The following is a 56,666-nucleotide window of genomic DNA, read 5'->3' on the forward strand; positions in this document are numbered from 1 at the left end:
CCTGCGCGGCATGAAGCTGCTGAAGCCGGGCGGCTTCCTGGTAACCGCCAGCTGCACCAACCTGGTGAACCCTTCCATGTTCCTTGAAACGATCGATATGGCAGCGAAGGATGCGAAAAAGAAGCTGCGGCAGGTTACTTTCCAGACGCAGGCGCAGGACCATCCCATCCTCTGGAATATCGAGAACACTACCTACCTGAAGTTCCTGATCGTGGAAGTACAGTAGAAGCTGGTGGTATTTTCACACTCTTCACAAAAGCTTCTCCTATACCTGTCCTATACGGATCGTATAGCTGGAAGGTTTGGGTAAAATAATATCAAAAAGGCCGTCCCGGGAAGGGACGGCCTTTTTGATATATAAAGTAATAAGTTACTTGACGACGTTGAATTTCCCCGATTCAACCAGCGTTCCGTTCTTCTCGCGAAGCTGGAAAATATATAAACCGCTGTAGTAGTTGTCGAGGGGTACTTCGGTGCGGCCAGCCAGATTTTTGATGTGATCCACTTTCTTTCCAAGGAAATTGTATACAATAATCTCGTAAACCTTGTCGTTATTACGCTGGATTTCGAAATAAATCTTACTGGTTGCAGGGTTAGGATATGCCTTAACAACTTTACTCGCACCTTCCGTAGTTTCAGGAAGGGATTTGCTTTGGGACCAGGCCGGTAAGGACAAGGTACAGAGCAAAATAAATAAGATGAGAGTAGAGTTTTTTAACATAGTATCTAAAGATAATGATTTTTTTAAATATTAGCCAAATGTTTCTGGTTTTGGTTCTATTATAAAGATAACAAACGGCGAGCCAAATTGTGTGGATAAATTGTGCTTTTTTTGAAAAATTTAACGCTTGTTAACAGAACCCCCTCATTCTCACCCTGCCGTCAAAAAAAACGGCCCGTTCCATTCTTCAAATTAAAGTTTTGCAAAGCGGTGTTTAAAAGCTGGGACAGGTTACGCTGTTCAGCGTAGTGTTACGGCTGTTCAGGAAGTTCTTGAACACCATGCTCACCTCGAAACCTCCCATTGCCTGGCTGGCCGTCCTCAGCTTTGAAATGTTCACATCATAGCTCATCCCGATCTCATAAGCCCCCATATCAAGCCTGATCACCGGCACAACGGCATCGTTCCAGCGGAAGAACAGGCCGCCGTAAAAGCCCCTGTCAGACTCCAGACCCTGGTCCATCAGCCCGTAACCCAGCAGCGCACCGCCGATAAACTCCGAGTAGGCGCCCTGGTGCACCTGGTTGTAATGCGCCACCACCTTCACTCTTTCCGAAACCGGAACGGTTATCCCCATGTTGAAGCTCAATTTCGCGTCCAGTTCCACCTCCGAATCGTTGTAAAAGGAAACCTTGGGATTGTTGAAATGATAATAGGCTGCCCCGATGTAGTAGAAGGTGCCTTCGTTCAGGTCGCCGTTATAGCTCATACCCACGCCCATATCCCAGTACCCGTACCCGATCTTGGCCAGCCTGCCTTCCTCGCCGGTAGGGGCAAAGGGGTCGAAGCGGCCGCCGGTGTACTGGTTGTTGAAGGTGAGATGCTCCGGGTTGAACTGGCGCTGCACATAGCCGCCGGTGAAACCGAGGGACAGGAAGCTGTTCCTGTCTTCGCTCAGCGATTTGTGGTAGTTGATGGCCGGCAGTATCTGCACGGAGCGCAGGTTGGAGGCGCCCGCCTTGTCGTAGGTGAGCTGCATGCCTGCGGTTACGTGGTCGTTGTAATTCCCCACCGGGAATTTCATTTCCCCGCTCAGCGTGCCCGTCTGGTAAGGGATGGTCACACTGTTCCATTGGTTGCGGTACACGCCCTGTAAACGCATGTCTCCCTTAAAAAGCCCGATCAGTGCGGGATTACGGAGGATGGGCGTTTCCGCGAACTGTGACAAATGGATATCCTGCGCCCGCGCGCCCAGCGCTCCCGTTGCCAGGAGGGCGGCGCTTAACCACAGTTTTTTCATGCTTTGCAGCGTTTTCATGTTATCGTAATAAGGTTACATTTCCTTTTAATTCAAACCGTTCCCCGGTATCGCAAAGGCCGTCGAACAGCCAGATGTATACATCGGAGCTCAGCGGCCGGCCGTTCATTGTGCCATTCCAGCCCTGACTCATATCGTCTATATTGAAATTCTCCCTTCTGAATACTTCCTGCCCCGTGCGGCTGTAAATGCGCAGGGAATGGATGGTGCGGATGCCTTTGCCGCGCGGGTAAAAGATGTCGTTCATACCGTCCCCGTTGGGCGAGAAGCCGTTCGGAAAAAATACCACGCCCTGGTCGCAGAGCAGCTTCACGTTCATCACATCGGTTCTTTTACAACCCTGGTTATTGGTCACCTCGAATGCATAATCCGTCGCAATGCGCGGCGTAGCCACGGTTTGCGGGCAGGTGGCGCAATCGATGTTCGTATTGGGTTTCCATTCGCCGCTTACCACGTCATTGCTGAAGGTGGCAGTCAGGTATACCACGCTGCCTACGGTCACTACCTGGTCCGGCCCGGCATTCACGCTGGGGGCGGGTTTCACGGTCACAGTTACCTGTGCTGTGGTGGAAGGGCAGGCGGCATCGTGCCCGGCGGTCACGGTGTAGGTGGTGCTGGTTTCCGGCGTCACGATGGGCATAGCGGTATTGGCGCCGCTGATGGTGTTGGGCGTCCAGCTGTAGAAGGTGGCGCCCGCTGCGCGCAGCTGTGCGCTGGTGCCCTGGCAGATAGCTGTGTCGGGGCTCATTGCGAGGTTTACCGTGGGCACTACTTTGATCTGCACCGTGTCTTCCGTGGTGCAGCCGAAATTGTTGGTGGCAATGGCTTTGTATACAGTATCGGTCAAGGGGGTTGCCACCGTATTGGCGCAATTGGTGCAGCTCAGCCGGTAGGCGGGCTGCCATTGCACGGTGCCGTTGCTCACGCCGGTAAGGTTCACGCTGGCGCCTTCGCAAATTTTGGATTGGGCGGCCACGGCGTTCATGAAAGGCGTGGGGTTCACCGTGATCTGCCGGCTGATGGAATCCACACAGTTCCGCGCATCGGTCACCACCAGCTTCACGGTGTAATTACCGCTGGCATTGTAGGTGGTGGCTGCGGGAACGGATTGGGTGGACTGGCTGCCGTTGCCCAGCGTCCACCGCCAGGTGGTGAGCGGTATGTTGGGCGAAGGCAGGGACATTTGCGAGAACAGCACAGGTTGCCCTTCACAGGGACTGGCCGCCGGCACAAAGTCCGCCTGCGGAGCGATCACTTGCAGGTGATCTGTTTTGATGATGGTATCGCTGCAATAAGCAGGGTCTTTGTAACGGATGATGAGCATGTCGGAAAAGGTGCCGGTCACTTCCACTTTGCGGCGTATATCCACGTCCGTGGTAACCAGCGTTGTTCCGTCGCCGAAGCGCCAGTCGAAGCTTTCCACCAGCGTATGCGGCACATGCACTACGCCGTACGGCACTTCGCTGCTGCGGCAAATGGTGCCTACGCCGGTATGGAAGTCCGCGGAAAATACCTGTATGGTACGGTAAATGGAGCTCATGCAATTCTGCGCGGTGTTCCGCACCGTCAGCCTTACGTTGTAGGTGCCGGGCTGACTGAAAGTATGGGTGGGATGGGCGCTGTTGTCTGCCGGTGAATTATCGTCGAAGTACCATTCGTAGGTATCGGAGGGCGAGCCGGAAGAAGTATTGGTAAAGTTAAAGGTGTTCTTCGAATCGCAGCGGCGCAGGAAGCTGAAACTGGCCACGGGACCGGTGCTACTGATGGTGACCGGCGCTGCCTGGGTATAACATCCGTTCGAGCCCGCGCTGAGCTGTATGGTAACGTTTCCGGCTATACGAAAAATATGGTTCACATCATTTTCGGGTCCTTCGTGCAACGTGCCGTCGCCGAAATCCCAGCGGTAATAGTTGGCGCCCGTGGCGGATGCCAGCAGTCTTGCGCTGGTGCCGGCGCAGTTATCCGGCCGGGTCACCGTGAAGCTGGCATTCTGCGGCGCTACGCCTGCTTTCACCAGCTGCGGGAAATTTTTCAGCACGGTGCAGCCTTGCTGCGTGGTAACAGACAGGCTCACGTTGTATGCGCCCGCTGTGGTGTACACATGTGAAACGTCAGGAGTCGCCGAATTAGCACTTTGCCCGTCCCCGAAGATCCAGGCGTATTGTGTAACAGGGTCGTTATTGCTGGAAGTAACGGTCACGTCCATATTGGCGGTGAAAGGAATACAGCCTTCCAGCGGAGCAGTGTTCAGGGTGATCACGGGCGCGGCTATCATGATGTAGCCGGTTTTGGTAAGGGTGGAAGCGCATCCGGTGGTGTTCACTACGGTGAGCTTCACTTCAAACGTGTCTACCCGCGTATATTGGTGCTGCACTACCGCGTCTGTGGTGGTAACCGGCGCGGAGCCGTCCCCGAAATCCCAGGTGCGGTGGTGCCCGCCGGGCGTGTTGTCTGTAAACGTCGCGGTATAAGGGCCGCAGCCTTTCTGGTTATCAACAGAAAAGGCGGCTACGGGCATTGGATATATATCGAAGTTCCTCGTGGCAGTGGCGGTAGCCAGCGGGTAATAGGCCGTCAGCTTTACGGATACCGGCCCGGGCGTGGTAAATGTGATCTCCGGGTTGGTTTCGGTAGACGTACGTCCGTCACCAAACTCCCAGAGATAATTAAGGGGGCTGCCGGTGCTTGTATTCTGAAAAGCAACCTTTACCGGGGCGCATTGGCTCAATGGCCCGGCTGTATAGGAAAACCCCGCCTGCTGGGCGCGCGCCATGGCAGGCCAGGCCAGGAGGCTGATAATCAATGCATACAGGTTTTTCTTAGGTAACTTCATTTTTTCACGGATATGGGATACTATAGGTTATGGATTACACAAATCTATAATATTATTTCTATAAAACCATCGGTTATCGCAACAGCGTTATATTTCCCTTCAGCAGCATCGTCTCATTCCCGTTACAAACCACTTCCACGTAGTAGATGTACACATCCGGGTTCAGCAGCGCCCCGCCGAAGCGGCCGTCCCATCCGCAGGAGGGGTCGTCGCTCGAGCAATTGGCCCTTTCGAACACCTGTTGCCCCCAGCGGGAGAAGATCCGGAAAGATTTCACCGCGCTGATGCCCCTGCCGCGCACGTAGAAAATGTCGTTCATGCCGTCCCCGTTCGGGCTGAAAGAGTTGGGAATGAACGCGGTGCTGCCGTTGCAGATCAGCCTGACGGGCAGCAGGGCTACGGTCATGCAGCCGAAACGGTTGGTGGCGGTGATGTTGTAGGTCACATTGGTTTGCGGCGTCACTTCCGGGCTGGGGCAGTCGTAGCAGTTCAGGAATTTTTCCGGGAACCAGCGCCAGCTGGTGATGTCGTTGCTGCCGGTAACGTTCAGCAACTGCGAAGTGCCTGCCGGTATGATCCTTTCCCCGCCGGTATTCACTTCCGGGGAGGGATTAACGGTAACGGTTATACGGGTAGTGTCGGTAAAGCAGGCGTCGTTGCCGTAACCCACCACCTGGTAAGTGGTGGTTTGGGCCGGGCTGGCTACGGGACTGGCCGCATCGCTGCTGCTGAGGCCGGTGCCGGGTATCCAGCGGTAGCTTACAGCGCCTGTGGCGCGAAGCACGGTTTGCCGGCCTTCACAGATCTCCGCGTCGGCCGAGCGCACCTCAAAGGGATGGCTGACGGTAACGCGCATGGAATCGCGGCGCATACAGCCGAAGCTGTTCACGGCCAGCACCCTGTATGTTGTGTCGCGTACGGGGCTCACCACAGGATTCGGCGATGCAGGGTCAGAAATGTTGTAATCCGTCCAGGTGAATTGGGCCGGTGTTGCGTTGGTTTGTAGTTGCAGGCCCTGGCCTTCGCATACCACGGCCTGCTTCGGCGTCACGTTCAGCACGGGCAGCGGGTTCACGGCAAGGTTGAGGGTGGATGTATCCGGGCAGGTGCCTTCGTTGTTGCGGATCACCAGCTGGATGATATGTGTGCCGGGCTGTTCGAAAGGCAATTGCAGGGCGGGAACAGCGGCCGCGAAGGGCGCATTGTCCACCAGCCAACTCCACCGGGTATCGGGCATGTTCTTATTCTCCAGCCCTCGGAGAACGGCGGTTTCTCCTTCGCAGATGGGCCCTGTGGGCTGAATGAGCGCATCGGGTTTGGGAGATACTTTCACCGGCATCGTTTTCGTATCTGTGCAACCGTACCGGCTGGTGGCGGTAAGGGTGGCGGTGTAACTGCCCACATCCGTGTACAGGAAGCGCGGGTTTTCATCGCTGCTCACATCGTCCGTCCGCCCGGTTACGCCGAAATCCCAGGTGTAGGTAAGGGCGTCGCCATGGTTGTCTTTGGAAAGCGCAGTAGTGGTGTTGTTGAACAGGATCTCCGCCTGGTCGCAGGCCTGGCTGTCGTCCAGCGTGAAAGACACATTTACCTCATCCACGATGATGCTGTCTCGCGGCCCCTGTGCGGGCACTTTACAGCCCTGTGCATCTTCCAGCACCACGCGCGGGTAATACACGCCGGCCCTGTCGTATTTGTAGGTGAAAGTATTGGTGGTCGTGGTTTGAACGGTGCCGTTATCCAGGTCCCAGATATACCTTACGCTGTTGGGAGACGATGCGCTGAGCGTAATGTCGTGCGGGGCGCAGCCGGTAAGAGGAGAAATGGTGCGTGTGCCGATAGGGCCGTCTATCCTGATCTCTTTTTCAAGATGCGCGGGGCATTCCCCTTCTGAATAAACATCCAGACGGATGGTATACGTGCCCGGGAGGTTGTAGATGTGCGAAGGAGATTCCAGGTCCGACCGGCTGCCGTCGCCAAAATCCCATACGGAACGCACGAAATCGGTGCTTTGATTGGTGAGCTGCACGAGCGCGGGCGGGCAAACATTCAGTGTAGGCGGCACCGTGAAAATTGCTTTCGGATCGGGTACGGTGATGTATTCGTCTTTCTGTACAGCGGAAGAACAACCTTCGTTGTCTGCGATGTTCAGTTTTACGGTGTATTTGCCCGGTGCGGTATATGTTTTAACAGGATGAATGGCCGTGCTGGTGGTATTGTCGCCGAAATCCCAGGCGTAGCTGAGGTTTGCACCGGTGGATGTATTGCTGAACTGGAGGCCGAGGTTCTGGCAGGCGATCTGCGTAGCGGTATTGAAATCGGCATTCACGGCAATTACCGTTACCGGTTTCGTGATCTCGGTGCGGCAGCCTGCCGCGTCCACGATGGAGAGCCGCACGTCGTAAGTGCCGCGGGTGTTGAAGATGTGCTGGTAATCCTCCGGCTTGGTCTGCACGGTCTCCTCCGGTGTTCCGTCGCCGAAGTTCCAGGTCCAGGAGGTAATGCCGTAACCATGCAGGGCGGTGGAAGCGTCGGTGAACAGGCGGTCTTCATCCACGCAGCGGAGCCCGCTGACATTGAAATTGGCGACAGCGCCGTTTACCTGTATGGGCAGTATGTTGGATTCGGAGATACAGTTATTCCGGTCGGTGATCCGCAGCACCACATTGTAAGTGCCGGGGTTGCGATATTCTTTTGAAATGCCATTGCCGCCGTTGGGGGAATAGGTGCCGTCGCCCCAAAGCCACTCCCAGCGGTCGATATTGTTTTCGTTCAGGGCGTTGCGGGAAATGATAACGGATCCGCCGGCACAGATCTCAGCGTTATCGCTGGAGATCACGGGCTTTTCATCTATCACTTCAAGCGTATGGCGCATAACGGATTCGCAGTTCCCGTCGGAAACGGTGAGGGTCACATTGTACGTTCCCGTTTGTGCGTATACGTGAGCGGGAGATTGCAGGCTGGAAGTATTCCCATCCCCGAAATCCCAGCGCCAGAAGCGCGGCGTTCCGGTAATCGGGCCAAAGTCCGACCGGTCCACAAACTGCACGCGGTAACGGTCGGCGCATACGCGGGTGAAGATGAAGTCCGCCACGGGCGGCAGTATCCTGATGAAATCCACCTTGGTAAGACTTCTGCGGCAGCCGTAGTTGTTCACTTCCAGGGTAACGTCGTGCAGGCCGATACGGCGGAAAATATGATCGGGATTCTCCGCAGTTTCCTGGCTGTTGTTGTCTTCAGGGAATGTCCAGCGCCATTCTGTGCCGCGTGGGACTGACAGGTTGGTGAAATGTACCGGTCGGTCCGCGCAGGGCGCTTTGGGCGTCCCGTCAAAATCCACGACGGGTATTTCTCCCGCCTGCACGGAACTGGTCAGCACAAGGCGGCAGCCGCCGCTGGTTTCGAGTGTAAGGATCACCGGGTGGATGCCTTGTTGTGTATAAGTATGGGAAGGGGTAGGCAGGCTGGAAGTGGTGCCGTCGCCGAAATCCCAGTGGTAGCTTGCAATGCTCCCGGTAGTGGTAAGCAATGCGCTGAAGCTGGTGGTGTGCGGTAAACAGCCTTCACGCTCGCTGATGTTGAGCTGGGCCTGCGGCGCTTCCACGCGGATATAGTCCTGGAGCAGCACCTGGTCTGTGCAGCCCTGCGCGCTGGTCACCCGCAGCGAAACGTCGTAAAGGCCGAACGCGTTGTAGGTATGGGCCGGGGCAGCCGCGGTGCTGGTCTGCCCGTCCCCGAAGGTCCACTGGTAGCTGGCTGCGCCGGTGGACTGGGAAGTGAACTGCGTGGTGAACGGCACGGCGCAGCCATTCGGCGGGCTGGCGGTAAAGCTGGCCAGCGGCGGCTCATGCACGGTGATCGTTTTCGTGACGGTTTCCTCACAGCCGGGCGTGCCGGAGGTAAGGGTGATGTTATAGTCGCCGGGCTGCGCGAATAAGAAGGATGGATTGGTGGAAGTGGAGGTGCGCCCGTCCGGCAGTGTCCAGAGGCTGGCGCTGGGCGCAGGCGTGGTGGTATTGCGCAGCGTTACGTTGGCGCCTGCACAGGCCGGGCCGTCCAGTTCAAAATCCGCCCTGGTCCTTTCGATGTTAACGAATGCCGGTTTGGAGACCACGCTCCGGCAGCCAAAAGTGGTGTTGGCGGTGAGCGTCACGGTATAGTTGCCTTCGGTGTTGTAGGTGTGCGAAGGGAATTGCTGGGTGGAAGTATTGTTGCCCCCGGAAGCGGCATCCCCGAAATTCCAGGCGTAGGTCAGCCCGCCCGGGCCGGTGCTGCGGAAGTTGACCGTATGCGGTGTGACGCAGCTGCCGGGCGCGTCCGCCGTGAAATCTACACGCGGCGTTTCATCTACCCGGATGATATTGGGCATGGTCACGCTTTTTCTACAGCCGAAACTGTTCTCCACGATGGTGGTCACTGAAAAGCTGCCGCCCACCGTGTAGGTATGCGCGGAGGTGGGCCCTTCAGCAGTGTTGCCATCCCCGAAATCCCATACGATCCTGCTGATCGTGCCTGAACCGGGCGTACTGTTGTCTGTAAAAGACACGGCCAGCGGGGTACAGCCTGAGGTAACGGAAGGGGTGAAGGCCGGGGCGGGAACGTCGTGCACCGTGATGGTTACGGAGGCCGTCCTGGGCCCGCCGGGGTAAGTAACTGTTAATGTAACGTTATACGTTCCCGGATCGGTGAAGATCTTGCTCGCATCACGCGTGGTGGCGTGGGCGCCAAGGCCGAAGTTCCAGTCGTAAGCGGTGGCTCCGTTATCTGAATTGTTGGTAAATGAAACTGTGAGCGGGGCGCAACCGGATGTAACATCGGCGGTAAAACGCGCGGTTTGAGCATAGGCAGCCGGTATAGCTGTCAGGACAGCCAGCAGTAAGCCAAGAAGATATTTCTTCCAGTAGCCGGAGCGTAAACGGTGGTTCATAGGTGGTTCCTGATGTAGGTGTGTTCGCAGCTTAACTGCTGATAATACAAGTCAAAAGTAATATTTAAAAAACAATTATCTGTCTATATTAACATTATGTTTTCAATGTGTTAACTGATTTATTGCTTATTTGCCACAAATAAGGAAGTGTATCTTTTACATGATCCTCCTAATGTAATCAGTACAAACAGAATATGGACATGCAAGCATTGGATAAAGCTTACTGGAACGCACGCTACGAGCGTGGGGAAACGGAGTGGGATATGGGCACTGTATCACCCCCGTTGAGGAATTATATTGATCAGTTACCGAACAAGAACCTGCGCATCCTGATCCCCGGCGGCGGCAATAGCTACGAAGCGCGTTATTTGTGGGACAACGGGTTCAGGGATGTGACTGTGCTGGACATCTCTTCCGTGGCCGTGGAGCGCCTGAAGCGCGAGCACCATGGCACCGGGATCAAATTTGTGGCGGGTGATTTTTTTGAGCATGAGGCGGAGTACGACCTGATCATCGAGCAGACTTTCCTTTGCGCGCTGGATCCGGCGCTGCGGCAGGCCTATGCCCGGCATATGTACGACCTGCTCTGGGAAGAAGGCCGCCTGGTGGGGGTGCTCTTCAACCGTGAATTCGATCAGCCCGGCCCTCCTTTCGGCGGCGGCATCAAAGTGTACCGCCGGATGTTTGAACCATACTTCAGTTTCAAGACGTTCGCGCCTTGTTATAATTCACACCCCGCCCGCCAGGGTAAGGAGGTGTTCATCAATTTCAGGAAGCTGGACAGCATGGCGAAGCGCCGCAATTAATCACTGCGTTGGGTTTGATGATCTTCCCGGAAACCGGATTCCCGCCTGAATGCTTATCTTTACAAGCATAATTTCTCCATTAAAAGACAAAAACCAGGATGAAAAGAATGATATGGACCGCCTGTATCATGCTGGCTGCAATGGCTGCATGGGCACAGGATGCGGTAACTCCCGACGTTTTTGAGAAAGGCATGCGGCAACCCGGCGTGCAGGTGCTGGACGTGCGTACCGCGAAGGAATTCGGCACCGGCCATTTGCCTGATGCATTACAGGCCGATTTCACCAAAAAAGAAGAGTTCTACCACCGGATGGAATCCGTGGATAAAACGAAACCGGTATACATCTACTGCCTGAGCGGCGGCCGCAGTTCCGCTGCCGCCAAATGGATGCGGGAGAACGGTTACAGGGAAGTGGTGGAGCTGAACGGCGGCACCATGGCCTGGAAACAGGCAGGGAAGCCGCTCACGGGCAGCACAGGCGGCCCGCAGATGAGCGTCGCGACGTACGATAAAGCAGTGGCCGGCGGCAAATGGATACTGGTGGACGTAGGCGCGGACTGGTGCCCTCCCTGCCGTATAATGGAACCAATAGTAAAGCAGTTCGTCAAAGAAAATAAAGTGAAGGTGCTGAACGTGGACGGCGGGAAGGATACTGACGTGATGAAGAAGATCAACACCGCAACGCTGCCCACTTTTGTGCTGTATAAAGACGGGAAGGAAGTGTGGCGGAAAGAAGGGGTCGCGAGCCTGGAAGAGTTTAAGGCGGCGATGAAATAATTGCAGGAGGGGCGTTTCACTGAAACGCCCCTCCTGTTTTAACATCCTATTGAAGGATAAAAGACAATATACTTCGTTACGGTGCTGCCGTCTTTTTTCTTCCCCGTGATCCGGAAATAGATCTTATGAATAGTGACAAAGGCTGCATCTCCCGTAAGGGTGGTATTGTTCTTCACCAGCTCCAGGTAATCTTTCCCGCAGCTCCTTTCCACTTCTTTTTTCCATTCCGTTATATCCACATCGGGAAATCGTGCGTCTTCTTCCTGTGAATATTCCTTGCAGAAATAGTCCCCGTTATATTCGCCATACCCGCCTTCAAGCTGCACCCAATCCGAACGGTAATGTTTCCAGTTTTCCAGCAGGCAGATAGGCCCTTCGTTGGAAATGCCGGAAACGGTTTCATAGGATTGTTCCACCACAAGGCTGGCAAGACTGTCGCTTTTGATCTTCAGCGTTGCCCCGGCCAGCGTTTCTCCCAGCTCACCGGGACTGACGAACACGGTATCGGGGTCCGTTTGATTCACTATTGGCTCCGTAAGGCGGCAGGAGAAAACAAGCAGGTCGTTCCTGAAATGCACAACTACAGGGCCTGCCAGGGGTTGAGCAGCTTCGGTTCCGGCCTCCACCGGTTCCTGTTCCGCCGGGTCCGTAGAGACATGCTCCACCGTCAGGGTATCCGTTTCTTTTGCAGCGGGTTGCGCTGTATTGCAGGCGGCCATTACAACGGCCGCCAGGCATAGGTGCAGGATAGTTTTCATATTACAAGTTATAAATCCCGCTGTATTTTTCGGTGGCATATTCGAGGAAATAACGGAAATCCAGCTTTTCGCCCGTCACTTTTTCACACAACTCGTTGGAAGTCCAGAACCTGCCGTGGCGGTGGATATTTTCACGCAGCCAGTGCAGCAGCTGGTCGTATACGCCGGATGCGATGTCGTTCTCCAGCCCGGGTACCTGCTTTTTGGCGGCGGCGTATAATTGCGCCGCGTAAAAGCTGCCGAGGGAATAGGTGGGGAAATAACCGAAGCTGCCGTGGCTCCAGTGAATGTCCTGTAAAATGCCGTGCAGGTCGTCCGGCACGGAAACCTGTAAAAAATCCTCGTAGTATTTGTTCCAAACATCGCGCAGGTCGCCGGTTTTGAGGTTGCCGGCAATCAGTTCCTTTTCGATCTCGTAACGGATCATGACATGGAAGTGGTAAGTAAGTTCATCGGCTTCGGTTCTGATGAGCGAAGGCTGAACGAGGTTGATGGCTTTATAAAAATCCTGGATGGGAATAGCCAGCAGGTTGCTGCGGAACAGTCCCTGAAGCTTGCCGTAATGATGCTGCCAGAAAATGAGGCTGCGGCCCACATTGTTCTCCCAGAGCCGCGATTGCGATTCATGGATGCCGAGGCTGGCCGCTTCGCCGCAGGGCAGGCCGTATTCCTCGATGGGCAGGCCCTGCTCGTATAAGGCGTGCCCGCCTTCGTGGATGCAGCTCCAGGTCATATTGCCAAGGTCCTGCTCGTCTATCCGCGTGGTTACGCGCACATCCTGCGGGTTGAAGCTGGTGGTGAAGGGATGTTCGGACACATCCTGCCGGCCCGCCTTAAAATCATAGCCCATGGCTTTGAGCAGTCCCAGCCCGAATTCCCATTGCTGGTCTTTGGGATAATGGCGGGAAAGGAACTTCTTCTCCGGCGCATCCTGCAACGCTATCTTTTGCAGCAGCGGCAGCAGGGAGCTGCGCACATCGCGGAAAATACCGTCCAGCATGGCCACGTCGGCACCTTTTTCGTATTCGTTGAGCAATGCGTCGTAGGGGTGGCCGGTATGGCCGAGGATGGCCGTTTCCTGCTGTTTGAGGGCCACCATCTTTTCGAGGGCGGGTTCAAACACGGCATAGTTCTTTTCTTTGCGGGCGCGTATCCAGGAATGGTAGGCGGTATTGGTGGCGTTGGAAAGCTCGGCCACGAAAGCGGCGGGGTATTTCAGGTTCTTTTCGTAATCTTCCAGCGAAAGTGTTACATTCCTTTGCTGGATGGCGGTAAGATCGTGGCGCTGGCGCAATTCCTGCAGGAGGTTGCCCAGGGCTTCGTGGGTGAACAGCTCGTGCGCCAGGGAGCTGAGAGTGGTGAGCTGCTGGCCGCGGAAAGCGGCGCCCTTTTCCGGCAGATAGGTTTCCTGGTCCCAGCCGAGTACGGCCATGGCATTCCGTACGTCCGCTATCTGCTGCATCTTTGCTTTGTACTGTTCGTATAGCTCTGCTGAAGTTTTTTGCACTGTCATGAAAAGGATTTTATTTTACAAATCTATTCTTTTAAGATATGACCATCCGTGATATTATACAAGTCATCGAAACATTTGCACCCCTGAGCTACCAGGAATCCTACGACAATGCCGGCCTTATTTTCGGGCGGCCGGAGTGGGAAGTGAAAGGCGCGCTGCTCACGCTGGACGCCACGGAAGCCGTGCTGGACGAGGCGCTGGAGAAAGGCTGCAACCTGGTGATCGCCCATCATCCCATTGTTTTCGGCGGGCTTAAAAAGATCACCGGGCGCAATTACGTGGAAAGGGTGGCCATTAAAGCGATCAAGCACGACATTGCCGTATATGCGGCCCATACCAACCTGGACAATGTGAGGGCCGGAGTAAGCGCCATGATGGCCGAAAGGCTGAACCTCACCCATACCAAAGTGCTGGATTCCAAGCGGGAACTGCTGCGGAAGCTGTTCACCTTTGTGCCCGTGGCCGATGCGGAAACGGTACGCAACGCGCTTTTTGCCGCTGGCGCCGGGCATATCGGCAAATACAGCGAATGCAGCTTTTACCACGAAGGCACCGGTACCTTCAAAGGCCAGGCGGATACGGACCCTTACGTGGGCAAGCCCGGCGAAAGGCATGCGGAAGGGGAGGTGAAGGTGGAGGTGATCTTCCCGGCCTGGATGGAAGGGAAGGTGGTAGACGCCATGCTGAAACATCACCCTTACGAAGAGGTGGCCTACGACATCGTGAAGCTGGAAAACAGCTACGCCGAAGTGGGTTCGGGGCTGACGGGACTGCTGCCCGGGGAAATGGAGGAAATGGACTTCCTCCGGCTGGTAAAAGAGCGCTTCCGGACGGGCTGTGTGCGGTATACCCCTTTGCGGGGCAAAAAAGTGAAGAAGGTGGCCGTTTGTGGCGGGGCGGGCAGCTTTTTGCTGAAACATGCCAAAGCGGCGGGGGCAGACGCTTACGTGAGCGCCGACTTCAAATACCATGAATTTTTTGATGCTGAAAATCAATTAATTATAGCAGATGTCGGACATTTTGAGAGCGAACAGTTCGCGGTAGACTTATTTTATCATATATTGACCGAAAATTTTAGTAACTTCGCGCCTCTAAAATCTACCATCAACACAAACCCGGTAAATTATTTGTAATACATGGCTACTGTTAAAGAATACAACGTTGAGGAAAAGCTGGTTTCTGTACTGCGGTTACAGAAGTACGATTCCAAGTTGGACGAAATCCAGATCCTGAAGGGTGAGTTGCCGATCGAAGTGCGGGACCTTGAGGATGAGATTGAAGGGTTGAACCTGCGCCAGACTCATATCGAAGATGAACTGAAAGGCATCCAGGATTTCGTGGCCGCCAAAAAAGCTGCCATCAAGGAAGCGGAGGCACTGGCTAAGAAATACGAAAAGCAGCAGGATAATGTAAAGAACAGCCGCGAGTTTGAGGCCATTTCCAAAGAAGTGGAAATGCAGAACCTGGAGATCAAGCTGGCTGAGAAACATATCAAAGACGCCAACGAAGAAATAAAGGAAAAGACCCGCGCCCTGGAAGTTGCCAAAAAGGCCGTGGCCGATAAAGAGCTGAACCTGAAGCACAAAAAGGGCGAACTGGAAAAGATCATTGGGGAGACCGACAAAGAAGAGAAAGCATTCCAGAAACAATCCGAAGACGCCCGCGAAAAAGTGGATGCCCGCCTGCTGGCCGCTTACGAAAAGATCCGCAAGAACTACCGCAACGGCCTGGCCGTGGTAACCGTTATGCGCGACTCCTGCGGCGGCTGCTTCAACGCCATCCCCCCGCAAAGGCAGGCTGAGATCCGCCAGCGTAAAAAGATCATCGTTTGCGAACATTGCGGCCGCATCCTGGTAGACAACGACCTGGAAGCTACCGTGACTATCTAAACGGTTCCGCGGAACGCCCGCGAAAAGATATAAAGGAACTCCGCGCATGTCCATTGCGCGGAGTTCCTTATTTTTGTCCCTATGCGTTTCATTTTTCTTATAGCCTTTTTTTGCAGTATAACCGTAACCGTGAGTGCGCGGCAAAAAAAGTTCGAATTCAATGCCCGCTGCCAGCAAGCCTACGATGCCATCATGCAGCTGCGCCTCAATACCGGCAAGGCTCTCCTCGAAGAAGAAAAACGCGCCAACCCCGACAATCTCATTCCTTATTTCATCGAGAACTACGCGGATTTTTTCATCCTCTTTTTTAATGAAGACCCGGCCGTATACGCCCGCCAGCGCAAGCAGCGCGCCGCAAGGCTGAGCCTTATGGAACAGGGGCCTGAGGATTCTCCTTATTACCTTTATACGCAGGCCGCTATCAAATTCCAGTGGGCGATGATAAGGGTGAAGTTCGGCGAAAAATGGGATGCCGTTTGGGAGATACGCAAAGCGTACCTCACGTTGAAAGACAACCAGCGCAAATTCCCGAAATTCCTGCCCAACAACATGATCGCCGGCTCCATGCAAACCGTGTTCGGCACCATTCCCGAAGGTTATAAATGGATCACCAACATCCTGGGGCTCAGGGGCAGCATCAAAGACGGTATGGCCTCGCTGCAAACCGTGATAGACAGCAACGATCCCACCGCGGCGCTGTTTAAGGAAGAATCCTATTATTACTACTGTTATCTCAAACTTTTTATAGAGAACAAACCCGAGCAGCTGTGGGCCTTCATACAACGCAAGCAGCTGGACACGAAGAACAATTACCTCTTCGCTCTCATGGTGGCCAACCTGAGCCTGAATAACCAGAAGGCTGACCAGGGTATCAAAGTACTGGAAGAACGCAACCAGGGCCCTGAATATGCCGAGATATGGTACAAGGATTATGTGCTGGGCCTTTTGAAGCTGGAACGCCAGGATGCGGATGCCATCGTGCACCTGGAGCGGTTTGTGAATAACTTCAGGGGGAAATTCTACGTAAAGGAAGCTTTGCAGCGCCTGAGCTGGGCCTATTATATGAAAGGGGACATGGCCGGCGCCAACCGTTACCGCAGCCTGATTTCCCAGCGGGGCAATACCGAAACGGATGCGGACAAGCAGGCGCAGAAAGAAGCCAAAAGCGGCAAATGGCCGGACCCCCTGCTGCTGAAAGCCCGCCTGCTGAGCGACGGCGGATTTTACGAACAGGCCAGGGAACTGCTGCTCACCAAAAGGGCGAACGACTTCCCGACCGTTGAGCTCAAACTTGAATACGCCTACCGCCTCGCGCGCATCTACGACGAAATGGGTATGGACAGCAGCGCCATCAAGCTTTACGAAGCCACGATTAAAATAGGCAGCAACCGCCCCGAATATTTTGCCGCCCGCGCAGCCCTGCAATTGGGGTATATTTATGAAAAAATGGGAGACAAGGCCAAAGCGAAACAGAGCTTCCAGACCTGCCTGGACATGGAAGGCCACGATTACAAGAATTCGCTGGACCAGCGCGCAAAATCCGGTATGCTTCGCCTGGAAGGGAAATAATTCGCAATTAATTAAGAACTTAGACCTGGAAAATCTTATATGCTATACCGCTTAGTTATTCAGAATTATGCGATCATCGACAACCTGGAGGTGGATTTCTCCCGGAACCTCAACGTGATCACCGGTGAAACAGGCGCCGGTAAATCTATCCTGCTGGGCGCGCTCAGCCTCATCCTGGGAGAGCGGGCGGACCCTTCGGTGCTGTTCGACAAAACCCGCAAATGTGTGATAGAAGGCATGTTCAGAGTGAAACCTCAGCAGGTGCAGGCTTTTTTTGAGACCCATGAGCTGGATATGGACGAGGCCGTGATCATCCGCCGGGAGATCAGCTCCGCCGGCAAAAGCCGGGCATTTGTGAACGATACCCCGGTGAACCTTTCCCAGCTGAATGAGCTCAGCAGCCTGCTGGTGGATCTTCACCAGCAGTTCGACACGCTGGAGCTGGAAAAGTCCGGTTTCCAGCGCGAAGTGATAGACGCGCTCGCAGGCCACCAGGAACAACTGGGCGCCTTTACCCGTCAATACCAGCAATACGCGCGCCTGCAGAAGGAATTGAACGACCTCCGGCATCAGCGTGAAAATGCCAATAAAGAATCCGATTACAATAAATTCCTGCTGGACGAGCTACTGGAGATCAGCCTGCAGGAAAACGAAATAGAAACGCTGGAAGCGGAACAGCAGCTGCTGAGCCATGCCGAAGAGATCAAAGGCACGCTGAGCCGCATTTATTTCCAGCTGAAAGAAGACGAAACGCCGGTATTGCAGCAACTGCGGCAATTACAATCGTCCCTGCAAACGCTGGCCGCTTTTCATAAAGAAGTGCCCGCGCTGGCGGACCGTATGCAAAGCTCTTACGTGGAGCTGCAGGACATTGCCGCCGAAGTGGAGCGCCTCAACGACCAGGTGCAGTACGACGGCGAACGCATGGAGCAGCTGAACGAAAGGCTGGCGGCGGCTTACAGGCTGCAAAAGAAACACAATGCGCACAGCACGGCGGAGCTGCTGCAGATCAGGGACAACCTCCAGCAGAGCCTGGATGGCGTACTGAACCTGGACGACCGCATACAGGAACTGGAAAAACAAAGCGCTGAAGCATTGGCTTCGCTGGATGCAACAGCCGCACAGCTGTCTGCCCGCCGCAAAGCGCAGGTAGAGCCTTTCGAGCAGAAGGTGAATGCCCTGCTTGCGCAGGTAGGTATGCCGAATGCGCGCATCAGGGTGGATATACAGGAATGCCCCCTGCATGCTTTCGGAAAAGATAACATAGAATTTCTCTTCGACGCCAATAAGAGCAATAACTTCGGGCCTATCCGCAAAGTGGCCTCAGGCGGCGAACTGAGCAGGCTGATGCTTTGCATAAAGAGCCTGGTGGCTCGTTCTGTGGCATTGCCCACGCTTATATTCGATGAAATAGACACCGGTATCTCAGGAGAAGCCGCCAAACAGGTTGGCGTGATCATGAAAGAGCTGGCCAGGGGCCACCAGGTGATCTGCATCACGCACCAGCCGCAGCTGGCCGGCAAGGCGGATGCGCATTATTTTGTGTACAAGCATATGGAAGAAGACAAGGTGAAGACCCATGTGCGGCTGCTTTCGCAGGACGAGCGGATCACCGCCATCGCCAAAATGCTGGGCGGCGAGAAGCCAACAGCAGCAGCGATCGAGAATGCGCGGGAGATGGTTATGCAATAACATTTCAATTTTCGACTTTAACTACTAAATTTGCCCAAATTTTAATCAATGGCCCACAACTTATTACAAGGGAAGAAAGGTATCATCTTTGGCGCGCTGGACGAGAATTCCATTGCCTGGAAGACTGCAATGCGCTGCGTAGAGGAAGGCGCGCAGATCGTGCTCACCAATGCGCCTATCGCATTGCGTATGGGTGAGATCAACAAGCTGGCCGAAGCCTGCAAAGCCCCGGTAATACCGGCTGATGCCACCAGCATGGAAGACCTGAACAACCTCTTCACCAAATCTATGGAACATTTCGGCGGCAAGATCGATTTTGTGCTGCACTCCATCGGTATGAGCGTGAACGTAAGAAAAGGCAAACCCTATACAGACCTCGATTACGACTTTTTCCATAAAGGGCTGGACATTTCCGCGATGAGCCTCCACCGTGTGCTGCAAACCGCGTACAAGCTGGATGCGCTCAACGAATGGGGCTCTGTGGTGGCGCTCACGTATATCGCCGCGCAGCGCGTGTTCCCCGATTACAGCGACATGGCAGACGCCAAGTCCATGCTGGAATCTATCTCCCGCAGCTTTGGCTACCACTACGGTGTGAAAAAGAAAGTGCGCATCAACACTATTTCACAGTCTCCCACCAGGACCACGGCGGGCAGCGGCGTGAAAGGCTTCGGCGACTTCATCAGCTACGCTGAGAAAATGAGCCCGCTGGGCAACGCTACTGCAGATCAGTGCGCTGACTACACCGTAACGCTGTTCTCCGACTACACCCGCATGGTTACCATGCAGAACCTGTTCCACGACGGCGGCTTCTCTTACACCGGCGTATCCCAGGCCGCGATCGAATCGATGGGAGAATAAGACAGAAAAAGGGCTCAGGCCTGAAAAATAAAAACCGTCCCGGTAGTGTTTTACCAGGACGGTTTTAATTTTTTCCAGCATAGGCAAACGCTGTGGGGCGAGTGATGATGATGGGGCTGAGAGGGGCGGGACTAATATTCGTCTTCGTTGAAGAAGAAGTCGTCTTGCGACGGATAGTCAGACCATATATCCTCTATGCCTTCATAAATTTCACCCTCATCCTCCAGTTCCTGAAGGTTTTCGATAACTTCGATGGGTGCACCGGAACGGATGGCGTAATCTATGAGTTCGTCTTTTGTGGCTGGCCATGGAGCATCCTCCAGGTACGAGGCCAATTCTAAGGTCCAGTACATCGTATATAAATTTTTACTTTTCCAAATTTTCGCAAAAGTATTATTTAATTTGAAATAAACAACTATTACTATTTTAACGGCTAATTTACTTCGCTTGGTTATGCTTACCGCTCGCAATGTTACCAAAAATTATTCCAACCTCCAGGTGCTCCGCGGGGTGGATATTTCTGTCAGTAAAGGAGAGATCGTTACCATCGTTGGTTCTTCCGGCGCCGGGAAAAGCACGTTGCTGCACATCCTGGGTACGCTGGACAGCCCTACCGGCGGGGATATTTCCATTAACGGGATACAAACCAGCACTTTACAGGGCCGGCGCCTGGCAGACTTCAGGAACCGCCATATCGGCTTCATTTTCCAGTTCCACCACCTGCTGCCGGAGTTCAATGCCCTGGAGAACGTGAGTATCCCGGGGTATATTGCCGGGGCAAAGAAGGCTGCGGTAAAGGAAAGAGCGGAATATCTCCTGGAAACGCTGGGGCTGAAAGACCGGATGGATCACCGGCCCAAGGAGCTTTCCGGCGGAGAGCAGCAGCGGGTGGCGGTGGCCAGGGCGCTGATCAACAACCCGGCGGTGATCATGGCAGACGAGCCTACCGGCAACCTGGATTCGCGGAACGCGCGGGAGCTGCACCAGCTTTTCCTCCAGCTCCGCGACCAGTTCAACCAGACCTTTATCATCGTAACCCATAACGAGGAGCTGGCCACACTCAGCGACCGCCAGCTCGTAATGAAAGACGGGAAAATAGTCAGTTAGGTTGCTATTTACCGAGGCAGACTGCCAAACTGTCCCGCCAGTAGGGTACCTGCAACCCGAAAGCCGATTTGATCTTTTCCTTGTTTAAGACGCTATAAGCCGGTCTTTGTGCCGGGGTGGGGTATTGATCCGACGTGATGGGATTGACCGCGCATTTGGACCCCGTAAGCTCCTTTATGGCCACGGCAAAATCGTACCAGCTGGCCACACCCTCGTTGCTGTAATGGTAAATGCCGCCTTCCGCCAGGGCGGGATGCCCGAGCATGGTAAGGATGGCATTGGCCAGGTCCGGCGCATAGGTGGGCGTGCCTGTCTGGTCGAACACCACATTCAGGCTTTCCCTTTCTTTCATCAGCTCCTGCATGCGCAGCGCAAAATTGACGCCGGTGCGGGAATAAAGCCACGACGTGCGGATGATCACCGCCTGGGGATGGTAACCCAGCACAGCGGCCTCTCCGCGCAGTTTCGACGCGCCATATACGCTCTGGGCTGAGGTCTCATCTTTTTCAGTATAGGGCCGGTTGCGGCGGCCGTCAAAAACATAATCCGTGGAGATCTGGATAAACGCGCTGTTGTGCTGTGCGGACACTTCGGCGAGTATCAGCGGCGCCTGGAAGTTCAGCAGGAACGCGGCTTCCTCGTCCTGTTCCGCCTTATCCACCGCTGTGTAGGCCGCGCAGTTGATCACGGCGTCTATCTGCCGGCTGCCGAAAAAGGCGTTCACCGCATCCGCATCGGTGATGTCAAGCTCTTCCCTGTCTGTATAGATCAGTTCGAAATCAGGATATTGTGCGGCTACGGATTGCAGCGCCTGGCCCAGCTGGCCATTAGCGCCTGTTACCAGGATATGTTTCATATTCGTTTATTACTGAAAAGTGAAATTATGTTGAACGTCTGCCAGCAGCGGCAATACTTTGTCTTTTTCAGACACCACTGCTTCGGTAAGCGGGATGCCCCAGTCTATTTCCAAAGCCGGATCGCTGTACAGGATGCCGCCTTCGCTGGATTTGTTATAAAAGTTATCGCATTTGTACATCACCTCCGCGGTAGCGCTCAGCACGGAATACCCATGGGCAAAGCCCTGGGGCACCAGCAGCTGGAGCTTGTTTTCGGCGGACAGCTCGATGGAAAACGCTTTGCCGTAGGCGGGCGACCCCTTGCGGAGGTCTACCACCACGTCCAGTATACGGCCTTCCAGCGTGCGTATCAGCTTGGTTTGCGCATATGGCGCCGCCTGGAAATGCAGGCCGCGCAGTACGCCGTAGGTGGAGCGTGCCTGGTTGTCCTGCACAAATTGAATATCAACTCCTTCTTCACGGAAGGTATTGGCGTTGTAGCTCTCGAAAAAATATCCCCTTTCGTCTCCATGCACCTTCGGTTCGAAGATCAGGAGGCCCGGGATCCCTGTTGGTCTGAATGGCATTATCGTTGCTGGTATTGTTCCTGGTAATATTGTTGATAGGCTCCGCTGGTAACATGTTGCAGCCATTCTTCGTTGGCAAGGTACCAGTCTACGGTTTTTTCGAGCCCTTCCTCGAACTGGAGGCTTGGCGCCCAATCCAGTTCCCTGTTGAGTTTGGTGGCATCAATAGCGTAACGGAGATCGTGGCCCGCCCTGTCTTTCACGAAAGTGATGAGCTTTTCGGAAGCACCTTCCTCACGCCCCAGCTTGCGGTCCATTACTTTGCACAGCAGCCGGATGAGATCGATGTTCTTCCATTCATTGAACCCGCCGATGTTGTAGGTTTCGCCAATGCGCCCGTTGTGGAAAATGGTGTCGATCGCACGGGCATGGTCTTCCACGAACAGCCAGTCGCGCACGTTTTCGCCTTTGCCGTAAACAGGAACGGGCTTATTGTTCCTGATGTTATGGATGGCCAGCGGGATCAGCTTTTCAGGGAAGTGATGGGAACCGTAATTGTTGGAGCAGTTGCTCAGCACCACGGGTAAATGGTAGGTGTGGTAGTACGCTTTCACAAAATGGTCGGAGCTGGCTTTGGAGGCGGAATAGGGAGAACGCGGGTCATAAGCGGTCTCTTCCGTAAAAAAGCCTTCCTCGCCGAGCGAGCCGTATACTTCGTCGGTAGACACATGGTAGAAGCGTTTGTTCTCCATATCGTCTTTCCAGTATTGGCGCGCAGCATTCAGCAGCACGGCGGTGCCCAGCACGTTGGTCCTGATAAAGGCCAGCGGGTCCAGGATGGAGCGGTCCACATGGCTTTCCGCCGCGAGATGGATCACCCCGTCGAATTTGTATTTTTCAAAGAGGCCATTCACGGCGTTTTCGTCCGTGATGTCCACCTTTTCGAAAATGTAATTAGGGCTGTTTTTAACGTCAGACAGGTTTTCAAGGTTACCGGCGTAGGTGAGGGCATCACCGTTCACAATGGTGTAAGAAGGATATTTGCTTACGAATAGCCTCACTACATGGGAGCCGATAAAACCGGCGCCGCCCGTGATCAACAACGTTCTTTTCATCCGTTAATATATTTTTTTAAGAGGCCGGGTGAAATTTTCATGTACATTATCCGCACACATATTTGTCTTTTAAAAGGCTCATGCATGTGTGGAAAATGTATCATCCCCGGATTCATATGAGGGTTATTTTCCCAATGCCTGTTTGAAATATTCGTACGTGATCTTTAATCCTTCCTTGCGGCCCACTTTCGGTTCCCAGCCCAGTAATTGCTGAGCCTTGGTGATGTCCGGCTTCCGCTGCTTCGGGTCGTCTTTCGGCAGGGGATGGAATACGATCTTCTGCTTGGTGCCGGTGAGTGAAATGATCTCTTCGGCGAATTGCAGGAGGGTGATCTCAGCCGGGTTGCCGATATTCACTGGCAGGTGGTAATCGCTCAGCAGCAGGCGGTAGATGCCTTCCACGAGATCGTCCACATAACAGAAAGAACGCGTTTGCGAACCGTCTCCGAACACGGTAAGGTCCTGCCCGGTAAGCGCCTGGCTCATGAAAGCAGGCAGCGCGCGGCCATCGTCGAGCCGCATGCGGGGGCCGTAGGTGTTGAAGATGCGTATAATGCGGGTTTCCACGCCATGGAAATTATGATAGGCCATGGTGATGGATTCCATGAAACGTTTGGCTTCGTCGTATACACCGCGGGGGCCTACAGGGTTCACATTGCCCCAGTATTCCTCCGGTTGGGGATGCACGTTCGGATCACCGTATACTTCCGAGGTGGACGCCACCAGGATGCGCGCGTTCTTCGATTTGGCCAGGCCCAGCAGGTTGTGCGTGCCCAGTGAACCCACTTTCAGGGTCTGGATGGGCATCTTCAGGTAATCGATGGGGCTGGCCGGGGAGGCGAAATGAAGGATATAATCCAGCTCGCCGGGGATATGCACGAACTTGGTGACATCGTGATGGTAATATTCAAATTCCTTGAGCGGGAAAAGGTGCTCAATGTTTTTGATGTTGCCCGTCAGGAGGTTATCCATGCCGATTACATGATAGCCCTCTTTAATGAAGCGGTCGCATAGGTGGGAGCCCAGGAACCCGGCAGCACCGGTGATCAGTACGCGTTTTTTAGTCATAGTGTATATATTTTATCGTTTCACCGCCTGGCGGCCAACGCTTTCATAGTGAAAACCAAGTTCTTTCATACGGGGTACTTCAAAGAGGTTGCGTCCGTCGAAGATAGCGCTGTTCTTCAGGCTGCTCTTGATCTTGTCGAAATCCGGCGTGCGGAATACGCTCCACTCGGTTGCAATGATCAGCGCATCGGCTTCTTGCAGTGCTTCGTACTGGTGTTCTGCAAATTTGATCTTGTCGCCCACCACCTGCTTCACATTAGCCATGGCTTCGGGGTCGAAGGCGGTAACGGTGGCGCCGGCTGCCGTCAGCGCTTCGATAATATATAAGGCCGGAGCTTCGCGGATGTCGTCTGTATTGGGTTTGAAAGCCAGGCCCCACAGCGCGAAATGTTTCCCTTTCAGGTTACCTCCGAAGAATGCTTCGATCTTGGGCAGGAGGAACAGCTTCTGTTTTTCGTTCACATCCATTACGGCTTCCAGTATCTTAAAATCGTATTTGGCTTCCTGCGATGATTTCACCAGCGCCTGCACGTCTTTCGGGAAGCAGCTGCCGCCGTAACCGATGCCGGGGAACAGGAAACGTTTGCCGATGCGGTCGTCGCTGCCGATGCCGCGGCGAACCATGTCCACATCCGCGCCCAGCTTCTCGCAAAGTACGGCGATCTCGTTCATGAAGGAGATCTTGGTAGCGAGGAAGGAGTTGGCGGCGTATTTGGTCAGCTCGGCGGATTTTTCGTCCATAAAGATCACCGGGTTGCCCTGGCGCACAAACGGCGCATAGAGGTCGCCCATGATCTTGCGCGCGCGTTCGGATTCTGTGCCGATCACCACGCGGTCCGGCTTCATGAAATCCTCCACGGCAACGCCTTCACGGAGAAATTCCGGGTTGCTCACCACGTCGAATTCAACGGTGGCATTTTTAGCGATGGCAGCATGCACCTTGTCGGCAGTGCCAACGGGAACGGTGCTTTTGTCCACGATCACTTTGTAATCTTTCAGCATTTTTCCCAGCTGGTCAGCCACCCTCAGAATATAGGAAAGATCGGCGGAGCCGTCTTCTCCCGGAGGGGTGGGCAGCGCGAGGAAGATCACCGCTGCATCGCGGATGCCTTCTTCGAGATCGGTGGTGAAATGCAGTCGCTCTTCTTTCAGATTGCGTTCAAACAATTTTTCCAGACCGGGTTCATAAATAGTGATCTGTCCGGAGGAGAGCTTTTTCACTTTGTTGACATCTATGTCTACACAGGTTACATCATTGCCAGTCTCGGCAAAACAGGTACCGGTAACGAGTCCTACGTATCCGGTGCCTACTACGGTAATTTTCATGCGGGGCTAGTTTAAAAATGATTTAATCGAATAAATGATATGGTCTAACTGGTCACGATCCATTTCCGTGTGGACGGGCAGGGAAATACATTTCCCCGTCAGGGTGTCTGTTACGGGCAGGTGCATGTTGGTGGCGGTCATGCCTTCGAACATTTTCTGACGGTGCGCGGGCACGGGGTAATAGATCATGGACGGTACTTGTTTACCGGCCAGAAATTCCTGGAGCTTGTTGCGGTCCGCACCTTCCAGCTGGAGCGTATACTGATGGAATACATGCAGCTGGTTGGGGGCCTCGTAAGGTGTTATGATCTGTGGGGTATTGGCAAAGGCGGTGTTGTAAGCGTTGGCAACTTCCCTTCTGGAAGCAATATATTGATCGAGTAATTGCAGCTTGATGCGGAGCACTACGGCCTGGAGGGTATCCAGCCTGCTGTTCACGCCCACTTCATCGTGGTAATAACGCTGGCTCTGGCCGTGGTTGGCGATCATCCTGATCTTTGCAGCCAGGGCATCGTCGTCGGTGAACAGGGCGCCGCCGTCTCCGTAACAGCCCAGGTTTTTGCTGGGGAAAAAAGAAGTGCAGCCGATATGGCCGAAGGTGCCCACTTTTTTGGTGGTCCCGTCTTTTTTCGTGTAATGGCTGCCGATAGCCTGTGCATTGTCTTCTATCACGTAGAGGTTATGGCGCTGCGCAATGTCCATGATCGCCTCTATATCCGCGCTATGGCCGTACAGGTGAACCGGCACGATGGCTTTTGTTTTGGGGGTGATTGCTTTCTCAATCGCCTGCGGATCAATGCAGTACGTTTTCGGATCGATATCCACGAACACAGGTTTGAGCCTCAGAAGGGCTATCACTTCCGCGGTGGCAATAAAAGTAAAGGAAGGGGTGATCACTTCATCGCCCGGCTCAAGGCCCAGGGCCATCATGGCTATCTGGAGCGCGTCGGTTCCGTTTGCGCAGGGAATCACATGCTTCGTGCCCAGGTATCCCCCCAGTTCCTGTGAAAACTGCTGTACAGGGGCTCCATTAATGAAAGCGGCACTTTCCAGCACATCCTGAATGGCTGCATCTACCTGCGGTTTAATCTTGCTGTATTGGCGTTTTAAATCCACCATCTGAATAGGAACCATGTAGGATATCAATTTTAGAGTCCGCAAATTTACAAATTTTGGGATAGGTGTAGGGACTATCTTTGCGAAGGTTTCGATTTATTGGGTTAATTATCAATTCTGTGAGTTTATCGATTTTTTGCTATAATGCCGGTATAGGCGCTTACCGTGCGGCTTTAGGGCTGGCGGCCGGTATCGGGGGGAATAAAAAAGCGCAGCTGTGGGTGAACGGCCGGAAAGACCCCTGGCCCGCCCTGGAGGCGGCTATGAAGGGCGCCGGCCGGGTGCTCTGGGTGCATGCTGCCTCACTGGGGGAGTTTGAACAGGGAAGACCCGTGCTGGAAGCGCTTCGGAAGGAATATCCCGGCCTGCGCATCCTGCTCACTTTTTTTTCGCCTTCGGGTTACGAGGTGCGGAAAGACTATCCCGGCGCGGACCACGTTTGTTACCTCCCGCTGGATACCCCGGCCAATGCCAGGCGTTTCCTGGATATTGTGAAACCCTCCCTCGCCATTTTTATCAAATATGAATTCTGGTATCATTACCTGGATAATATGTATGCCCGCAAAGTGCACGTGATCCTCATTTCCGGCATTTTCCGCCATGGACAGGTGTTCTTTAAATGGTATGGCGGTATGTTCAGAAGCTTGTTAAAGCGTATGGACCGGCTTTTTGTGCAGAACGACGCTTCCCTTCACCTGCTGAATATCCATGGTATCGGCCAGGTGACGGTGGCGGGAGATACGCGGTTCGACCGGGTATGGCAGCTGCGGCAGCACCCGGTGAGCCTGCCGGAAATAGAGCGGTTCATCACCATGGATAACGTGCTCGTGGCGGGCAGCACCTGGGAAGCGGATGAAAAGGTGATCGCTGAATGGTGGTATGGCGGCGGCCGGGAAGGCCGCCAGCTGGTGCTGGCCCCGCATGAGATCAATGCGCCGCATATTGAGCATATACAAACGCTGTTCCCTGATGCGGTAAAATATTCGGAATTCGCCGCCGGCAAGGCCGGTCCGGCTTCAGTGCTCATTATCGATAACGTGGGCATGCTCTCCGCACTGTACCGGTATGGCCGCACGGCGTACGTGGGCGGCGGTTTCGGGAAGGGGGGCATTCACAACCTGCTGGAGCCCGCCACTTACGGGAAACCGGTGATCATAGGCCCGGTCTTTCACCAGTTCCTGGAAGCGGAAACGCTGGTACAAACGCGCGGCGCGATCGTGATCAATAATGCGGAAGAATTACGCAGGGCGATAGAAGCACTGAAAGATCCCTATTATTACGGGCAGGCAGCGGAAATTGCCGGGCGCTTCGTAGAGGAGAACCAGGGCGCGACAGAAAAGATCGTGCGGTATATTCAGGAAAAACGTTTCCTCACGAGCGAATAGAACTGCTTCACCAGGTGGTCTGATTCATCCCATCCCAGCTTGATCTTCAGCTCGCGCTCTATCCAGTATTCGGCATCCTGGAGGGAAGCGGCCTCGTTGATGGTTTTGAGCGAACGCTCGTACATGCTGTGGTCGCCGCGGAAAAGCTCCTGTATGAACTGGAACTTGTCGTTGATGCCGATGGCGCTTTTCAGGTCATTGATGCCAATGCCGCTGAGCTTTTCGCCTACTTCAAGATTATTTTTGCGGAGTGTATCGTTCAGGGAAGGAGATTGTTTGCCTACCAGCTCATTCAGTTCCTTGCGGATATTGCTGCCATTGGTATGCTCTGGTTGCGCAGGTTTGGGCTGAACGGGCGGCGGCGGATCGAACAGGGTGGCGGCTGCGGGCTTTTCTTCAGGCCGCGGCGGCTTTACCGGCACACGGTCCGGCGCATAACCATTCTGCTGTACATTGGGTTGCAGCACCTTTTCCTGGGCAGGCTGTGCTTTTTCCGCGGCAGGCTGAATTTTTTCAGGCTCCTGCGGCGGGGGAGGAACTACCTGTTTTTCCACAACAGGCATATGCGCGGGCATAATCACGGCCACATGGCCATTGCCCCGAATTTCCTGTTGTTTCTGCAGATTGCGCTGGTGAAGTATTTCAGCCTGCAACAACTGCGTATAGTAGGATATGGTTTGCAAACCGGCAGCTGAATTTTTCAGTTCCTGCAGTTTGTCAATTAATGCATTTATCTTTTCCATGCCTTAATTGTTAACGCCATCTAATGGAAATTATTTTAATTGCACTAAGTTATACTTTTTTAACCACTTAGTAATCAAAATACTATAATATGTTTATTGAACCTTCTCTTACGGGAGGTCGCCGCGGATGGATCGAAGTTATCTGCGGCTCCATGTTCTCGGGCAAAACGGAGGAACTGATCCGCAGGCTGAAGCGCGCCCGCTTCGCCAACCTGAGCGTGGAAATATTCAAACCCGCCATCGATACGCGGTATGACGAGGAACAGATCGTGTCTCACAACGAAAACAGGATCTTGTCCACGCCGGTAGACAGCTCGCAGCAGATATTGCTCCTGGGCCAGGGGGTGGATGTGGTGGGCATAGACGAAGCGCAGTTTTTTGACCTGGAGCTCCCCAACGTGTGCGACCAGCTGGCGCTTGCCGGCATGAGGGTGATCGTGGCGGGGCTGGACATGAATTTCCAGGGAGAGCCGTTCGGCCCCATTCCCGCATTGCTGGCCAAAGCGGAATACATCACGAAGCTGCATGCCATTTGTGTGCAATGCGGCAACATCGCCACGCACAGCTACCGGAAAAGTAAAAATAAACAGGCGGTATTATTAGGGGAAACCGATCTGTACGAGCCGCGGTGCAGGGATTGTTACAACCGGGGCGAAGAATTGACCGCTACGGCTCGACCTTCACTTTAAAAGTGAACTTTTTCTGCGTGATATAACTGAAAGACACTACGATAATAATGGTCAATACCTTGCCGATCATCGCATCCAGGCCGCAAACGTCCACGAAAAGTTTCATGCATACATAATTCAGCAAAAGGCAGCATGCCACAAGTATTACGTACCTGACCAGCTGTACCCTGCCGCGCAGATTGGAGTCCGAGAAAACAATATATTTATTGAGCAGGAAACCTGTAGGAAAGCTTACAGCAAAGGCCACCAATACAGCGGCTATGTGAGAGGTCATTGTAATAAAAGGAAGGCGTACCAGCTGTTCTTTGAAAATGATGTAGTTGGTGATAGAGAACAACGTGAAATCCAGGAGCGTATTCCCGCCCCCGCAGGCAATGTAGCGGAAGGTCTGGAAAGGCATCATTTTTGAAAAAGGCTTGTAGAAAAATGCCAGTATGTTGAATATCAGCTGTTTCATTTGTAAAACGCTGCAAAGCTACAAACGGAATTTTAAATATAGATACGGCGGCGGGATTTTAACATCACTATAATGTCGCCCGCCTGCTACCGGTATGTTTTCCTTGATTTCCATTTTGTGGGGGTAGCCTGCGCCGTGTTCACCGCCGTCGCGGGCCGGGCTGCAGCCTGCCACAGCTGTGCCGCCAGGATGGCCGCCGCACGGGTAGTCTGTTCGTCTTTATTTTCCAGCGCCTGCGGCGTGAAATACCGGGCAATGAAGTTGGTATCGAAATTCCCTTCAATGAACGGGGCCTGCTGCAGGGCCCATTTGCCGAAAGGCAAAGTAGTGCGGATGCCGGTTACACGATATTCGTCTATTGCGCGGAGAAGCCTTTCCCTGGCTTCTTCCCGGGTGGCGCCCCAGGCTATCAGCTTGGAGATCATGGGGTCGTAGAAAATGGGGATGTCCATGCCTTCTTCATATCCATCGTCTACCCGCACACCGTAGCCCTGCGGGCGGATGTAGGTCTCAAGGCGCCCGGTATCGGGCAGGAAGTTGTTGGCGGGGTCTTCCGCGCAGATGCGCAGCTCTATGGCATGGCCGTTGATCTTCAGATCGTTCTGCGTGAAAGGCAGCCTGCCGCCGTCCGCAATGCGGATCTGTTCTTTCACCAGGTCCAGCCCGGTGATCATTTCTGTAACGGGGTGCTCTACCTGCAGGCGGGTGTTCATTTCCAGGAAATAGAAGTTCAGTTGGTCGTCTACCAGGAATTCCACGGTGCCTGCGCCATAATAGTTGCAGGCGCGGGCCACGTTCACCGCGCATTCGCCCATGGCGGCGCGGATGGCCGGGGTAAGCACGGAAGAAGGCGCTTCCTCGATCAGTTTCTGGTGGCGGCGCTGAATGGAACATTCCCTTTCGAAAAGGTATACGCAATGGCCATGCTGGTCGCCCAGCACCTGTATTTCAATATGCCGCGGGGCGGTCACGTATTTTTCGATGAATACGGCATCGTCTCCAAACGCGCTGAGGGCCTCATTTTTGGCGAGCTGTATCTGTTCTTCCAGTTCGCTTTCCTGCTGCACCACGCGCATGCCTTTGCCGCCGCCGCCGGCGGATGCTTTGATGAGGATGGGGAAGCCGGTCTTTTTCACCACTTCCCGTGCTTCGTCGATGCTGCGCAGGGGCGTTTCCGTGCCGGGCACCATGGGTACGCCGAACTGCTGCGCCGCCTGTTTGGCTGCCAGCTTGCTGCCCATCACTTCAATAGAAGCGGCGGAGGGGCCGATAAAGATGAGTCCCGCTTCGGTAACCGCGCGGGCAAAACCGGCGTTCTCGCTCAGGAAGCCATAGCCGGGATGGATCGCGTCCGCACCCGTCTGCCGCGCCACTTCAATGATCTTTCCGCCCAGCAGGTAGCTCTGGCTGGAAGGGGCGGGGCCGATGCAAACGGCCTCATCCGCGTATTGCACAAAAGGCATCGTACGGTCCGCTTCCGAGTAGACGGCAACGGTGGCAATACCCATTTCCCTGGCTGAACGCATGACGCGGAGCGCTATTTCCCCGCGGTTGGCAACTACGATCTTCTTCATACGGTTTGTTCGCTGGTTGAATCAAAGGGCTAAAGTTAATGGATTTCAATTTCGCCGGGCAAAGTTATCTTTGCTCCCGTGAAAAGTCCTTTATCGCAGATCGTTGCGCTGGTAAAAAAAGACCTGTTGCTGGAATGGCGGCAGCGGCACGCCCTGTTCGGCATCCTGCTTTACGTGTTCTCCACCGTGTTCGTGATCAACCTGATGGTGAAGGAGCCGGAGGACAAGATGTGGAACGCCATGTTCTGGGTGGTGCAGCTGTTCGTATGCGTGAACGCGGTAGCGAAGAGCTTTATGCAGGAAAGCCGCGGCCGGCTGCTGTACTTCTATTCGTTGGTCCATCCGCGTTATTTCATCGCGGCCAAGCTGATCTATAACGTACTGCTGATGCTGGTTTTCAGCGTGGTAACGCTGGTGTGCTGCCTGCTTTTCCTGGGCAACCCGCTCAGTCACGGCCTGTATTTCCTGGGGGTGGCATTGCTGGGCGGCATCAGTCTTTCCCTGCTGTTCACCATGCTGGCGGCCATTGCGGCCCAGGCCAGCCAGAACGCCGCGCTCATGGCCATCATGGGTTTCCCGCTCATTATGCCCATTCTGATGCTGCTGAGCAATATCTCCCAGAGCGCTTTTGCGCCAGTGGTGCAGCCGGGCCTGGCAGGCATGTTCCTGCTGCTGGCGGGCATGGATGTGCTGGTAATTGCCCTGGCGCTGATACTTTTCCCTTTCCTCTGGAAAGAATAAATTTTAACAAATACCCTCCGGGGGTATAGGTTTTTCAACGATCGGGCACCCTGTTGCACGAACGTCAAAATCGGTAAATTGCTTTGCCGTTAGCGTTAAATCGTGTAGGTTTGCCCCCACATATTTCAATTGAATAATGGCTAAAAACTGGTGGAAAATCGCCTGCGTACTCATCCTCCTCTATGTCATCATCGGAGGTTTCAGCGTTAAAGTGCCGTCTATCGGCAATAACCTGCAGGCAATCAGGGGCATCTTCTTTCACTTGCCGATGTGGATGGCGATGTACACCCTGCTCACTATTTCCGTCGTAAATTCCGTGTGGTACCTGTCCACGAACGACCTCCGGAGAGACATCCGCGCTTCCAGCGCAGGCAGCGTGGGCGTACTATTCGGCCTCATGGGCTTCGCCACCGGCATGCTGTGGAGCACTTATACCTGGGGGGGCACCATCGTCAGCGATCCTAAGCAAATGACCACCGCCATCGCCCTTACCATTTACATGGCTTACCTCGTGCTGCGCCTCTCCTTTACCGACCTGGACAAAAGGGCCCGCGTATCCGCCATCTTCAACGTTTTCGCCTTTGCCCTGCTGATCCCGCTGACGTATATCATCCCGAGAATGGTGGAGTCCCTTCACCCGGGCAGCGCCAGCAGCCCCGGATTCAGCTCGCAGGACACTGCCGGCACCATCAGGATGGTGCTCTGGCCCGCATTCCTCGGCTGGACGCTGCTGGGCATCTGGATCTATACTTTACGGAACCGCTACAAAAGATTAGAGCTTAAAAATATCCTTCATGGCTAAAAGACTTGCTTATCTCCTCTTCGCATGCTTTATGCTTTCCCTTACCAGCGTTTTTGGACAAGACACAGCGCGCGCAGTAACGGAAACCGTTCAGCAGCAGAACACCGAAACCGGCCCGGTCAACGAATTTTTCCGCAGCAGCGACAAGATTTACGTGGTAGTAGGCCTGCTGGTGATCATTTTCATCTTTATCGTGTTTTACCTGGTAAGGCTGGACCGGCGGCTGACCAGGCTTGAAAAGGAATAACACCGGATTTTTCTATAACCCTGCTTACAACAACACCAAAACAACATATCTAAACCGTTTTTTATGGCTAAAGCAAAAGCGCTGACGCAAGAACAGCACTATAACTTTTTCCACAGCGTGGAAATGAGCTTCGACAAAGCCGCTCAGTTCACCAAGTGGGATAAAGGGATATTGGAACAGATCAAAGCCTGTAACGCTGTATACCGCATTAAGTTCCCCGTGAGAGTAGGGGACAGCATCGATGTAATTGAGGCATACCGGGTACAACACTCTCATCACAAGCTGCCCTGTAAAGGAGGCATCCGCTTCAGCGAAGAAGTGAACCAGGACGAAGTGATGGCGCTGGCCGCGCTGATGACCTACAAATGCGCCATCGTGAACGTGCCCTTCGGCGGCGCCAAAGGCGGCATCAAGATCAATCCCCGCAACTACACTCCTTTCCAGCTGGAAGCCATTACCCGCCGTTACACGGCAGAACTGGTGAAGAAGAACTTCATCGGCCCGGGCATTGACGTGCCTGCACCGGATTACGGTACCGGTGAGCGCGAAATGAGCTGGATACTGGATACTTACATGAGCCTCCGCCCGGGGGAAATTGACGGTTACGGCTGCGTGACCGGCAAACCCTTGCCGATGGGCGGTGTGCGCGGCCGCAAGGAAGCCACCGGCCTCGGTGTGTTCTACGGTCTCCGCGAGCTGTGCAATGTGAAGGAAGACATGAAAAAGATCGGCCTGGAGCCCGGCATCGAAGGCAAGACCGTGGTGGTACAGGGTATGGGTAACGTGGGTTACCATGCTGCGAAGTACTTCCATGAAGCCGGCGCCAAAGTGATCGGCCTTATTGAATATGACGGCGCTATCTATAACTCCAAAGGCATGGATCCTGACGCCGTGCTGAAACACCGTAACGAAACCGGCTCCATCACTGGCTTCCCCGGCTCCAAGAACCTCAAGAAAAATACGGACGGCCTGGAACTGGAATGCGACATCCTGATACCCGCCGCGCTGGAAAACGTGATCCACGAAGAAAATGCACCCCGCATCAAGGCAAAGATCATCGGTGAAGCCGCCAACGGCCCGCTGACGCCTGAGGCGGACGAGATCCTCGCCAAAAAAGGCGTGATCGTGGTGCCGGACATGTTCCTGAACGCGGGCGGCGTGACCGTTTCTTATTTCGAATGGCTGAAAAACCTCAGCCATGTGCGTTACGGCCGCCTCGGCAAACGCTTCGACGAAAACATGAACGTGCACATCCTCGGCCAGATCGAAGAGCTGACCGGCAAAAAGGTGTCTGAAAAAGAAAGGAAATTCATCGCCCATGGCGCTGATGAGGTGGACCTGGTGTATTCCGGCCTGGAAGAGACCATGATCACCGCGCTCCACGAAGTACGCGAGAAATCACTCGAACATAAGAAGATCAAAGACATGCGCACGGCAGCGTACGTTTGCGCCATCGATAAGGTGGGCGTGGCATACGAGCAGCTGGGCATTTTTCCCTGATCGGATTTTATTTTTAAAGGCGGAGATGGCCGGGCGCATGCCTGGCCATTTTTCGTTTAGGGAAGACGAAGGATATCAGGCTTCCGGAATATTGGGCGCATCGGGGCTCTCGGACGGCGCAACCGGCGGGTAGTCCGGCAGGTCGCTCTCAAATTCCCAGCTTCCCGCTTCGGTATTCAGCTTGCAGCACCAGGTATTGGTGCCGTTGGTGATCACCAGGTAAGGCACCGGCAGCGCCATATGATACCGTACGATCTGCTCCAGCACCGGCTGCCCGAGCGGCACGCCCATTTCCTTGCATTCCACGATCATCCAGGGAGCCGCCTCGCGGGTGTACACCACGATGTCGCAGCGCTTTTTCAGCTCGCCCAGGTTCATTTCCTTTTCTATGCTCAGCAGCGCACCCGGGTACTGGCGGCTTTTGACGAGGTAATTGAGGAAATTCTGGCGTACCCATTCTTCCGGCGTCAGCGTCACGTATTTTTTACGGAACGGGTCAAAGATCATCTCCTGCCCGTTACTGGCGGTGATCTTGAAGTCGTGCGGGGGGAACTGTATCGCGATCATGCCGCAAAACTATGCAACTCGCGGCGCTTTCGGGAAAAAACATTACATTCACTTGTCAAAAAGCTATGAAGACGAAAGAAGAGATAGTAGCTAATTGGCTTCCCCGCTATACAGGAGAGAAGCTGGAGAACTTCGGCTCGCATATCCTGCTCACTAATTTTTCCAATTATGTGACGATGTTCGCCAAATGGAACAATGCCAAGATCGTTGGCGTGGACCGCCCTATGCAGTGCTGTACTTCCGGCGACATCACCATTATAAATTTCGGCATGGGCAGTCCCGGTGCGGCTACCGTGATGGACCTGCTCAGCGCCATCACTCCCAGCGCCGTGCTGTTCCTCGGCAAATGCGGGGGGCTGAAAAAGAAAAATTCCATCGGCGACCTGATACTGCCCATTGCGGCCATCCGCGGGGAAGGTACTTCCAACGACTATTTTCCCGCCGAAGTGCCCGCCCTTCCTGCCTTCGCCCTCCAAAAGGCCATTTCCACCACCATCCGCGAATACGGCTGCGACTACTGGACCGGCACCTGCTACAGCACTAACCGGCGCGTATGGGAGCACGACGCTGAATTCAAAAAATACCTGGAACGCATCCGCACCATGGCGATAGACATGGAAACGGCCACGATCTTTTCGGTGGGTTTCTACAACAAGATCCCGACCGGCGCGTTGCTCCTGGTGTCTGACCAGCCGATGGTGCCTGAAGGCGTTAAGACTGAAGAAAGCGATAAAAAGGTGACCAATGAATATGTGGAGCGTCACCTGAAAATAGGGGTGGATTCCCTGAAGAACCTGATCAACAGTCACCAAACCGTTAAACACCTGCGCTTTTGAGTTCCGCTCCGCTCGTATCCATCCGCAACCTGGAAGTCACTTTCCGTACCGAAGAAAGCCTGGTAACAGCTGTCAAGGGCATATCGCTGGATATCCGGCCCGGGGAGATCGTCGGCATCGTCGGCGAATCCGGCTCCGGCAAATCCGTAACGGCGCTGAGCCTTATGCGGCTGATTGCCGCGCCGGGCAATATCAGCGGGGGGAAGATACTGTACCAGCCGGAAGGCAAAGCAGCAACGGATATCCTGGAACTGCCGCCGGCTGCGCTCCGCAGCTACCGCGGGCACGAAATAGCCATGATCTTCCAGGAGCCCATGACCTCGCTGAACCCGCTGCACACCTGCGGGCGGCAGGTGGCGGAAGTGATCAGGCTGCATAAAAAAGTTTCCGAATCCGCCGCCCGGAACCAAACCATCGCCCTGTTCGAACGGGTGCGGATACCCAACCCCCGGGAGGCCTTCGATAAATATCCCCATGAGCTTTCCGGCGGGCAGAAGCAGCGGGTGATGATAGCCATGGCCGTTTGCTGCGGCCCGCGCCTGCTGATCGCGGACGAGCCTACCACCGCGCTGGACGTTACCGTGCAAAAAACCATCCTGGAGCTGCTCCGCGAATTACAGCAGGAGATGGGCATGAGCGTTATTTTCATTACCCACGACCTGGGCGTGATCGCAGAGATCGCCAGCCGGGTGGCGGTGATGTACAAAGGCGAGATCGTGGAAGAAGGTGCAGTCGAAGATATTTTCAATCAACCGCAGCATCCCTATACCAAAGGGCTGCTGGCCTGCCGCCCACCGCTGGACCTCCGCCTGCGGCGCCTGCCCGTAGTGCGGGACTTTACCGAAGGCGGCCAGGCGGCCAATGTGGACGCGTTTGTGCGTTCGCTGATACTGCCAGAAGCTGAGCAGAAAGCCAGGGAAGAATTGCTGAACACCCGTTCCCCGCTCCTGAAAGTGGAAGGCCTCAGTACCTGGTTCCCGGGTAAAAAGAGCCTCCTGGGTAAAGTGCGCAGCTATACCAAAGCGGTGGATGATGTAAGTTTTGAAGTGCGGGAAGGGGAAACGCTGGGACTGGTGGGGGAATCAGGCTGCGGGAAAACCACCCTCAGCCGCACGCTCCTCCGGCTGATAGAGCCTACCCATGGCAGTATCCAATACCGCGGCAAAGACCTCCGCAGCCTGAGCGCCAGAGAGATGCGCGCCATGCGCAAGCACATACAACTGATCTTCCAGGACCCGTATTCTTCCCTCAATCCCCGCCTTACCGTGGGACAGGCCATCCTGGAACCCATGATGGTGCACGGTTTATACGATAACGACCGCGCCCGCAGGGAAAAGGTGCTGGAACTGCTGGAAAAGGTGAACCTGCTGCCGGAACATTACAACCGTTATCCCCACGAATTCTCCGGCGGGCAGCGGCAAAGGGTGGTAATTGCCCGGGCGCTGGCCGTGAACCCGGAGTTCATCATCTGCGACGAGTCCGTTTCCGCGCTGGACGTAAGCGTTCAGGCCCAGGTGCTCAATTTGCTGGTCCGGCTGCAGCAGGAATTCAATTTCACGTATATTTTTATTTCACATAACCTTTCCGTTGTTCATTTTATGAGCGACCGGATGATGGTGATGAGCAAGGGGAAGATCGCGGAGATCGGCAATGCGCGCGAGGTTTACCATCATCCGCAAAGCGCCTATACCCGCGAGCTGATAGCTGCTATTCCCGGGCGTTGAACCTTTTTTCGTAAAGTATGTTATATTCCGTACCTTTGCACACTTTAAATTCATTCATACCGTAATATGAAATTATCACAATTCAAGTTCGATCTGCCGTTAAACCTGATCGCACAACATCCTTCCAAGACAAGAGACGAGAGCCGCCTGATGGTGGTAAACCGCGCAACAGGCAAGATTGAGCACAAGGTTTTCAAAGACATCCTCGGTTATTTCAACGACAAAGACGTAATGGTGGTGAACAACACCAAGGTGTTCCCTGCGCGCCTTTATGGCCGTAAGGAGAAGACCGGCGCCAAGATCGAGGTGTTTTTGCTCCGTGAGCTCAACAAGCAGAACCGTCTCTGGGACGTGATCGTTGATCCCGCAAGGAAGATCAGGGTGGGCAACAAGCTGTATTTTGGAGATGATGAGAGCCTGGTAGCAGAAGTGATCGACAACACCACGTCCCGCGGCCGTACCATCCGTTTCCTGTTCGAAGGCAACGACGAGGAGTTCAAAGCCGTGCTGGACAGCCTGGGTGAAACGCCCCTGCCCAAGTATATCAAGCGCAAGCCGGAAGAAGACGATAAAGAGCGTTACCAGACCGTTTACGCCAAGTACGAAGGAGCCGTAGCTGCGCCTACCGCCGGCCTGCACTTCAGCCGTGAGCTGATCAAACGCCTGGAGATCAAAGGCGTGAAGTTCGCCGAAGTGACCCTGCATACCGGTCTTGGTACCTTCCGCCCTATTGAGGTGGAAGACCTGAGCAAGCATAAAATGGATGCGGAATATTTCCACATCGATGAATACGCAGTGAAGATCGTCAACAAGGCAAAAGAAGAGAACCGCAAGATCTGCGCCATCGGTACCACTACCGTGCGTGCCGTGGAGTCTTCTGTTACTGCCCAGAACCATCTGAAAGCAGCCGAAGGCTGGACCAACACCTTTATTCATCCGCCGTACGACTTCTCTATCCCGAACGCGCTGGTGACCAACTTCCACCTGCCTAAAACCAGTCTATTGATCATGGTATGCGCCTTTGCCGGTTACGACCTGATCATGGAAGCTTACCAGCAGGCCATCAAGGAAAAATACCGCTTCTTCAGCTATGGCGACGCAATGCTCATCATCTGATGAAACACGACATTACCGGAAAGGCAAACAGCATCACGCTGTTTGCCTTTTTTTATAAAAATTGCCTTACTTCGTATTCATGGCAGACAGGATCAAAATAGCCGTTATCGTTGCCGGAGGTTCCGGTACCCGCATGGGCAGCGCCACGCCCAAACAATTCATGGAAATCGGCGGCAAGCCTTTGCTGTATCACACCATCAGCGCGTTTTTGCAGGCGTACGAGGATATGCATGTCGTGCTGGTAGTGCCGGATGCGCACCAGGCTTATATTGCCACGCTGCTCACTGCTTTCGACAGGCCGCCTTCCATTACGCTGGTGCAGGGTGGCGAAACCCGTTTCCATTCCGTGAAGAACGGCCTGGATGTTATCCGGCAAAGCGCTGTCATTTTTGTGCACGACGGGGTGCGCCCGCTGCTGAGCCCTTCGTTGATCCGCCGGTGTTATGAAGGCGCTTTGGCGAAAGGTAATGCTATTCCTGCTGTTGAAATGAAGGACAGCCTCCGCGAAGTGGACGACGAAGGGAATATGGCGGTGGACCGCAGCCGTTTCAGGATCATACAAACGCCCCAGACATTTTTATCCGAAGTATTGCAGCCTGCATTTACGCAGCCTTATGATCCTTTATTTACTGACGAAGCCAGTGTAGTGGAAAGGGCGGGTGAAGAGATACACCTGGTGGAAGGAGAGGAGCAGAACATTAAGATCACCCGGCCGGTGGATCTTGCAATTGCTAACGCTTTCCTGTCGGGGCACAGGTTGTAGAGCGCGCAGATACTTCGTATACGGGATGAAGTTAGTAACGCTTTACCCTTGCCTGTTCCGTTTTTATCCTGGAATAGAATTTACAGTCCTGCCGGTTCACTACTCTCCCGGCTGTTGCTGGCCTTTCCCGATCTTTTGCAGGATCTGGTGCGCAGCTTCAAGCGCCTGGAAGCCATCTATCACGTTCACAGGCACGGGTTTGTTTTCCAGGATGGCGTCGCGGAAAAGTTCCAGTTCCATACGGATGGCGTTGGATTGTTTGATCTCCGGGTTTGCGATGGCAATGGTCTTTTTGCCGTTGTTGGTGGCAATATCCAGCGTAAAGAGGCCTTCGTCCGCAGGGGTTTTGAGCTTGATGATCTCGGTCTTTTTATCCAGGAAGTCGATACCGATGTATGCGTCTTTCTGGAAGAGGCGCATTTTGCGCATTTTTTTAAGGGAAATGCGGCTGGAAGTAAGGTTAGCCACGCAGCCGTTATGGAATTCGATACGTACGTTAGCAATATCGGGTGTGTCGCTCATGACAGCTACGCCGCTTGCAGAAATGCGGCTGATGCTGGATTTCACGATGCTCAGCACGATGTCGATGTCGTGGATCATCAGGTCCAGGATCACGCTCACGTCCGTACCGCGGGGATTGAATTCAGCGAGGCGGTGCACCTCGATGAACATCGGGTTGAGGTCTACGCCCTTGAGCGCGAGGAATGCGGGATTGAACCTTTCAACATGCCCTACCTGGAATTTGATATTGGCTTCTTCCACCAGTTTCACCAGCAGCTTGGCCTCTTCCATGGTATTGGTCATGGGTTTTTCCACGAACACATGCTTGCCGTTTCGGATAGCCATTTCGCAAAGCTTGAAGTGCTGGGTGGTAGGGGCAACAATGTCTATGGCATCCGAAGCCATGATCAGTTCTTCCGCGGAATCGAAACGTTTGATCTCGTATTGCTCGTGAACGCCGCTGGCATTATCGTCGCTGGGATCAAAAAATCCCGTTACTTCCACGTCTTTCATCGTGGTAAGCTGGGATAAATGGATCTTGCCTAAATGCCCTACGCCGAACAAACCTATTTTGAGCATGAATTGAGTTTTTATAGAAAATTCCTGCAAATGTAACAAAACCGTATGTTATTACTTTATATAATAATTCTATATTGGCTCAATTAATTCCATGCGTTTTTTCTTCCTGATCATATTGCCCCTGATGTTGATGGTTCACTGTGCGACAGCACAGAACTGCACCGTAATAGGTCAGACGCCGCAAAGCGCCTTCCCCATCTGCGGTACCAAAGAGTTGAAGCAGGCGTCTGTACCGCTTTGTGCGGGCAGGAGGATCAATATGCCTTCCTGCCGCGATGCCAATCCGCCTACCGAGTTTACGGACAGGAATCCATTCTGGTACAAATTCACCTGCTACCAGGCGGGCACACTGGGTTTTACGATCACGCCCAATGATCTGGGCGACGATTACGACTGGCAGTTGTTTGACGTAACCGGCCGGAACCTGAATGAAGTATATACCAATGCTTCCATCCAGGTGGCGGGCAACTGGAGTGAAATAGAAGGTCTTACCGGTGCCAACAACACCGGCACCCGCCTGATGAACTGCGAAGGCAGGGCATACCCCAAATGGAGCAGCATGCCAACGCTCCAGGCTGGGCATGATTACCTGTTGCTGGTAAGCCACTTTACCAATACACAAAGCGGTTATGAGCTGGCCTTCGGCGGCGGCACTGCCGTGATCACCGATCCCAAAACGGGAGAGTTCTCCCGCGCGGAGTACCGTTGCCTCAACAACAGGATCACCGTCAAATTCAACAAGCTATTCCGCTGCAACACACTCGCGGCCAACGGCAGCGATTTCGTATTGACGGGCAGTACAGCCAACATCGTCAGCGCCACCGGCGTGAATTGCGGCAGCGGGTTCGATATGGATTCGGTTGTGCTGGTGCTGGACCGTCCTTTGCCTGCCGGGAATTACACGCTCCAGGTAAAAACCGGCTCAGACGGTAATACGCTGCTCGACGCCTGCGACAATCCCATAGCCGCGGGCCGCAGCATCGGCATCAGCGTGCCCGTGCCGCAGGCAGTGCCGTTTGACAGGATCTCACCTGTGGGCTGCAAGCCGGACAGGATCAAGGTATTTTTAAGCAGTCCTGTGCTATGCAGTTCCGTAGCGGCCAACGGCAGCGATTTCAGGATCAGCGGTACCGGCCCTGCCGTGAACGTGGTAGCTGCGGCCACTAACTGTGCTGGCCAGCTGGCCGATACGATCGAGCTGCTGCTCAACGGCCCGGTTTACCTGGAAGGCAATTTCAGGATAGACCTTGTGCGCGGCACAGACGGCAATACGCTCATCAGCGAATGCAGCGTGGAAACCCCGCTGGGCCAGATGGTGCCTTTCATGACCAGGGACACCGTTAACGCCCGCTTCGATAACCGTGTACGCCTGGATTGTACCTACGACACTATTTTCCTTCATCATAACGGCGCCCATGGCGTCAATTCCTGGAACTGGACCTTCGAGGACGGCGATACCCGGAATACCCAGTCGCCTGTTAAAGTCTACAGCCTGTTCGGCCAGAAAACAGTGAACCTGAAAGTAAGCAACGGCGTTTGCGAAGCGGAGCATACCGAAAATATCCTGCTGGACAATACGCTCACCGCGGCTTTCACGATAGGCACACCGGTGCTTTGCCCGCTGGACATGGCTACTTTTACCAACCAGAGCATAGGCAACATCACCGGTCACCGCTGGGATTTTGGTTTTGGTCCGGGCACACGGCTCGTTACGCCGCAGCCTCTCCGTTTCCCCATGAACAGCCGCGAGCAGGTGTACCAGGTGAGGCTGATCGTAACGGATAACCTGATGTGTGAAGACACTGCCATTCATACCCTTAAAACCGTTCCCAGCTGCCGCGTAGCCGTGCCGACGGCATTTACGCCCAACAACGACGGGGTGAATGATTTCCTGTACCCGCTGAATGGTTATAAAACAGCTGACCTGGTGTTCCGCGTGTTCGCCCGCAGCGGCCAGCTGGTGTTCGAGTCGCGCAGCTGGACGCAGAAATGGGATGGCAAGATCAACGGCTCTCCCGCGATGGTAGGCACTTACGCCTGGATGCTTGAATACACGGACACAGAACTGGGGAACAGGGTGTTCCAGAAAGGAGTGGCAACGTTATTGCGATAACATCTGCCATCGCCTTGCTCCGGATCACCCTCATCATCGCCTCCTCAATCGTCCATCAGACCGTCTTCCAAAAGGCTGAAATACCCGTGTTCGGTAACAATGATATGATCGACGATCTGGATATCCAGCATATTGCCGCCCTGCTTCAGCTTGCGGGTGATGCTGACATCTGCCCGGCTGGGCCGCGGGTTGCCGGAAGGGTGGTTGTGGACAAGGAAAAGCTTGGTAGCCTTGTGATTCAGCGCTGTTCTGAAAACCACCCGCGGATCGACGGTGGTGGAGGTAATGCCGCCTGTGCTGATGCAGGCATGATGCAGCAGGCGGTTGGCATGGTTGAGGAACAGCACGTAAAAGCTCTCGTAGTATTGATCCGTGAGCAGCGGCCGCAGCCAGCCGGAAGCCTCCCTGGCCGTGCGCACCAATGCCTTGCGCCGGAGCGGGCCGATCTGCTTGCGCCTGCACAGCTCCAGGGCCGCCAGGATCGTTACCGCCTTCTTGACCCCGATACCCGGAAAACTGCATAACTGCGAAATATCCAGCCGGCTGAGCTCGGTAAGATTATTGTTGCAGCTGTGGAGGATATCTTTGGCCAGCTCAAGCGCAGAGCGCTCCTTATTGCCGCAATTGATCAGGATGGCCAGCAACTCCGCATGGCTGAGCGTGCGCACGCCATTGTACATTACTTTTTCACGGGGCCGGTCGTCTTCCGGCCAGTCTTTAATGGCCGGCAACCGTGAAGGCAGAAAAGTAGAGATCGGGGGCAACAACCCCTGGTTAACAAACATCCTTTTTTCCATACCCTAATTTACAAATTCCCTTTTGTTTACTAAAATTTTTAGCATTTTCTTTTCAACATTCCCCCCGAATTTTTTTTCTGGCATATCCCGCTATAAAGTCATAGTTTTGCAACCTCTTTCTTTATCATGAATCCATCGGTTAAAATTTTCACAGGGAACAGTAATCCCGCATTGGCAGAGCGTATTGCCGCCAGGTATGGAAACGGGCTGGGTAAGGTGAATATTCAGAAATTCAGTGACGGCGAATTTCAGCCGGTTTTTCTGGAAAGCATCCGCGGCCACTACGTTTTCCTCGTCCAGGGCACCGGCGCGCCGTCTGACAATCTCATGGAGCTGCTGCTCATGATAGATGCCGCCAAACGCGCTTCCGCGGGCTATATTACGGCTGTTATTCCTTATTTCGGGTTCGCCCGGCAAGACAGGAAAGACAAACCCCGTGTGGCCATCGGCTCCAAACTGATCGCCAACCTGCTCACCGCCGCAGGAGCTAACAGGGTGATAACCATGGATTTGCATGCTCCGCAGATACAGGGGTTCTTTGATATCCCGGTGGACCACCTGGATAGTTCCGCCATTTTTATCCCATATATAGAGAATCTGAAGCTTAAAAACCTTACCTTTGCGTCCCCTGACGTGGGTTCTACCACCCGGGTGCGCGAAGTGGCGAGCTATTTTAACGCTGAAATGGTGATCTGCGACAAGCACCGCAAAAGGGCAAACGAAATTGCCTCCATGGTGGTGATCGGTGATGTGACGGACCGGGATATCGTATTGATAGACGACATATGCGACACGGCGGGAACCCTTACCAAATCAGCCGCCCTGCTGATGGAAAAAGGAGCAAGAAGCGTAAGGGCGTTCTGTACGCATCCCGTATTCAGCGGCAAAGCGTATGAGAACATTGAAAATTCGGTGCTGGAAGAACTGGTGGTATGCGATACCATCCCGCTTAAACAGCAGAGTTCGAAAGTGAAAGTGATCAGCGTGGCAGACCTCTTTGCAGTGGCGATCCGCAACATGCACGAGAACAAGTCCATTACCAGCCTGTTCGTTCACAGCAACCGCCGGATGCAATAAACAAGTGTATTCTTTTATATCATAAATGTTTAAACAATGAAAACAATAACCATCGAAGGACAACTCAGGAGCGAATTCGGCAAACAAGCCACCCGCCTTCTCCGTTCTGAGGAAAAAGTGCCTTGCGTTATTTACGGGGGTGCGGAAACTGTGAGCTTCTCAGCTCCTGCGACTGCTTTCAAGAACCTGGTGTACACTTCTGAGTTTCAGCTCGCTGAGATCAAAGTGGACGGTAAAACTTTCCGTTGCATCATGAAAGACCTGCAGTTTGATACCGTTACAGACGAGCTCACACACGTGGACTTCCTGGAACTGGTGGAAGACAAAAAAGTGGTTGCCACCCTGCCGCTGAAACTCACCGGCCAGTCCATCGGCGTAAAAGGCGGTGGTAAACTGGTAGTGAAAATGAAATCACTGAAGGTAAAGGCACTGCCTAAAGACCTTCGTGAGAGCCTGGAAGTGGACATCACCAACCTGGACCTCAACGAAAACATCCGTGTCGAAGACGTGAAAGCTGAAGGTGTAGAAATCCTCAACTCTCCCCGTATCCCGGTTGCTTCCGTTGTAATGACGCGCCAGCTGAAGCAGGAAGAAGCTGCTGCAGAGAAGGATGCCAAGAAAAAATAAATACGCAAAATATTTATATAACAAAGCCCGGCGTAAATTCAGCCGGGCTTTTTATTTTTGGCCTCCTGTTGTCAACCGCATAGCAAATAAGTATGAAATATCTGATCGTAGGATTAGGGAACATCGGAACGGATTACCACCACACCCGTCACAACATCGGTTTTGATGTGGCGGATGCATTCGCTGCGAAGCACGGCGCCCTGTTCCGGAGCGACCGGCTGGCAGACGTAGCGGAGATCAAATGGAAAGGGCGCATACTTGTAGTGATAAAACCAACCACTTACATGAACCTCAGCGGCAAAGCCGTTAAGTACTGGATGGACAAGGAAAAAATACCGGCTGAAAACGTGCTGGTGATCGTGGACGAACTGGCGCTGCCCCTTGAAGTGATCCGCCTCCGCCCCGGAGGAAGCGACGCTGGTCATAACGGCCTGAAAAGCATACAGGAAACTATCGGCACCAATCAATATCCCCGTCTCCGCTTCGGTATCGGCAACGATTTTCCGAAAGGCCGGCAGGTGGATTATGTGCTGGGAAGATGGACCGCAAAAGAAGAACCTGTAGTGCAGCAGAAGATCGATAAATGCACGGAAGTGATCGAAAGTTTTGCTTCAATTGGTTTACAGCGGTCTATGAACAATTATAACAACCTTACTTTTCCATTATAGAAGTAAATTGTATATTTCATGCCTGAAAGGTACCCCTACCTTAACCGCTATAGGTCATGATCCGTGTACCACTGATCGTTATATCACCGGGCATTGAGGATGCCAATCCGGGTGATAGTGCGCACAATGGGCAATGTATTGTGGGCTATGGGTAAAACCATAGGCTTTATTTAACCTTACAAAACACACGCATTATGAAAATTATCTGCGTTGGAAGAAACTATGCCAAACATGCAGAAGAATTGAAGAACGAAGTGCCCTCCGAACCCGTGATTTTCATGAAACCAAAGAATGCCCTGCTGCAAAACAACCATCCCTTCTATTATCCGGAATTCACGGATAACCTCCATTACGAATGCGAGCTGGTATTGCGGATATCAAAAAACGGGAAACACATTCAGGAAAGATTTGCCAGTAAGTACTACGACAGCATTTCCGTTGGGATCGATTTCACGGCCAGAGACCTCCAGGAAAAACAGAAATCGAAAGGCCTGCCCTGGGAAATTGCCAAATCGTTCGATAATTCGGCCGTAGTGGGTAAGTTTATTCCCATTACTGAAGAAACAGATCTTAAGGAGCTTAACTTTTGCCTGTACAAGAATAAAGAACTTGCGCAACAGGGAAACACGAAAGACCTGCTCTTTACATTCGACAAGCTTATCGCCTATATCTCAAGATTCTTTACGCTCAACATCGGAGATCTCGTATTCACCGGCACCCCCGAAGGAGTGGGGCCCGTTGAGATCGGCGATTCCCTTGAAGCTTTTATTGAGAACGACAGCCTGCTTGAATTCATGGTAAAGTAATCCTGCCGCAGGCCGCCTGAAAAAGAAAAAATTAAAAGGGAAAAAGAATCCGGACTTTTTCCCTTTTAATTTTTTCTTTTTATGGGATGTTCGCGTAGATCACATCCAGTATCCGGGTCAATTCATTATAATCCTTCTCGCTCAGGTTGTTCCAGCCTGTTTTCCGCATTTCCAGCACCAGCGGCCGTACTTCCTTATACTTGTTCACACCCTGGGGCGTCAGCTGCACAAATACCTTCCGGCGGTCGTCCGTAGACCCCTGCCTTTCCACCAGCTCCTTTTTCACGAGTAATTCGATAATACGGGACACGGTAGTGATGTCTTTCGAGGTGAGACGGGCTAACTCGTTGTGGGTTATGCGTTTATGTTTATAGAGGTTCTCGATCAGCAACCACTGGTCCACAGTAATTTCCATCTGCCGGGCATCGAAATTTTTCTGCCAGTAGTTACGGATTTTTTTGAGGGTGGCATCCAGCTTAAAAAAAGACGGATTGCTCACAAAAGTATCGTGCATATTAATTAATTTGCAGTAGCAATAGTTGTTATAGCAACTAATATTAAGTCTGGTTACACCAAAACTCTGTTACGTGCTTAAAGATAACATAAGCGTTCCGACTTTTAAAGCCACCATTACGCACCGGGAGCGTGATCCGGAATTCCAGGCCCTGCTGCTGAAGGCGTACCGCATCATGTTTACCGCCCGTACGATGTCTGAAAAGTACGAAGCCAACCGTTCCATCTGCAAATACGTGCATTCCACCTCCGCAGGGCATGAGGCCATCCAGATCGCCGCCGGCCTGCAGCTCAAAGCCTGCGATTATGTAAGTCCCTATTACCGGGACGACTGTATGATGCTGGCCATGGGCTACGCCCCGCAAACGCTGATGATGCAGCTGCTGGCCAAAGCCGGAGACCCTTTCAGCGGAGGCCGTTCCTATTATTGCCACCCCAACAGCCGCCAGCCAGGCAAGCCTGTCATCCCTCATCAGAGCAGCGCCACCGGCATGCAGGTGATACCGACCACCGGCATGGCCCAGGGCGTGCAATACCTGGAAAACGCCGGCCTGCTCCATGAAACAGACCGCCCCGTGGTGCTCTGTTCCCTCGGCGACGGCAGCGTAACGGAAGGGGAGGTGAGCGAGGCCCTGCAATTTGCCGTACTGAAAGATCTTCCTATTATTTACCTCGTGCAGGATAATGAATGGGGCATTTCCGTAAGTGCCGATGAAGCCCGCGTGATGGACGCATTTGAATACGCCGCAGGCTTCAAAGGCCTGGAGCGCATCCGGGTAGACGGCAGTGATTTTGAAGCCAGCTACCATGCCATGGAATCGGCCATCCGTTATGTGCGCTCCGCGCGTAAGCCCGTGCTGGTGCATGCCACCACGCCACTGCTCGGTCATCATACTTCAGGAGTACGAAAAGAATGGTACCGCTCGGATGAAGATTACGCCAAACATTTGTCCCGCGACCCGCTGCCCAGGCTGCAGCAGCTGCTGGTTAATCAGTCGGACCTCCGCCTGATCGAAGAAGAAGTGATACGGGACGTGAATGAAGCTTTTGAAGAAGCCGCGGGCAGTGCCGATCCGGATATTTCTACGGTAAAAGACCATGTGTTCGCGCCCACGCCCGTGACCGGGGAAACCGGTACCCGCGTGCCTTCCGGCGGCAGCAAGGTGGTGATGGTGGATGCTGCATTGCATGCCATTGAAGAGATCATGCGCGATCATCCCGAATCCATTTTGTTTGGCCAGGACGTGGGCCGCAGGCTGGGAGGCGTGTTCCGCGAGGCGGCTACGCTGGCAGAGAAGTTCGGAGATCACCGTGTTTTTAATACAGCCATACAGGAAGCATATATTATCGGGAGCACCGCAGGCTTGTCTGCCGTAGGCGTGAAACCCATTGTGGAAGTGCAGTTTGCCGATTACATCTATCCCGGTTTCAACCAGCTGGTCACGGAGATATCCAAGAGCTGTTATTTGTCTATGGGTAAATTCCCCGTGCAAACGCTTATCCGCATCCCCATTGGCGCGTATGGCGGCGGCGGGCCTTATCATTCCGGCTGTATCGAAAGCACGCTGCTCACCATCAAAGGCATCAAGATATGTTACCCGTCCAACGCCGCCGATCTGAAAGGATTGATGAAAGCCGCTTTCCTGGATCCCAACCCGGTGATCATGCTGGAACATAAAGGCCTTTACTGGAGCAAAGTGCCCGGCACGCTGGAAGCCATGACCATAGAGCCTTCCGCGGATTATATCCTCCCGCTTGGCAAAGGCAATACCGTGCTGGAAGCCGGCGAAGGCATGACCATCATCACTTACGGCATGGGCGTGTACTGGGCGAAAGCCGCCGCTGCGAAGTTTCCCGGCCGCGTGGAGATCATCGACCTGAGAACATTATACCCGCTGGATGAAGAGCTGGTTTTTTCTTCCGCGCGCAAGCTGGGGAAATGCCTGGTGCTGACGGAAGAGCAGCTCACGAACTCCTTCGCGGAATCGCTCGCGGCAAGGATATCCAAAGCCTGCTTCCGCTGGCTGGATGCGCCCGTGTATACCTTAGGCGCTTTGGATCTGCCGGCCGTACCGTTGAATATGGCATTGGAAAAAGAAATGCTGCCCACGGCGGATAAAGTGGCGGATTGTGTGCGGGAAATACTGGAATTTTAAGTTTCCTTTTCTATCTTTGGCCTTCCAAAAATATGGCGAGGTAGCTCAGGTGGTTAGAGCGTTGGATTCATAACCCAAAGGTCTCGGGTTCAACTCCCGATCTCGCTACAAGGCCCGGTAACGATTGATTATCAATTTGTTTTCCGGGTTTTCTCATTTAAAATGCCTCATCTTTCGTGCTTAAAATTGCATTACAGCATATCATATCCGGGGAAGCCACATGCCGCTGATAGCCCCCACCGTACCTACCGCGGTGCCAATCGTGATAACAAAGAGCAGTAATGAAAACGCCAGTTTTTTATTGGCGGAATTTGAAAATTTAGCTTTAAAATATAAAGCTACTACAGCCTGGGGAAGGATGTAAACAAATACTGCAAGGGCATTTAAAAAGGGCCCTGTAAATGTTTCAGGATCAAAACCAACAGGAGCTCTGTGAATGACCATCCAGAGCATAAAAAATACCCGGAATAACCATACACCGCTCATTGCCAGTAACAGGTGCACAGCCCATTGATTATGCAACTTTATATTCCTTTGCATGGCATATCTGATTGCGAAAAATGCGCACACGATAATGATCAGTCCGTTAATGGATATACCGATAGCACTAAATGGCCCGCCGATGGCGCCTCTTACCCAGGTGAGATATAAGCCGGCAGCACTGATCAGGAACGCTGAAAAAATGTATATTCTGCCACAGATCCTGTGAATCCCGGGGACTTTATTTCTGATCTTAGGTACTAATTGTAAAGGTCCCAGAATAGTTACTACAGCAGCCAATGCAACGTGTAAGCCAAAGATCAGGTTTCCAACAACATCGCCTTTAGTGTAGAAATGCGGACTGGCGGTATTCCACTTCTCGAAATCACCGAGAACAGTAGATTTGTAATACAGCATTAGTATATAGTATGCGAAGATCAACTGCCCACAATAGGTTACTATAAACCAAAAACGGGTAACATTCCTGAAGAGAGGTATAGCTATAGCTTGGATGGCTTGTTTCATGTCGCTGAAGTGGTTGATTAAAGATAACTTCAGCCTGATGAACTTCTGCTTAACAATTGTTAAGAAATGATTTCCCGCCTTATCCTGCTAAGACTTTCAGGTTTTATCCCGAGATAGGACGCAATATATTTAAGAGGTACATTTTTTATTATATTCGGACAATCCTTCATTAGCTTTATATACCGTTGCTCGGCTGTAAGCGTGGCCAGATCATTCATCCGTTGCCTGTCTTCTTCCTGTATCTGCTGGAATAACCTGATCGTGTAGTCCTTTTGTGTTATGCTGGTTTGTGAAGAACTGTCGGCATCGGCCTTAGTGATCCTAAGCAGCTCACAATCAGTAATGCATTGAAGGTATTCATTGGAGATGGTCTGACTCACAAAAGGGAAATAAGAGGTAAAGAACCGGGGGCCATTATTTAAATCGACGGTTACTTCTTCCCCTTTATCATTGATATAAAACTTTCGCATAAAGCCGGATACAATGAAATTATGATGCACCGGAACTTTTCCGGCTACCTCAAGCATAGTATCCCTGGCTGCCCGCAATGGCTTAAAAGTATCACGGCATTGAGCCCTGTCATGCTCTGGAATATCGATAATCAGGGAGATATATTCAAAAAGGGTATCATGATAGTGTTGCATCAACCCGGTTTATTATAAATATAAGCAATGTCACGGGCAATTCAAATCACCTGTAATCTAATGAGCCTCTTCGCAGGTATAATTTTTGCTTCGTACAATACCGGCAAAACCAAACACGATCATGAAAGAAGTCCCCACCCTCATCAAAAACCTGAAAGAACTCCTGAACGGCGGTCATGCCCATGCTACCTTTGAGCAGGCCGTAAAAGACCTGCCCACTCAGCTGCAAGGTCAGGTGCCCGAAGGCATGCCTTATAGCATATGGCAGCTGGCAGAGCATATCCGCATTACACAGCTGGATATACTGGAATTTTCCCGCAACCCTGACTACGAATCGCCGAAATGGCCGGATGGCTACTGGCCAGCCGAACATGCCCCGAAAAATGCGGCCGCCTGGGAGGAAAGCATTGCGCAAATCGCCAGGGACCGCCAGGCGTTTATCGATCTGCTGGAGGCGCCGGAAGCTGACCTCTTCACACCTTTTCCACATGGCAGCGGGCAGAACCTGCTGAGGGAAGCCATGCTGATAGCGGACCATACCAGCTATCATACCGGGGAGATCATTGTGCTGAGGAGGTTGATGGGTGCCTGGAAATAGAATAAATCCCCCGGTGCTGACTCATCCAAGACTTGCTCCTATAGCGCTTCCCGGCAATCAAGACCATGCCCGCAAAAGAACAGTAAGGTTTTGATGACATCGGTTTTTCTCCAGGTTTGATGCTGCCGGATATTCCCTCCCCATTTTTCGATTGTCTTAATATTAGCAGCCTTCCCAGGCCCGGCTCACAAACTGGCCCCATGGCCGGAACGGGTGTGCTATGCCTATACCTGTTATGTCAAAAAGGGATCTTTTGTTTTTGTTAGACGCCCTGTTGCCCTTTTTTATAGGCTGACATAAAATGGAGCCGCCAGTTTCGTCAGAAGGATTATCTAAACTTAGCAACGGCGATCTCCAGACTTTGATTCCCGAAATTTACTCATCACTTCTCCGCCGGCTTCAATGCCGCGGGCGACCACTGCTTGAAGAATTGCAGCACTTTCCTGCTGCTATGTCCTTTCCCTTCCTCCAGGTACTCAGAGTTTTGGGTATGGATCCGCTCGCCTTTCCCGTCAAGGATCACGAACACCGGGAAACCGAAACGCTCCGGGTGGCCGAGTGATGCAAAAACGGCGTCGTTCTTATTCTCCTGGCTGTAGTTAACATGCACTACTTCATAGTTTTGGTCCAGGTAGGTTTTTAAAGTGTCATTGGACTTCACCAGTTTATCGAAAGCGATGCACCAGCTGCACCAGTTCCCGCCCATTTGCAGGAATACGTGCTTGCCGGCTGCGGAAGCTTCTTTTACTGCGGCCTGGATGTCTGCCGCGGCGTCTGCCTGTGGATTGTAGAGCTGTGGTTTAGGGTTTGCCTGGGCAAAGACCGCGGCACTCCATAAGAGCATGCCGCAGAGCAGGAGCGTTATCTGTTTCATGATGGTTGATTTTTCAGGGTAGAAGTTAATGAAAAATCCCAGATTGTTGTTACTTATAGATCACTTCAAATCTGCTGAATACAGCTTCTTCATTTTCAGCACCGCTGAAGTGGAGGCCTATCCTGGGGCTTCTGTCCCATGGCGGCAGAAAATCCGGTGACACAGGCGCAGAGGGCGTCAATTCCTGCCATTGGGCGCCTTGCCTGAAGGAAACGGCTACCTGGCTGTTTACGCTCATTTTCAGCTCTACCGCCCCGGTTTTTATGGGCAACGATGCCAATACCGTGCGTTTGTTGTCCTTTACCATCCAGTATTCCACGTTTCCGCCCGATACGCCTACCCCGATTGCCGCGTTGGCGTCGCCGTACACGGCCAGGCCTTTCACGGCATCATTTTCATTCGCTATAGCAGCCTGCATCTCGTAATGCTGCGATGCCGGGCGAACGGAGAGCACAATGCCCGCGGCGTTGCCGGGCTTCACGCTGCCGGACAGATGCAGCTTGCCTTCCGATTGTTTCACGACAGGCGTGGAATTCCGGAAATCCCATTGCCAGCGGTTTGCAGGAACTTTCCCCCTGAAATCATCTTTGATACCGGCTGGGCGCGCGTTTCCGGACAGCACCCGGAATTCCGGCCAGGCGTTTGCACCGGGCCAGGTTAGTTTGGCCAGCATGGCCTGGCGGCCGGTAAATACAGTAGAAGACTTATTGTAGGCATGATACAGGTAGTAAGACGCGCCATCCGGGGCTGTAACAAAGGTCCCGTGACCGGAACATTTCCATTGTTCATTTTCCCCTAGAGCAGGATTGCCGGCATAGTTTTCATATGGACCCTGTATGGACGCAGACCGGGCGATCCGTACATTGTAATTGCATTCCCTGCCGCAACAATTGCCGGCCGAATAAAAAAGATAATAGTAGTCATCCTTTTTGAGGATGCTCTGGCCTTCCAACCCGATCCGGTCGTAGTCTTTCATCAGCGAAAAGGGTTCCCCCTCCAGCCTGAGCCCGTCAGCCGAAAGCCTGCTTCCCAGCAGTTCTATCGGTCTTTTATCCAATCCATAGGCTTTCCAGGTAATGTACAGCTGCCCGTTATCATTAAACACAAAAGCATCTATCGCTTCCTTTCCGTATTCTATAATGATCCCATGGTCTGTAAAATCTTTGTCGGGGTACCGGGATGTGGCCACGCCGATACAGGATACATTATCTGATTTGCGGCGTGCCGTATAATAGATGAAGTATGTATTGTTATGATAAAAATACTCCGGCGCCCAGAAAGACGTTGAAGTCCATTCAGGAGCTTTGCGGAAGAGGTAGCCGGATTGTTTCCAGCTTTTCATGTCGGTTGAAGTAAAGATCGGGAAATGCGGCGCCCATTCGGAAGAAGTGCCGACGGCATAATATTGATTCCCTTTCCTGATGACGGATGGGTCTGCAAAATCGCCCGGGATAACGGGAAGGATGTTTTGCGCATGGATATGATTAAAGGCCAGGCACAGGCAGCAGGTCCATTGAATGAAGGATTTCATGGGTACAGTATACGAATTTTTTCAACATTCTGCTACTGCGCTATTCCTTTCGGAAATACCGCTTTTCCCCCTGCGCTTCTGCCTCCACGCCCACAACATTCCCTTCCCCGTCCAGCTGAAAAGTAAAACGCACATTCACCTTCCTGCCAAAGAACTTATGTTTCTCTTCAGGGAATATCTCAAAAGCCGGGTTATTCCCCAGTTTCGCGTACAACCGGCCGTCGGCCTGGAGAATGCTCAACGCCTGCGTTCCCTGTGTATACCGCCCCGTAAATACCCCCAATTCCCCGGCGCTCATCTGAATGGTACGGTCATTCCTCAATTCGAACGGCTCATTGAAAATGATCTTTTCAATATCATTCCACAATTCGTTTACTGGCAATACGGAAACATTACTTAAGATAACAACCGATATTTTTTCATCCGGGTACCAGGCAGATAGAGCGGAGCATCCGAAAGTGCCGCCTCCATGGAAATACGCACGCCTTTTATCCGCGCGGATGAACCATCCATAGCCATAGGCTGGTGTTTTAGATGCATGAATGGTGAAAAGCAATTTTTGCAGGCTGTCCTTCCAGGTATCGTTACCGGCGAAGCTGTTATTCCATTTTGCCAGGTCTTCCGCGGTGGAATACAGATCGCCGGAGCCTTTCATCAGCGAGAAGTCCCTGTGAGGCGCCACAATGAGGCTGTCGTTGAGTAAATGGTAAGCGGATACCATGCCCGGAACGATCTTTCCTGTGGCGTATACGCCGGAATGTTTCATTTGCAGCGGCTGTAATATCTTTTCTTCCAGGATGGAGGCGTAGGGCCGCTGATAGACTGTTTCGAGGATGCAGGCCAGCAGGAAATACCCGGGGCTGGAATATTTCATATCTGTTCCCGGCGTGAACAGCAGCTTCATACCGGATATTTCCGCGAGCGCCTGCTCCTTTGTAAGGGGCAGGCGGGATTTTAATATCCAGTAGTCACTGATGCCCTCGTTATGCGGAATACCGGATGTATGGGATAACAACTGTTTCAGGTTGATCTGCCGCCATTGAGGGTCCTTTAATGCGGGAAAGAACATCGCCAGGGAATCATCCAGCCGGAGCCTGCCTTCCTGCGCCGCCAGCACTACCAGCATGGCGGTGAACTGTTTGCTGACAGACGCGATCCTGAACACGGCGCCGGCACTCATGGGCACATTCAGCTCCTGTGAGGCCTTCCCGATGTTTTCCTGGTAAAGCACCCGGTTGTTTTTTGTAACCAGCACCACGCCGTTAAAACCGATTCTTTCGTGCTGAGCCGTAAGATATTTATGCAGCAACGCCGACTGCCCCGAACAGGCTACCGAAAATATAAGCGCAAAAAAGGTCATTATAGTCCTTTGCATACTTTGATATTTTACGGTATTAGTTGCCGGAGTTGCAAAAAAACTTACAGAGTGGAAGAAAATAATTGAGGGCCGCCCCGCAAGGAACAGCCCTCATATACAGGTACTTTCTGAATATCAATTATGCGTATTCGGAACAAATACGCAATTGGTCGTATCCTTCGCATAGATCTGCTGGCGCACCCTGTTCAGCACAAACCGGTTATAATTAATAGTGGAGTTCTGGACATGCAGGATGTAGCAGCTGTAGGCGTTATTATGCACATAATTGTTGGTCACGAATATGTTCCTGACCTTGGCCGTGCCGGTCGTTTTGGCATTCATCTCCACGCCGTTCCCTACATTATGGGCGATCTCGCAGTTCCTGATATACACATTCTGGGCGGTATCGCTGTCGGGCTCAATATCGATGCCGTCCTGCGGAGCGGTGCCATTGGTGTGGGTCAGCAGGCAGCTGTCCACTTCCAGCCCATTTACGCCACCTATGGTGAGGGCCTGTCGGCGGTTATTGGTGCTGGTCACCCTCAGCAGCGTTACATCGCGGCTTACTACGGTCACATTACTGGCATTTTTGCGGGCGCCAACTACAACACCGTCTCCCCAGCAGTTGGCAATATAGGTGCGGTTCACTTTCACATTAGTGCTGCCATAAATGGCAATGCCCATGCCCCATTCTCCCGTAGTGCCGGTATGCTGGTCGCGGTCGCCGACTATTTTGCCGCCGAAAATGCTGATATCGTTAACGAACTCCGCCAGGATAGCATGGTAGCGTGTGGAGGAAGTAGGCCTTACGATCAGCTTGCGGGTGGTGTCGTACATATACAGGTCCACATGATCTTTCATCCTGATGGCGGTATCGGCGTCGATATAATAATTGCCGGTGCGCACTCTCACCACGCCGCCGCCCAAACCTGCCATGGAGTCGATCGCTTTCTGGAATGCCCAGGTATCGTTCAGGGC

The 56,666-nt window shown here is 53.2% G+C and carries 52 protein-coding genes and 1 tRNA gene (2 of these 53 running past the window's edge); 27 read left to right on the forward strand and 26 right to left on the reverse strand.

From position 1 onward, the window contains the following. On the forward strand, positions 1-226 hold the end of the coding sequence (locus ACTJIK_RS10230; RefSeq protein WP_440646272.1) for a class I SAM-dependent rRNA methyltransferase. The gene continues 947 nt to the left of window position 1, outside the view; 226 of the gene's 1,173 nt are visible here — the last part of the coding sequence; the start codon falls outside the window, past its left edge; it ends in the stop codon at positions 224-226. A 144-nt stretch (positions 227-370) separates the two neighbouring features. Here the strand turns inward: ACTJIK_RS10230 and ACTJIK_RS10235 are convergent, their stop codons facing one another. The 4 genes from ACTJIK_RS10235 to ACTJIK_RS10250 form a co-directional block, all read right to left on the reverse strand. Further along, positions 371-721: a T9SS type A sorting domain-containing protein gene (locus tag ACTJIK_RS10235; RefSeq protein ID WP_440646273.1), complete on the reverse strand. Its 351-nt coding sequence runs from the start codon at positions 719-721 to the stop codon at positions 371-373. A 214-nt stretch (positions 722-935) separates the two neighbouring features. Continuing rightward, positions 936-1,961, reverse strand: coding sequence for a PorP/SprF family type IX secretion system membrane protein (locus tag ACTJIK_RS10240; RefSeq protein ID WP_440646274.1), 1,026 nt, complete (start codon positions 1,959-1,961; stop codon positions 936-938). A 19-nt stretch (positions 1,962-1,980) separates the two neighbouring features. Continuing rightward, positions 1,981-4,812 (reverse strand): PKD domain-containing protein, encoded by a 2,832-nt coding sequence (locus tag ACTJIK_RS10245; RefSeq protein WP_440646275.1) that lies wholly within the window; start codon positions 4,810-4,812, stop codon positions 1,981-1,983. Between the two features lie 73 nt (positions 4,813-4,885). After that, complete coding sequence (locus ACTJIK_RS10250; RefSeq protein ID WP_440646276.1) at positions 4,886-9,739, reverse strand: PKD domain-containing protein; 4,854 nt, start codon at positions 9,737-9,739, stop codon at positions 4,886-4,888. Between the two features lie 200 nt (positions 9,740-9,939). Here ACTJIK_RS10250 and ACTJIK_RS10255 point away from each other — a divergent pair, with 200 nt between their 5' ends. Beyond that, positions 9,940-10,545, forward strand: a complete 606-nt coding sequence (locus ACTJIK_RS10255) for a methyltransferase domain-containing protein (RefSeq protein WP_440646277.1) — start codon at positions 9,940-9,942, stop codon at positions 10,543-10,545. Between the two features lie 98 nt (positions 10,546-10,643). Then, positions 10,644-11,321: a rhodanese-like domain-containing protein gene (locus ACTJIK_RS10260; protein ID WP_440646278.1), complete on the forward strand. Its 678-nt coding sequence runs from the start codon at positions 10,644-10,646 to the stop codon at positions 11,319-11,321. A 38-nt stretch (positions 11,322-11,359) separates the two neighbouring features. On the opposite strand, the gene ACTJIK_RS10265 is transcribed toward ACTJIK_RS10260, so the two are convergent. Then, on the reverse strand, positions 11,360-12,079 hold the full coding sequence (locus ACTJIK_RS10265) for a hypothetical protein (RefSeq protein ID WP_440646279.1): 720 nt from the start codon (positions 12,077-12,079) through the stop codon (positions 11,360-11,362). Between the two features lies 1 nt (position 12,080). Next, complete coding sequence (locus tag ACTJIK_RS10270; protein ID WP_440646280.1) at positions 12,081-13,592, reverse strand: carboxypeptidase M32; 1,512 nt, start codon at positions 13,590-13,592, stop codon at positions 12,081-12,083. 38 nt (positions 13,593-13,630) lie between these two features. On the opposite strand from ACTJIK_RS10270, the gene ACTJIK_RS10275 reads away from it, so the two are divergent. The 5 genes from ACTJIK_RS10275 to ACTJIK_RS10295 all read left to right on the forward strand — a co-directional run bounded on the left by ACTJIK_RS10275 (position 13,631) and on the right by ACTJIK_RS10295 (position 19,603). After that, a complete protein-coding gene (locus tag ACTJIK_RS10275; protein WP_440646281.1) occupies positions 13,631-14,725 on the forward strand; it encodes a Nif3-like dinuclear metal center hexameric protein in 1,095 nt (364 codons plus the stop codon). Positions 14,726-14,728: 3 nt separating this feature from the next. After that, complete coding sequence (locus ACTJIK_RS10280) at positions 14,729-15,481, forward strand: zinc ribbon domain-containing protein (protein WP_440646282.1); 753 nt, start codon at positions 14,729-14,731, stop codon at positions 15,479-15,481. A 129-nt stretch (positions 15,482-15,610) separates the two neighbouring features. Then, positions 15,611-17,050 (forward strand): tetratricopeptide repeat protein, encoded by a 1,440-nt coding sequence (locus ACTJIK_RS10285; protein WP_440646283.1) that lies wholly within the window; start codon positions 15,611-15,613, stop codon positions 17,048-17,050. 39 nt (positions 17,051-17,089) lie between these two features. Then, positions 17,090-18,742 (forward strand): DNA repair protein RecN, encoded by a 1,653-nt coding sequence (recN, locus tag ACTJIK_RS10290; RefSeq protein ID WP_440646284.1) that lies wholly within the window; start codon positions 17,090-17,092, stop codon positions 18,740-18,742. Positions 18,743-18,790: 48 nt separating this feature from the next. Further along, positions 18,791-19,603: an enoyl-ACP reductase FabI gene (locus ACTJIK_RS10295; protein ID WP_440646285.1), complete on the forward strand. Its 813-nt coding sequence runs from the start codon at positions 18,791-18,793 to the stop codon at positions 19,601-19,603. Between the two features lie 131 nt (positions 19,604-19,734). Here the strand turns inward: ACTJIK_RS10295 and ACTJIK_RS10300 are convergent, their stop codons facing one another. Next, positions 19,735-19,956: a DUF2795 domain-containing protein gene (locus ACTJIK_RS10300; protein ID WP_012794455.1), complete on the reverse strand. Its 222-nt coding sequence runs from the start codon at positions 19,954-19,956 to the stop codon at positions 19,735-19,737. A gap of 100 nt (positions 19,957-20,056) precedes the next feature. On the opposite strand from ACTJIK_RS10300, the gene ACTJIK_RS10305 reads away from it, so the two are divergent. Beyond that, entirely contained in the window at positions 20,057-20,710 is a 654-nt protein-coding gene (locus tag ACTJIK_RS10305) for an ABC transporter ATP-binding protein (RefSeq protein ID WP_440646286.1), read from the forward strand. 4 nt (positions 20,711-20,714) lie between these two features. Here ACTJIK_RS10305 and rfbD read toward each other — a convergent pair whose 3' ends face one another. The 6 genes from rfbD to ACTJIK_RS10335 form a co-directional block, all read right to left on the reverse strand. Next, positions 20,715-21,566 (reverse strand): dTDP-4-dehydrorhamnose reductase, encoded by an 852-nt coding sequence (gene rfbD, locus ACTJIK_RS10310; RefSeq protein WP_440646287.1) that lies wholly within the window; start codon positions 21,564-21,566, stop codon positions 20,715-20,717. Between the two features lie 9 nt (positions 21,567-21,575). After that, positions 21,576-22,133 carry a dTDP-4-dehydrorhamnose 3,5-epimerase gene (gene rfbC, locus ACTJIK_RS10315; protein WP_440646288.1) on the reverse strand — a complete coding sequence of 186 codons (558 nt, stop codon included), beginning with the start codon at positions 22,131-22,133 and terminating at the stop codon, positions 21,576-21,578. Beyond that, positions 22,133-23,188 carry a dTDP-glucose 4,6-dehydratase gene (gene rfbB, locus ACTJIK_RS10320; protein WP_440646289.1) on the reverse strand — a complete coding sequence of 352 codons (1,056 nt, stop codon included), beginning with the start codon at positions 23,186-23,188 and terminating at the stop codon, positions 22,133-22,135. Before rfbB ends, rfbC begins: the two co-directional genes overlap by 1 nt. 123 nt (positions 23,189-23,311) lie before the next feature. Continuing rightward, positions 23,312-24,256: a UDP-glucuronic acid decarboxylase family protein gene (locus tag ACTJIK_RS10325; RefSeq protein ID WP_440646290.1), complete on the reverse strand. Its 945-nt coding sequence runs from the start codon at positions 24,254-24,256 to the stop codon at positions 23,312-23,314. Positions 24,257-24,268: 12 nt separating this feature from the next. Next, entirely contained in the window at positions 24,269-25,582 is a 1,314-nt protein-coding gene (locus ACTJIK_RS10330; RefSeq protein WP_440646291.1) for a UDP-glucose dehydrogenase family protein, read from the reverse strand. 6 nt (positions 25,583-25,588) lie between these two features. Beyond that, a complete protein-coding gene (locus ACTJIK_RS10335) occupies positions 25,589-26,716 on the reverse strand; it encodes a DegT/DnrJ/EryC1/StrS family aminotransferase (protein ID WP_440646292.1) in 1,128 nt (375 codons plus the stop codon). A gap of 101 nt (positions 26,717-26,817) precedes the next feature. On the opposite strand from ACTJIK_RS10335, the gene ACTJIK_RS10340 reads away from it, so the two are divergent. Beyond that, positions 26,818-28,083, forward strand: coding sequence for a glycosyltransferase N-terminal domain-containing protein (locus ACTJIK_RS10340; RefSeq protein ID WP_440646293.1), 1,266 nt, complete (start codon positions 26,818-26,820; stop codon positions 28,081-28,083). Here ACTJIK_RS10340 and ACTJIK_RS10345 read toward each other — a convergent pair. Next, positions 28,053-28,826 (reverse strand): hypothetical protein, encoded by a 774-nt coding sequence (locus ACTJIK_RS10345; RefSeq protein WP_440646294.1) that lies wholly within the window; start codon positions 28,824-28,826, stop codon positions 28,053-28,055. The genes ACTJIK_RS10340 and ACTJIK_RS10345 overlap by 31 nt on opposite strands. Positions 28,827-28,915: 89 nt before the next feature. On the opposite strand from ACTJIK_RS10345, the gene ACTJIK_RS10350 reads away from it, so the two are divergent. Beyond that, positions 28,916-29,515 carry a thymidine kinase gene (locus ACTJIK_RS10350; protein WP_440646295.1) on the forward strand — a complete coding sequence of 200 codons (600 nt, stop codon included), beginning with the start codon at positions 28,916-28,918 and terminating at the stop codon, positions 29,513-29,515. Here the strand turns inward: ACTJIK_RS10350 and ACTJIK_RS10355 are convergent. Continuing rightward, positions 29,493-29,972, reverse strand: a complete 480-nt coding sequence (locus tag ACTJIK_RS10355; RefSeq protein WP_440646296.1) for a GtrA family protein — start codon at positions 29,970-29,972, stop codon at positions 29,493-29,495. The genes ACTJIK_RS10350 and ACTJIK_RS10355 overlap by 23 nt on opposite strands. 86 nt (positions 29,973-30,058) lie before the next feature. Continuing rightward, the gene (accC, locus tag ACTJIK_RS10360) at positions 30,059-31,546 is read right to left on the reverse strand and encodes an acetyl-CoA carboxylase biotin carboxylase subunit (protein WP_440646297.1); all 1,488 of its coding nucleotides are present in this window, start codon (positions 31,544-31,546) and stop codon (positions 30,059-30,061) included. A gap of 78 nt (positions 31,547-31,624) precedes the next feature. Between accC and ACTJIK_RS10365 the strand changes: the two genes are divergently transcribed. From ACTJIK_RS10365 to ACTJIK_RS10380, 4 genes are all read left to right on the forward strand, one after another. Beyond that, the gene (locus ACTJIK_RS10365) at positions 31,625-32,287 is read left to right on the forward strand and encodes a heme exporter protein CcmB (protein ID WP_440646298.1); all 663 of its coding nucleotides are present in this window, start codon (positions 31,625-31,627) and stop codon (positions 32,285-32,287) included. 136 nt (positions 32,288-32,423) lie between these two features. Then, entirely contained in the window at positions 32,424-33,089 is a 666-nt protein-coding gene (ccsA, locus tag ACTJIK_RS10370) for a cytochrome c biogenesis protein CcsA (protein ID WP_440646299.1), read from the forward strand. Continuing rightward, complete coding sequence (locus ACTJIK_RS10375; RefSeq protein WP_440646300.1) at positions 33,082-33,336, forward strand: CcmD family protein; 255 nt, start codon at positions 33,082-33,084, stop codon at positions 33,334-33,336. Before ccsA ends, ACTJIK_RS10375 begins: the two co-directional genes overlap by 8 nt. Positions 33,337-33,399: 63 nt before the next feature. After that, the gene (locus tag ACTJIK_RS10380; protein WP_440646301.1) at positions 33,400-34,836 is read left to right on the forward strand and encodes a Glu/Leu/Phe/Val family dehydrogenase; all 1,437 of its coding nucleotides are present in this window, start codon (positions 33,400-33,402) and stop codon (positions 34,834-34,836) included. A 75-nt stretch (positions 34,837-34,911) separates the two neighbouring features. Here the strand turns inward: ACTJIK_RS10380 and ACTJIK_RS10385 are convergent, their stop codons facing one another. After that, positions 34,912-35,403, reverse strand: coding sequence for a type I restriction enzyme HsdR N-terminal domain-containing protein (locus ACTJIK_RS10385; protein WP_440646302.1), 492 nt, complete (start codon positions 35,401-35,403; stop codon positions 34,912-34,914). A 65-nt stretch (positions 35,404-35,468) separates the two neighbouring features. Here ACTJIK_RS10385 and ACTJIK_RS10390 point away from each other — a divergent pair, with 65 nt between their 5' ends. The 4 genes from ACTJIK_RS10390 to ACTJIK_RS10405 all read left to right on the forward strand — a co-directional run bounded on the left by ACTJIK_RS10390 (position 35,469) and on the right by ACTJIK_RS10405 (position 39,842). Continuing rightward, positions 35,469-36,239, forward strand: a complete 771-nt coding sequence (locus ACTJIK_RS10390; RefSeq protein WP_440646303.1) for an AMP nucleosidase — start codon at positions 35,469-35,471, stop codon at positions 36,237-36,239. Next, the gene (locus ACTJIK_RS10395; RefSeq protein WP_440646304.1) at positions 36,236-37,963 is read left to right on the forward strand and encodes an ABC transporter ATP-binding protein; all 1,728 of its coding nucleotides are present in this window, start codon (positions 36,236-36,238) and stop codon (positions 37,961-37,963) included. Before ACTJIK_RS10390 ends, ACTJIK_RS10395 begins: the two co-directional genes overlap by 4 nt. 66 nt (positions 37,964-38,029) lie before the next feature. Further along, entirely contained in the window at positions 38,030-39,079 is a 1,050-nt protein-coding gene (gene queA / locus ACTJIK_RS10400) for a tRNA preQ1(34) S-adenosylmethionine ribosyltransferase-isomerase QueA (RefSeq protein ID WP_346318972.1), read from the forward strand. A gap of 79 nt (positions 39,080-39,158) precedes the next feature. Further along, a complete protein-coding gene (locus ACTJIK_RS10405) occupies positions 39,159-39,842 on the forward strand; it encodes a 2-C-methyl-D-erythritol 4-phosphate cytidylyltransferase (RefSeq protein ID WP_440646306.1) in 684 nt (227 codons plus the stop codon). Positions 39,843-39,941: 99 nt separating this feature from the next. On the opposite strand, the gene ACTJIK_RS10410 is transcribed toward ACTJIK_RS10405, so the two are convergent. Further along, positions 39,942-40,922 carry a Gfo/Idh/MocA family protein gene (locus ACTJIK_RS10410; RefSeq protein ID WP_440646307.1) on the reverse strand — a complete coding sequence of 327 codons (981 nt, stop codon included), beginning with the start codon at positions 40,920-40,922 and terminating at the stop codon, positions 39,942-39,944. Between the two features lie 91 nt (positions 40,923-41,013). Between ACTJIK_RS10410 and ACTJIK_RS10415 the strand changes: the two genes are divergently transcribed. Continuing rightward, complete coding sequence (locus tag ACTJIK_RS10415) at positions 41,014-43,035, forward strand: gliding motility-associated C-terminal domain-containing protein (protein WP_440646308.1); 2,022 nt, start codon at positions 41,014-41,016, stop codon at positions 43,033-43,035. Between the two features lie 44 nt (positions 43,036-43,079). On the opposite strand, the gene radC is transcribed toward ACTJIK_RS10415, so the two are convergent. After that, positions 43,080-43,832, reverse strand: coding sequence for a RadC family protein (gene radC, locus ACTJIK_RS10420; protein WP_440646309.1), 753 nt, complete (start codon positions 43,830-43,832; stop codon positions 43,080-43,082). A 126-nt stretch (positions 43,833-43,958) separates the two neighbouring features. Here radC and ACTJIK_RS10425 point away from each other — a divergent pair, with 126 nt between their 5' ends. From ACTJIK_RS10425 to ACTJIK_RS10440, 4 genes are all read left to right on the forward strand, one after another. Beyond that, a complete protein-coding gene (locus ACTJIK_RS10425; protein ID WP_440646310.1) occupies positions 43,959-44,909 on the forward strand; it encodes a ribose-phosphate pyrophosphokinase in 951 nt (316 codons plus the stop codon). A gap of 36 nt (positions 44,910-44,945) precedes the next feature. Then, positions 44,946-45,536: a 50S ribosomal protein L25 gene (locus ACTJIK_RS10430; protein ID WP_440646311.1), complete on the forward strand. Its 591-nt coding sequence runs from the start codon at positions 44,946-44,948 to the stop codon at positions 45,534-45,536. A gap of 92 nt (positions 45,537-45,628) precedes the next feature. Next, positions 45,629-46,204, forward strand: coding sequence for an aminoacyl-tRNA hydrolase (pth, locus tag ACTJIK_RS10435; protein WP_440646312.1), 576 nt, complete (start codon positions 45,629-45,631; stop codon positions 46,202-46,204). Between the two features lie 194 nt (positions 46,205-46,398). Then, on the forward strand, positions 46,399-47,010 hold the full coding sequence (locus ACTJIK_RS10440) for a fumarylacetoacetate hydrolase family protein (RefSeq protein ID WP_440646313.1): 612 nt from the start codon (positions 46,399-46,401) through the stop codon (positions 47,008-47,010). Between the two features lie 79 nt (positions 47,011-47,089). Here the strand turns inward: ACTJIK_RS10440 and ACTJIK_RS10445 are convergent, their stop codons facing one another. Beyond that, complete coding sequence (locus ACTJIK_RS10445; protein ID WP_440646314.1) at positions 47,090-47,524, reverse strand: MarR family winged helix-turn-helix transcriptional regulator; 435 nt, start codon at positions 47,522-47,524, stop codon at positions 47,090-47,092. Positions 47,525-47,597: 73 nt separating this feature from the next. Between ACTJIK_RS10445 and ACTJIK_RS10450 the strand changes: the two genes are divergently transcribed. Continuing rightward, positions 47,598-49,679 carry an alpha-ketoacid dehydrogenase subunit alpha/beta gene (locus ACTJIK_RS10450; protein WP_440646315.1) on the forward strand — a complete coding sequence of 694 codons (2,082 nt, stop codon included), beginning with the start codon at positions 47,598-47,600 and terminating at the stop codon, positions 49,677-49,679. 34 nt (positions 49,680-49,713) lie between these two features. Then, positions 49,714-49,787, forward strand: a tRNA-Met gene (locus ACTJIK_RS10455). Positions 49,788-49,880: 93 nt separating this feature from the next. Here ACTJIK_RS10455 and ACTJIK_RS10460 read toward each other — a convergent pair. Further along, positions 49,881-50,684: a DUF2306 domain-containing protein gene (locus ACTJIK_RS10460; protein ID WP_440646316.1), complete on the reverse strand. Its 804-nt coding sequence runs from the start codon at positions 50,682-50,684 to the stop codon at positions 49,881-49,883. A gap of 59 nt (positions 50,685-50,743) precedes the next feature. After that, entirely contained in the window at positions 50,744-51,328 is a 585-nt protein-coding gene (locus ACTJIK_RS10465) for a Crp/Fnr family transcriptional regulator (RefSeq protein WP_440646317.1), read from the reverse strand. A gap of 121 nt (positions 51,329-51,449) precedes the next feature. On the opposite strand from ACTJIK_RS10465, the gene ACTJIK_RS10470 reads away from it, so the two are divergent. Continuing rightward, positions 51,450-51,926: a DinB family protein gene (locus tag ACTJIK_RS10470; protein ID WP_440646318.1), complete on the forward strand. Its 477-nt coding sequence runs from the start codon at positions 51,450-51,452 to the stop codon at positions 51,924-51,926. 382 nt (positions 51,927-52,308) lie between these two features. Here ACTJIK_RS10470 and ACTJIK_RS10475 read toward each other — a convergent pair whose 3' ends face one another. The 4 genes from ACTJIK_RS10475 to ACTJIK_RS10490 form a co-directional block, all read right to left on the reverse strand. After that, a complete protein-coding gene (locus tag ACTJIK_RS10475; RefSeq protein WP_440646319.1) occupies positions 52,309-52,800 on the reverse strand; it encodes a thioredoxin family protein in 492 nt (163 codons plus the stop codon). Positions 52,801-52,849: 49 nt separating this feature from the next. Continuing rightward, the gene (locus tag ACTJIK_RS10480; RefSeq protein WP_440646320.1) at positions 52,850-54,331 is read right to left on the reverse strand and encodes a glycoside hydrolase family 43 protein; all 1,482 of its coding nucleotides are present in this window, start codon (positions 54,329-54,331) and stop codon (positions 52,850-52,852) included. Between the two features lie 40 nt (positions 54,332-54,371). After that, entirely contained in the window at positions 54,372-55,706 is a 1,335-nt protein-coding gene (locus ACTJIK_RS10485; protein ID WP_440646321.1) for a serine hydrolase, read from the reverse strand. A 117-nt stretch (positions 55,707-55,823) separates the two neighbouring features. After that, a protein-coding gene (locus tag ACTJIK_RS10490) for a right-handed parallel beta-helix repeat-containing protein (RefSeq protein ID WP_440646322.1) crosses the window boundary here: on the reverse strand, positions 55,824-56,666 show its 3' portion. 168 nt of this gene lie beyond the right edge of the window; 843 of the gene's 1,011 nt are visible here — the last part of the coding sequence; the start codon falls outside the window, past its right edge — the gene reads right to left on this strand; the stop codon is at positions 55,824-55,826.

Origin of the sequence: Chitinophaga sp. 22620, assembly GCF_052044405.1 — a bacterium.
GTDB lineage: Bacteria > Bacteroidota > Bacteroidia > Chitinophagales > Chitinophagaceae > Chitinophaga.

What these genes read in the sequence shown, in the direction of transcription:
- ACTJIK_RS10390 (WP_440646303.1), top strand. Translation starts at nt 35,469, where the DNA reads ATGAAGACGAAAGAAGAGATAGTAGCTAATTGGCTTCCCCGCTATACA.
- ACTJIK_RS10415 (WP_440646308.1), top strand. Translation starts at nt 41,014, where the DNA reads ATGCGTTTTTTCTTCCTGATCATATTGCCCCTGATGTTGATGGTTCAC.
- rfbC (WP_440646288.1), bottom strand. Translation starts at nt 22,133, where the DNA reads ATGCCATTCAGACCAACAGGGATCCCGGGCCTCCTGATCTTCGAACCG.
- ACTJIK_RS10305 (WP_440646286.1), top strand. Translation starts at nt 20,057, where the DNA reads ATGCTTACCGCTCGCAATGTTACCAAAAATTATTCCAACCTCCAGGTG.
- rfbB (WP_440646289.1), bottom strand. Translation starts at nt 23,188, where the DNA reads ATGAAAAGAACGTTGTTGATCACGGGCGGCGCCGGTTTTATCGGCTCC.
- ACTJIK_RS10385 (WP_440646302.1), bottom strand. Translation starts at nt 35,403, where the DNA reads ATGATCGCGATACAGTTCCCCCCGCACGACTTCAAGATCACCGCCAGT.
- ACTJIK_RS10255 (WP_440646277.1), top strand. Translation starts at nt 9,940, where the DNA reads ATGCAAGCATTGGATAAAGCTTACTGGAACGCACGCTACGAGCGTGGG.
- ACTJIK_RS10350 (WP_440646295.1), top strand. Translation starts at nt 28,916, where the DNA reads ATGTTTATTGAACCTTCTCTTACGGGAGGTCGCCGCGGATGGATCGAA.
- ccsA (WP_440646299.1), top strand. Translation starts at nt 32,424, where the DNA reads ATGGCTAAAAACTGGTGGAAAATCGCCTGCGTACTCATCCTCCTCTAT.
- ACTJIK_RS10430 (WP_440646311.1), top strand. Translation starts at nt 44,946, where the DNA reads ATGAAAACAATAACCATCGAAGGACAACTCAGGAGCGAATTCGGCAAA.
- ACTJIK_RS10335 (WP_440646292.1), bottom strand. Translation starts at nt 26,716, where the DNA reads ATGGTTCCTATTCAGATGGTGGATTTAAAACGCCAATACAGCAAGATT.
- ACTJIK_RS10345 (WP_440646294.1), bottom strand. Translation starts at nt 28,826, where the DNA reads ATGGAAAAGATAAATGCATTAATTGACAAACTGCAGGAACTGAAAAAT.
- ACTJIK_RS10330 (WP_440646291.1), bottom strand. Translation starts at nt 25,582, where the DNA reads ATGAAAATTACCGTAGTAGGCACCGGATACGTAGGACTCGTTACCGGT.
- ACTJIK_RS10300 (WP_012794455.1), bottom strand. Translation starts at nt 19,956, where the DNA reads ATGTACTGGACCTTAGAATTGGCCTCGTACCTGGAGGATGCTCCATGG.
- ACTJIK_RS10265 (WP_440646279.1), bottom strand. Translation starts at nt 12,079, where the DNA reads ATGAAAACTATCCTGCACCTATGCCTGGCGGCCGTTGTAATGGCCGCC.
- ACTJIK_RS10355 (WP_440646296.1), bottom strand. Translation starts at nt 29,972, where the DNA reads ATGAAACAGCTGATATTCAACATACTGGCATTTTTCTACAAGCCTTTT.
- ACTJIK_RS10425 (WP_440646310.1), top strand. Translation starts at nt 43,959, where the DNA reads ATGAATCCATCGGTTAAAATTTTCACAGGGAACAGTAATCCCGCATTG.
- ACTJIK_RS10410 (WP_440646307.1), bottom strand. Translation starts at nt 40,922, where the DNA reads ATGCTCAAAATAGGTTTGTTCGGCGTAGGGCATTTAGGCAAGATCCAT.
- ACTJIK_RS10475 (WP_440646319.1), bottom strand. Translation starts at nt 52,800, where the DNA reads ATGAAACAGATAACGCTCCTGCTCTGCGGCATGCTCTTATGGAGTGCC.
- ACTJIK_RS10405 (WP_440646306.1), top strand. Translation starts at nt 39,159, where the DNA reads ATGGCAGACAGGATCAAAATAGCCGTTATCGTTGCCGGAGGTTCCGGT.
- ACTJIK_RS10235 (WP_440646273.1), bottom strand. Translation starts at nt 721, where the DNA reads ATGTTAAAAAACTCTACTCTCATCTTATTTATTTTGCTCTGTACCTTG.
- ACTJIK_RS10240 (WP_440646274.1), bottom strand. Translation starts at nt 1,961, where the DNA reads ATGAAAAAACTGTGGTTAAGCGCCGCCCTCCTGGCAACGGGAGCGCTG.
- ACTJIK_RS10295 (WP_440646285.1), top strand. Translation starts at nt 18,791, where the DNA reads ATGGCCCACAACTTATTACAAGGGAAGAAAGGTATCATCTTTGGCGCG.
- ACTJIK_RS10275 (WP_440646281.1), top strand. Translation starts at nt 13,631, where the DNA reads ATGACCATCCGTGATATTATACAAGTCATCGAAACATTTGCACCCCTG.
- ACTJIK_RS10325 (WP_440646290.1), bottom strand. Translation starts at nt 24,256, where the DNA reads ATGACTAAAAAACGCGTACTGATCACCGGTGCTGCCGGGTTCCTGGGC.
- ACTJIK_RS10445 (WP_440646314.1), bottom strand. Translation starts at nt 47,524, where the DNA reads ATGCACGATACTTTTGTGAGCAATCCGTCTTTTTTTAAGCTGGATGCC.
- ACTJIK_RS10245 (WP_440646275.1), bottom strand. Translation starts at nt 4,812, where the DNA reads ATGAAGTTACCTAAGAAAAACCTGTATGCATTGATTATCAGCCTCCTG.
- ACTJIK_RS10440 (WP_440646313.1), top strand. Translation starts at nt 46,399, where the DNA reads ATGAAAATTATCTGCGTTGGAAGAAACTATGCCAAACATGCAGAAGAA.
- rfbD (WP_440646287.1), bottom strand. Translation starts at nt 21,566, where the DNA reads ATGAAACATATCCTGGTAACAGGCGCTAATGGCCAGCTGGGCCAGGCG.
- ACTJIK_RS10485 (WP_440646321.1), bottom strand. Translation starts at nt 55,706, where the DNA reads ATGCAAAGGACTATAATGACCTTTTTTGCGCTTATATTTTCGGTAGCC.
- ACTJIK_RS10280 (WP_440646282.1), top strand. Translation starts at nt 14,729, where the DNA reads ATGGCTACTGTTAAAGAATACAACGTTGAGGAAAAGCTGGTTTCTGTA.
- ACTJIK_RS10465 (WP_440646317.1), bottom strand. Translation starts at nt 51,328, where the DNA reads ATGCAACACTATCATGATACCCTTTTTGAATATATCTCCCTGATTATC.
- queA (WP_346318972.1), top strand. Translation starts at nt 38,030, where the DNA reads ATGAAATTATCACAATTCAAGTTCGATCTGCCGTTAAACCTGATCGCA.
- ACTJIK_RS10470 (WP_440646318.1), top strand. Translation starts at nt 51,450, where the DNA reads ATGAAAGAAGTCCCCACCCTCATCAAAAACCTGAAAGAACTCCTGAAC.
- recN (WP_440646284.1), top strand. Translation starts at nt 17,090, where the DNA reads ATGCTATACCGCTTAGTTATTCAGAATTATGCGATCATCGACAACCTG.
- ACTJIK_RS10270 (WP_440646280.1), bottom strand. Translation starts at nt 13,592, where the DNA reads ATGACAGTGCAAAAAACTTCAGCAGAGCTATACGAACAGTACAAAGCA.
- ACTJIK_RS10375 (WP_440646300.1), top strand. Translation starts at nt 33,082, where the DNA reads ATGGCTAAAAGACTTGCTTATCTCCTCTTCGCATGCTTTATGCTTTCC.
- ACTJIK_RS10460 (WP_440646316.1), bottom strand. Translation starts at nt 50,684, where the DNA reads ATGAAACAAGCCATCCAAGCTATAGCTATACCTCTCTTCAGGAATGTT.
- pth (WP_440646312.1), top strand. Translation starts at nt 45,629, where the DNA reads ATGAAATATCTGATCGTAGGATTAGGGAACATCGGAACGGATTACCAC.
- ACTJIK_RS10380 (WP_440646301.1), top strand. Translation starts at nt 33,400, where the DNA reads ATGGCTAAAGCAAAAGCGCTGACGCAAGAACAGCACTATAACTTTTTC.
- ACTJIK_RS10480 (WP_440646320.1), bottom strand. Translation starts at nt 54,331, where the DNA reads ATGAAATCCTTCATTCAATGGACCTGCTGCCTGTGCCTGGCCTTTAAT.
- accC (WP_440646297.1), bottom strand. Translation starts at nt 31,546, where the DNA reads ATGAAGAAGATCGTAGTTGCCAACCGCGGGGAAATAGCGCTCCGCGTC.
- ACTJIK_RS10250 (WP_440646276.1), bottom strand. Translation starts at nt 9,739, where the DNA reads ATGAACCACCGTTTACGCTCCGGCTACTGGAAGAAATATCTTCTTGGC.
- ACTJIK_RS10260 (WP_440646278.1), top strand. Translation starts at nt 10,644, where the DNA reads ATGAAAAGAATGATATGGACCGCCTGTATCATGCTGGCTGCAATGGCT.
- radC (WP_440646309.1), bottom strand. Translation starts at nt 43,832, where the DNA reads ATGGAAAAAAGGATGTTTGTTAACCAGGGGTTGTTGCCCCCGATCTCT.